Below are 57,671 nucleotides of genomic sequence, written 5' to 3'. Positions count from 1 at the left end.
GAGTACTACAAAGCCTGGCAGGTTACTGTTTTCCGTACCTAAGCCGTACGTAACCCAGGAGCCTGTGCTGGGCCTGCCGAGTCGGGCACTGCCGGTTTGCATGAGCAGCTGTGCCGGACCGTGGTTAAACTGGTCTGTTTGTACCGCTTTGAGGAAACTCACTTCATCTGCCATGGAGCTAAAATGCGGCAGGTGATCGGAGATCCAGGCGCCGGAGGCGCCATGCTGGCTAAACACCGCCTGTGGTCCCAGCATTTTTGGTACGCCGCGGATAAACGCGAATTTCTTTCCTTCTAACAGGGAAGGTGGGCATAGCTGATTATGTAATTTCTGTAAGGCAGGTTTATAATCGAATAACTCTAATTGTGAAGGTGCGCCGGCCATGTGCAGGTATATCACGCTTTTTGCCTTGCCGGGGAAATGCGGTGCTTTGGGCGCCATTGGGTCAGCCGCTACGGCACTGGGTATGGCACTGGTGCCACCGCAGCCTGCGAGGAAGGAGCCCAGGGCTGCTGCGCCTATGCCGGTGACGCAGTCCATTAAAAAATGGCGGCGGGTAAGGGAGCGCAGGTGCTCCTTATTGGCTTCGTCTATCAGTTTTTTGTATCTGGACATACGAATGATTTTAAGATTTGGTCATGAATTCATCCAGGTTCATCAACGCGTTGGCAACGGTGGCCAGTGCGGCGGCGGACGGTGCCTCAGGCGTGTTGCTGCTGCACTGTAGCAGCTTGCAGGCCGCCGCAGGATCTTTCTGGTAAGTGGTTAATGCCTTGTTGTATAAGGAAAGCAGTACTTTCAGTTTGCTGTCGGTAATAGGTTTGAACATCGCGCGTTCATAACCCCAACGGATACTCGCAGCAGGATCCTTGGATTGTGTCTGCATTTGTTTGGCCAGTGCTACGGCGGTTTCTACATACACAGGATCATTGAGTGTTACCAGTGCCTGTAATGGGGTGTTGGTGCGTATCCTGCGTTGCAGGCATACTTCGCGACTACTCCCGTCAAACGTAACCATGGAAGGGTATGGGCTTGTACGTTTCTGGTACACATATACTGCGCGGCGATATTGGTTGCCGTCTTCTGCTTTTTTCCAGTATTCACCACTCCAAACTGATTGCCAGATATTGTCCGGCTGGTAAGGCATAATGCTGGGTCCATGCATGTTGGTGTTGAGCAATCCGCTCACGCTGAGTGCCTGGTCGCGCACTGCTTCGGCAGTGAGCCTGAAATGCGGCCCCCTGGCCAGGTAGCGGTTAGCAGGATCTTTTTCCTGCAGCTCCGGTGTATTAACGGAAGAACGTTGGTAAGCGGCGGAAAGCACCATTTCTCTCAACAGCGGTTTCAGGTGCCATTTGTAGCGGTGCATGAAATTATAGGCAAGGTAATCCAGCAGTTGCGGATGCGAAGGCGTGAAGCCCTGCGTACCGAAGTCTTCCAGCGTTTCCACGATGCCAATGCCGAACAGTTGTTCCCAGAGGCGGTTTACCATCACCCTTGCCGTAAGCGGGTTTTGATCGGAGGTAAGCCACTGGGCAAAGCCGAGGCGATTGCGCGGGGCTTTAGCCGGGAATGGGTTGAGTGAATGTGGTACATCCGGTTTTACTTCTGCTCCTGTTACCATCCAGTTGCCCCTTTCAAAAATATGGGTAGGGCGGTACATAGATGTCGGATTCTCTACCATTACGGGGACTTCTTCCGGCTGCATGTTCACTACTTCCATAAATTTGGCAGCTATATTGTCGTAACCCGGAGTGCCTTTACCTGGCAGCTCTTCACGGAAAGCGAACCACTCTACCCCACATACGGATGCTTCTTTTTGCAGGGAGGGGTTACGGAAAATAAAGTAGAGATCATGAATACCTGCGGTGGCAGGAATTGGAATGTTGATCGCGAGTCGGCCTTTGGTGACGGCGAGCGGATGTGTTACTAATGTCTTGCCATTAAGGCTGTCCAAACGGATTTCCATCACGCCGCCCGGGGTGCCGGTCCAGTAGTTCATCAGGAAGCGTGTTTTTCCGCTGAGTTCCTGTTTAGGTAAGCGGCAGCTGCCGCCGCTTCTGATACCGAGGTATTTGGTATCGGCGAGGGCGCCGTTGATGTATTGGTCACAGTCGTGTGCGTGGCGCTTGGGTTCCAGCACGGTCATAAATTCTTTAACGTCCTGCTGCTGGGTGGCATTGCCATTACTACTTACCCAGCTGGTGATGGCCTGTACCTGTTGGTTACTAACGCTGTCGTACAAACGAAGTTTAGGATGTTCCATGTGGGTATCTTCATCGCGGGTATTATTCACGAAGGCCAGCAGTTTATAATAGTCTTCGAAGCGGAATGGATCGTAGGGGTGACTATGGCATTGAACGCAGGCGATGGTAACGCCCTGGAATACATCCATGGTGGTGCTGATACGGTCCATTACGGCGGCGGTGCGGAATTCTTCGTCCTGTGTCCCGCCTTCGTCGTTGCTCATGGTATTGCGGTTAAACGCGGTAGCGATGAGCTGATCTTTGGAAGGGTTGGGCAGGAGGTCGCCGGCCAGCTGTTCGATGGCGAAGCTGTCGTAGGGCAGGTCGCGGTTAAACGCGTCGATTACCCAGTCGCGATATCGCCAGATGTTCCGGCCGTTATCACGTTCGTAGCCTTTGGAGTCGGAGTAGCGGGCGAGGTCCAGCCACATGCTGGCCCAGCGTTCGCCGTAGCGGGGGGATTGCAGTAACTGGTCCACCAGCTTTTCGTAGGCTTTATCGCTGTTGTCCGCCGCAAATTGCTTTGCCATTTCCGGGGTAGGGGGTAATCCGGTGAGATCCAGGCTTACGCGGCGCAGCAGTGTCATTTTATCGGCAGCACCGGCGGCTTTCAGGCCTTCGGCTTCGAGTTTTTCGTTAATGAAATAATCGATCGCGTGCTCCTGGTCGGGCACGGTGGCGGCTTTGGGAGATACATAAGCCCAGTGTTCTCCCCATTCCGCACCGGATTTCACCCAGTCGGTAAGGATACCGATTTCTTCTTTGCTGAGTGGCTCACCTTTCTGTGGCATCCTTTCTTTGGGATCCTTACAGGTAAGGCGGCGGATAAATTCGCTGTGATCGGGATCACCGGGAATAATAGCGGGCTTGCCCGATTTGGTGACACCAAGGGCCTCTTCGCGGAACAACACACTGAATCCGCCACTCTGCTTTACACCGCCGTGGCAGCTGATGCAATGCTTGTTTAATATCGGTTTGACTTCTGTACTGAAGTCCGGTTTTCGCGTGGAATTACATGCAGCGATGATACTGCCCGCAACCAGGGCAATGCAAATGTTCACTGTAAGGTTCCGACGCGTAGTGGAATAACGCATTAGATTAATGATTGACGTATCCTAAAATTAAGAAGGACCTGGCTGATGATTACTAGATGATCTGTCGGAAATGATGGATTATTTTACGGTTAAGTGTTTCTTTCGCGGTATTGATTGGGCGATACGCCCATCTCTTTGGTGAAGAGCCTGGAGAAATAATACGGATCATCCATGCCCAGCCGCGCTGCTATCTCCTTAATTCTTAATGTGGTGAAAAGCAGGTACTGGCAAGCATCCTGGACCTTCAGCTGGTTAAAATATTCGATTGGTGAAAAGCCGGTGTTGGCTTTAAACAGAGAGCTGAAGTGCGACTGCGACAGGTTGGCAGCATTCGCCATTTGTTGCAGCGTAAGCATTTTATGCAGATTTTTTCGCATAAATGTAATGGCCAGGTCCGTGGCACTTTGGCTGGGAGCCACGGTGAGCTCGGCTTCCGAATAAATGCAGTTTGCGAGGAATGTCCAGAAATGCATGTTCGCATACAGCAGGTTCTCCGTCCGGTAGCCTTTCTCCAGCTGCCGGTAGCTCTTATCGAACAGCTCTATCCGCTGGTCAGACCAGCGCAGGAAAGTTTTATACCCCTGCCACTCCTTCAGGGCGGCCTCCATCAGCCCGTCGCTGCTGGTGCCGGTGAAGTGCGCCCAGTAAATGGTCCATGGGTCCTTCGCATCAGCATTATACTCATGGGATACATTCCGTGGCAGCAAAAAGCAGTTGCCCGCCTGCATTTGATGGGCATGGCCTTCCAGGATTATCTGCCCGGCGCCCTCCCTGCAATAAATTAAAATGTGCTGATCCGCGCCCTGGGCGCGTTTCTTATAATGGAATTTAGCTTTATCATAAAAGCCGATATCGGTAATATATAAGGGCGCAAGCGCCGGATTCATTGTACACTGTGTGGCTAAAAGCCCGCGGGGCAGCACAATTGCACGCTGCCCCTGGAAGCCGTCTCTCTTCCGGATCATAACGGGATGTTTGAATCAAAGTAAGAAAATCCATCCCGACGGACAATTTTTTTGGATGAGTGGCAATGAAAACGATTGAAATGATTATTTCTTTTTCAGGATAGTCACGGAAAAAGTAACGGGCGTGAGTGGTACATCATTCTTATCCGTAGGTAGCTGACTGATTTTTTCAACCACCTCATAGCCTTTTGTAATTTCTCCGAAAACGGTGTAATCGCCGTCCAGTCGCGGTATACCACCAACAGACTCATATACCTTTTTATGCTCATCCGGAATAATAACCCCTTTTTTCTTTTCCAGCTCTGTTAGCTGGGCCTCCGTATATTTTTTGCCCACCACAAAATATATCTGGTTGAAGAAAGAGGCCTTTTCCGGGTTATTATCACGGCCTGCGCCCAGCGTACCACGTTTGTGATAGCGGTTAAGCTTTATCTCCGCCGGAAAGCGGGGCGCTCCCAGTTCCGGATGCTGTTGCTCATACAGCAGGGTAGTATCGTCCAGCACGCCTCCCTGGATCACAAACTCTTTAATAACACGGTTAAAAAGCGCCTGCGTGTAGGTGCCTTTCTTCATTTCTGCGAGGAACATATCCCGGTGCTTCGGCGTGTCATCATACAGCATCACGGTAAAAGTGCCGTGGTTGGTGGTGAATTTTACAAGTGTGGACTGTGCCCGGGCAATAATACCACAAAGCAGTACAGCCGCTAACAGCATCCCTTTTTTCATGTCTGGGTTTTTGCTGAAGATAGAAAATTTGGTAAGATAGTGTTACTAAATATCATTATTGTTTAACTGATATGGATTTGGGATGTCTATTTTTGACCATTCTCAATAGTATAAGTAAATTCCATGTATTGTAAAAACAAGCTCATAAATGCGGCGCTAATGGCATGCATGCTGTTGTTGCCACTTTTTTCCTTTGCCGGTAAGATAGTAGTGTCGTGCTTAGGCACGAGTATCACCTATGGGGCAGGTATGTACAACCGGGAACAAAACAACTTTCCAAGGCAACTGCAATACCTGCTGGGAAACAACTACCAGGTGAATAACTTTGGTGCCAGCGGTGCTACCTTACTGCAACACGGCAACCGGCCCTACAACCAGCAGCCCGTATATGAAAAAGCCCTGCAAACAAAGAGCGATATCATCTTCCTTGAATTTGGTACCAACGACAGCAAAGCCGTTAACCGGCCTTATTACAACGAGTTTGTCAGCGACTACAAACAACTCATTACGCGGCTCCGCAGCCAGCATAAACCTACATCTCCCCGTATTATACTGCTGATGCCGGTACCCGCCTACCTGGACGATACTGCCAGTATTAATGATAGTATTATCAGGAGAGATATACAACCCATGATCCGCCAGGTGGCCTATGAAACGGGCGTGGAAATTATTGATCTGTACCCTTCCTTCACCGGGCAAAAAGATTTGTTACCGGATCAGATCCATCCCTCCTCTATAGGCGCTGCATTAATAGCCCGGCGTTTATACGAGGCCGTTACTATCTCCCCGGATAAAAACTATGATATATTTACCCGGCTGAAAATGCCGGTGAAAACCAGTTCCTTTTACGGCTATGCCTGCGCTGATTTTACCTTCAACGGCCGTAACTGCAAAGTGGTGAAACCCCGGCTGGTAGCTAAGGATAAGCCATGGGTATGGCGCGCACGCTTCTGGGGCCACGAACCGCAAACAGATATCGCCATGCTGGAAAGAGGCTACCACATAGTGTATTGCGATGTGGCGGAAATGTTTGGCAACCCCGCAAGCATCATGCTCTGGAATAAATTTTATGCTCTGCTCACCAGCAACGGCCTGGCGAAAAAAACAATATTGGAGGGGATGAGTCGCGGTGGTATGTATATTTATAACTGGGCACTCGCTAACCCGGAAAAAGTTGCCGCCATCTACGCAGATGCACCGGTGCTCGACATCACCCGCTGGCCCGGACATAACGGCAAAGGCCCTGGCAGCAATGAAAACTGGGAGATTTTTAAGCAGCAATACCAGTTAACGGAAGCGCAGGCAGTACAGTTTAATAACTCACCACTCAACAATGCTGCTAAAATTGCAAAACTGGGCTTCCCTATGCTACACGTGGTAGGAGATGCGGACAGCCTGGTACTTGTGAGCGAGCATACCACCCCATTTGAGCAACAGGTGAAAGCAGCCGGCGGTAATATTACCGTTATTCATAAACCCGGTATTGGGCACCATCCACATAGTCTGGCCAACCCACGCCCTATTGTAGAATTCATGTTGGCTGCCACCGGCCATAAAATAAATTTCGCCCGTAAGCCTATTCCTGCAGCAGAATACCGCTCTGCCGCCGGTTGGAAAAAGGACTGCGGCTGGTGGGAACAACATGCAGATATTGATAGTCTGCTCCTGGCGCAAAAAGGTAAACTGGATATTGTATTTGCCGGCAACTCCATCACCCAGGGCACCGGCGGGCATCGTACCAAAACCACCAACAGAAGCGGTTTTTCAGCTTTCGACTCCACCTTCGGCAGATGGAACTGGGAATGTGCCGGCATCTCCGGCGACCGTGTGCAGCACCTGCTGTGGCGCTTCCAGCACGGCAACTATGCCGCCGCAAAACCAAAGGTGATGGTGGTGACTATCGGCGTCAACAACTTTGGGGACAACGACAGCGCCGAAGAAATTGCTGCCGGTATTTTGGACCTCGTGGCCTGGGTGAGAAAAAACATGCCGGACACCAGGCTGGTATTATCAGGCCTGCTGCCAACCGGCTTTACCACCGATGATCCACGTAGAATTAAATATGAGGGCATTCAGCGGATACTTGCTGCAGCTAACCATACCGGCTATACGTACCTGCCACTGACGGGAACATTTACCGACGAAAACGGTAACCTGGATACGGCCGCTTATGCGAAAGATGGTATTCATCTCACCGGAAAAGGATACCGGATGTGGGCCAGGGCGCTGGAGCCAGTGGTGGTAGGGTTGTTGAAATAGATGCGGAATTATTATCTTGTGTAGAGACGCCTCGCAGGCGTCTATCCGAACAAATCTCCTATATGATCTCCGCAAAATATTTCTGTTATCTGAAGGATCATGTAGGAGATTTTAGCGAAGACTTAAGCGGATAGACGCCTGCGAGGCGTCTCTACACATATTGATATGGCATCCTAATTAATTGAAGCTGCAACTGTTTTAATAGTTTTCTGTGCGGGTGTTTTTTTCTTCTTCTTACCCTTCCCCCACCAGATGATAAACCCGGTAACAGGTAAAGTTGCGCCGATCAAACTGGCAAAAAACGCCAGCACTTTCCCCGGTAATCCCAGGATACTTCCTACATGTATATCGTAGTTCATACGACGCAGCTTGCCGCCGAAATCGGCTTCTGCGTACGACATGGCACTCTCTGGATCTCCTTTGATTTGCGCCAGCGTATGCTGGTCATAGGAATAACGCTGCAGGTCATAAAACTTACCTTTACTCGGATAGGCAATCACCATAATACTGGAACCTGCTTTAGCCGTATCCGCTATGCCGATGTAAAAACCTTTGGACGCAGGATGCCTGGCAGCAGTGGCTTCCCAAACGGCATCCACCCGCTGCGCCATGGTAAGCTGTAATTTGCCGGCCTGTAAGGAATCGGAAACCGCTTCCTTATAGGATGGCATGGAACGCCCACCAGTGGTGACCCAGTAAGTGCCCTTGCTCCACCATTCCAGCCCGTACACCATACCGGTGCAGCCTATGGCAAACAATACCAGTAGTGCGTAGAAGCCCAATACATTATGAAGATCGTAGTTGACGCGTTTGGTACTTGCGCCCCATTTGATGGTGAAACTTTGCTGACGGGTACTTTTATTCCACTTCTTAGGCCACCACAATACCAAGCCTGTCAGCAACGTGATCACACAAATAAGTGTGCTGTAGTTAACTATAGGGCGACCAATCTTGAACGGCATCCAGAGGAAGCGATGGCCATTGAGTACCCAGCGGAAAAAGTTTACTTCTCCGGGCTTGCGTGTTACTTTACTTATCACCTCACCCGTGTATGGATTTACTTTGATGGTAGAACCGCCACGACGGGCGCCTACATTGAGCTCCGCAGCTTTACCATCTTTATAAAACATATACCCCACCTGCTGCCCCGGATACTCCCTGGCGGCAATGGCGATTAACGCCGATGGCTTCAGTACCGGCTTATCCTGATGGACAATTTTAGTTTCCGGCTCCAGCAAACCGGTGATCTCTTCGTTGAACACCCATATGCAACCCGTGAGGCATACTATGATAACAACAATGCCGGAAACGAGTCCCAGCCAAAGATGCAACCAGGCGGATATCTTATAGAAAAGCGACCGGGAACCTGGTTTTTTCCCGGCCGTTGCTTTCTTATTTTTCTGCATTAGTATTCTACTTTAGTAATGGCCGTAATTTTTCCTCCCTGTACTTCTAATCCGCGTATAGCCGTTGCCGTTTTAACATCAATTTTATAAATCCAGCTGCCTGAAGCAGTGTTGATGCCGATGTAGCCCAGCTCACCATCACCGGAGCCGGTATTGTTGTTGTAAGGTGCGGAAGAGCTCTGGATATCCTCCGGGCCACCTTTGATCCAGCCGAAAGATTTTTCAACCACATCCACCAGTGCCATCTTGCGGTTGCCGGTGTTTGCATGCTTGTCGCCATACATCATCAGGAGGAACTTGTTATTGCCAAGGTAGGTTTGAGCGGAAATTTTATGTCCGCCGGAAGCTTCCTCCACATCAAAGAAGTAACTTTTATCAAACTCCGTAGTGCCTTTTAGTATCCGTACCACAGCGGAGGGTTTGGTAGAAATTACCTTGCTGGTATTGGTAGCAATCGCAGAAGAAAAGCCGTAAATGTCGCCGTTTTCTGTAACGCCTAAACCATCGTTAAAATAGTTACCGATATAGCTGGTGCGATTGTCACGTATTACTTTTTCTACTTTCAGGTCGGGGTAGGAGAGCACCGCAATCCAGGTACTATCAGGATATACCGTGCCAAAGGCATCATTGCAGCAGCCTTTGATGCTCATATAGGGTGCGTATACTTTATCACCTACCTGGGTAGCCCAGGTGAAGTGCGCCCGCTCGCCGTTGGCGGCCAGCTGTACGATGTTAATGGCGGCACTGCCGATCTGCTGCGATTTCAATGCATCTATCCGGTAGAAGGAAGCTGTTTCCACGCCGCTTCGCGGAATTTTTATCAGCAGCAATTCATCATTTACTTTCGTGAACGCCTGTACGGTTTCTGTTTGGAACTCAGATGTTTTCAGCAGCCTGGCGCCTGCGGAATCAAACCGGTAGGTAGTAACTGCACCCGGGTTCCCCTGGCCATACAACAAGCTGAAGAACCTGCCCTTGTGCGTCATATAGTAACGGTAAGAACCATCCTGTTCGATGCCATTACCCGAGGTGGTGATGGCGCCGGTGTCCAGCTGAGGGGTGCTCAGCAGGTAATCTGCAATGCCGGTAGTGCCGGCAGGAGTGGCCGTGATCACATATTTATACTTGCCGGAAGTTTCTCTGTCTCCGAAATTATAGATGGCATCTATATCATCTTTATCGCATCCTGTACCTACGAGGGCCATTGCAGATGCAAGTATCCATATCCTGTTCAAATTTTTCATTGCGGCGTATTAAATATTTTAAGAATTAATGTTTGCTGATGAAGTACCTGAGCTTTACGTTAAAGGCGCGGCCAGGCTTCTGCAAGCTGAAATTGTCGTAGTTGCGGTTGTTTACCAGGTTTTTGCATTCGAAGGCTACGTTGTAGCGGCCATCTGCCAACGCATACACCACATTCACATCCTGGCAGAACTGCCGCGGAATGGTCAGCTTTTCGCCTGCCGTGCCCTGTCCTGGCCAGCTGAGGTAGAACGCATGTACATACTGGAAGTTGTACCCCAGCGTAAGGTGGTTGCCTTTTTTCAGCACGTTCTTGAAGAACAGCGAAGCATCCGCGTTACCAAACATATAAGGGATATTAGGGATGCGGTCGCGGTAAGTAGGACTTACCGTTTTTTGCTCAGCCTCGAACCTGGTATTGTTGCGCAGGTTCTGGTAGGTCATGTTTACCCCTGCAGTGAATATTCTTTTAAAGCTGTAGCGGATTTCACCATCCACACCCATGTTGGTGATACCACCCAGGTTTTCGTTGCTTTGCTTGATCTGGTTACGGTTCAGGGTAGGGCGGATGAAGTCTGTAGCATTGCGGTAGAGGAAGTTTGCGTCCACGCTGAAACGATGATCTTCGTTCAGCTTTGTTTGCCAGCTGGCACCCACATTATAGTTATGGCTGCTTTCCGGGCGCAGGGTTACGTTACCTTCCAGCAATTGCATGTCGCCAAACAGTTCTTCACCTTCCGGTAACCGGTAGCTTTTTTCGTAGGAGGCTTTCACCTGGAGGGTAGGGAGGAGGAAGTAGGCAGTAGCGGCACCGTAGCCCCAGTTGTTCATTTTGTTGGACAGTTCCCGGTAGGCCACATCGCCCCAGCCGCCGGTAGGATTGTAGCTTTCCGCATATTTATTTACCTGGTTGTAGTTTTTGGCAAACAGGGAGGTGGTCCATTTTTCGTTGTAGTCGTACTGATAGCCCAGGCCAAATACATTTTTAAAAGATTTTTGCGGCTGCTCATATTTAGCATTTTCCGGGAACAGCTCATCACTGCCGGTACGGTTGAAGGTAGTGTATACGTTGTTGACGGAGAAGAGGTGATGTTCGTTGATACGGTAGTTCAGGTTAGCCGTACCGATACCGTTGTTGTTTTTGAACTTATATAGGGAGCGCTCGCGCTCTGCTCCTTTGGTATTTGCTTCCCACTGACCAAACCAGTTGTAGAGGCGACTAACGGTATCAATTACCTGTTCGGTGCCCAGGTTGTAGTTTCCGTTTACACTGAGGTGGAGGCCTTTTACAAACAGGTCTTTTACCTGGTATTTTAAAGTCGGCATCACGATGTTACCGCGGCGGTGCAGCTCACCATATACAGTTTTCATGCGTGCACCTGTTTGCAGCTCCGCATAGTTTTGTCCGAGGGTGATACCTACGAGCAGTTTATCCGCATATTTTTTTCCCACCACGCCTACGTTGGCAATTACGGTTTCGTTGTGGTACGTGTCATTAAATCTCCTTACCCAGGTGGCAGGGTAATATTGTTTTGTTTCCAGGTTGGTAGCCTGTACGCGTACTTTATAGTCGTTGTCGGAGTAGTTCTGGAACGCGTTCAGCTGCACGGTGAAACCTGATTTTGCCACATAGGCGGCATTTACAGCGGAGCGGTGTGTATTAAAGGAGCCGAAGCTGTAAGAGGCATCGAGGTAGCTGTGTTTGATGTTGCTGGTAACGATATTCACCGCTCCTCCCAGCGCGTCAGCGCCGAGCCATACGGGTACTACGCCTTTATATACTTCTACTCTTTCTGCGAGGTTAATGGGGATGTTATTGAGTTGAAAGGAAGAACCAAAGTTTTCCATGGGAATACCGTCAATAAACATTTTCACTTGTCGCCCTGAAAAGCCGTTCAGGGAGAAGTTCATGCGGGAGCCAAGGCCACCGTCTTCACGTACACGGATACCCGAAACGCGGTCCAGTGCGTGTGCGAGGTCAAGTGTGGTGTTATGCAGTTTCTTTGCATCGATGGCGGTGAGGTTGTATGCTTGTCGCTGTACCTCCTGTAAGGGTGTACGGCCTATAACGGACACCGTTTCCATGTGTTTCATATCGACTTGCATATGCACATTTACAGTAGCCGTTTCGCCTGCAACAGCATTCACTTCTACCTGATATTTTTTATAACCTATCAGGGAGATGATGAGCATGCGTTTTCCCGGGCGGATGCCTTGCAGCTCAAAGTGTCCGCGGTGATCGGAGATAGTTTTGTTGGTATGATCAGGCAGGGAAATGGAGGCGCCGGCCAAACTTTCGCCTTGTTCATTTTTAAGTATTCCTTTAATGGTAGCGTCTTTTCCTGACTGAGCAAACATGGTAAAGGTCAGGGATAACAGCAGGCTTAATAGCAATAGTTTCTTCAGGTACATTATTTATTCTTTTGTAGATCAGTTCATTCGTAAATGGGCAAAAAAATCCCGCAGCAGTGTGCGGGTAGCGCATGCCAGTAAGAATATAAGTCTTGTTTCCGCTGCAAATGTAGGGGTGTGGTTACAAAGTCATTTTCCAAATCCGGAAAAGATTGAGAGAGAAAAAATTCCTAATTACGTAAATGCGTTGACGTTAGTAGGCGTAATGGGCCTTCGGCCCTTGCGATCTTTTTTTCTCGCAAAGCAGCATAAGGGGCATAAGCAGCAAAGGATTGTGTTTTGTTGGATAAGATCTTTTTCAGGGTCTGCCTTCGACGGACCCAGAAAAGATTGAGGGAAAACCTTCGGTTTTCCCTCAATTGAAAAATTTAATGAAACAAAATGCAAGCCTTTGCTGCTTGTGTTTGCAACAAACAACAAAACACAAGTCTTTGCTGCTTACCTGCTTTGCTGCTTTGCGTGCAAAAAAGAACGCACCCTGGCGCCGAAGGCGCCTAAAGCCCCATCAGTCTTTACGAGCTTAAAATCGTTATGCTGCTGTGCGAGAAAAAAGACAAAATTAAATAAACCCTTGTGTAATCGCTGCCTTAATCAGCGCTGCCACATTTTTGGACTGGAACTTATGCATCAGATTTTTGCGATGTGTTTCTACCGTCATCGGGCTTAAGTTCAATTGCGAAGCAATTTCCGGCGTAGTTTTCCCATCAGAAATCAGCTGTAATATTTCTTTTTCGCGGCTGGTAAGTTGTGGGGTGCCTTGTAAATCCAGTGCAGAAGGGCGCGCCATGATTTCTCTTACTGCCTTACTGAAGGTGATAAGGCCGTTATGTGCTTCCTGTATGCAACTGATCAGCTCTTCGGCGGCGGCGTTTTTAAGTAGGTAGCCGGAAGCGCCGTTTTGCAGCAGTTGTAATATCAGGCTTCGTTCTGAGTGATTGCTGAAGGCGAGGATATGCGTACCTGGTGCAATAGTTTTTATTGCTTTGCAGAGATCTGCTCCTTTCATATCCGGGAGGTTGATGTCTAACAGCAGGATATCCGTAGGCTCATGTTCCATGGCGTTCAGGCATGCCTGGGCGGTGGTATGGCACGCAATGACCTCCATGCCATCTGCTTCGGATAATAATTTATGCAGGCCTTCCAGTACTACCGGATGATCGTCTACGATGGATATGGTAATTTCTTTACTGGACATTCAATTCAATATTTACGGTGGTTCCCTGATTGATGCGCGAATCTATGTCAATATTTCCTTTCATGAATCCCACTCTGTTGCGGATGTTATTCAATCCTATGCCTTTACTGCTGTTGGTAATATCAAATCCTTTACCGTCGTCTTCGGCGGTGATATAGCATTTGCCTTCATCGATGCTGACCTGCAACATAATATTTTTTGCCTTACCGTGGCGCACGGCATTGTTGAGCAGTTCCTGGATGATGCGGTAGATATGTAATTGTACATCTTCGGCTAAGGTATGATCGGAGAGGTGTATCGCCTGGAAGGTAATGCGTGTATGGTCGTTCATCATGCTTTCGCACAGGTCGTTGATAGCTGCTTCCAGGCTTTGTTCCAGGAGGGTGGCAGGCATCATGTTATGCGCAATGCGACGAAGTTCGGTTACGGATTTATCCAGCTGCTGGGTAATCTTTTCCAGGGGCGCAGCGGTGGGTATTTCACCGCTTTTCATGTGGGCCGACAAATTAATACGTGCACCGGCGATCATGCCTCCGAGGCCGTCGTGGAGGTCGCGTGCGAGGCGCCGCCTTTCCTGCTCCTCACCCTGCATAATGGCCTGGCTAAAGCGTAATTGTTGTTCCTGTGCTATTTCATGGAGATGTTGGCGGTAGCTGAGCTCCTTTTGCTCGTGCAGTTTGCGGCGGTTACGGAAGATGATATAGCCGGCAGTAAGCAGCAGCACAAGGAACATGCTGATGGAGCCAAAAAGGCCGCTTACCAGCCTGGAGTTGCTGGCTGACAGGCTCTCCTGGATATTCTTTGCTTTCAAGGCCTCAATTTCCTTTTGCTTTTCGGCGTTGCGGTAGCGGATTTCAAGGGCGTGCACGTCGTTGGTGAGCTGACTTTTACTAAGACTATCATTCAGCTCTGCATATTTTTTCATCCAGGTATAGCCTGGTCCAAAGTCCTTCAGTTCTTCGTAGGTGAGTGCGAGACCATAGAAAACCTGGAGGCGGTTGGTGGCCAGCATCATCATTTCCGGTTTTTCCGAAAGGAGGAGCAGTACATTCTTTGCTTTGGTAAACTGGCGGGCATTATAATAAGCGTAGAACTGCTGCAGCTGCATGCGTTGCATATCGTAGGCCTTGCCCATTTTGGCAGCCATGCTGATACCTTTCTCCAGGCTCGCCAGCGCGTCCTCAAACTTGCCCATCACGGTATAATTCATGCCTTCGGCCGCGTAGTAGTCGAGGTAGAATTCTGAGTCGGGGTAGGCGGGGAGCAGTTTGGCAGCGCTATCGAGGGCCTGCCTGGCTTCAGCGGCCTTGCCGCTGAGGGAGTAGTTTTCGGCTACAGTGGTATAAGCTGTGATCAGTTCATGGGTAGGTACACCGGGGAGTTTCAGCGTATTGAAAGCGGATTTAATGTATGTGTCTGCTTTATCGAATTCCCCTGCGTTTTTAAATACCATGGCTACAGCCAGCAGGTTTTTTCCTGCCATGGTGTTATCGCCCGCCTGCTGTGCCAGCGGGATGGCCTTGTTCAGCAGGATGTCGGCAAAGCCTTTCGGGTTATCCTTTTTTTGCTCGCCGGCGCCGTAGAGGTACCATGCTTTGGCGCGGAACGACAATGCCTGCGGCGTTTTATAAGGCTGCAGGAGGGTATCCGTTTTCAGGTAGAGGGCCATGGCCTGGTCCAGGTCGGCTCCTTCGATCACCCTGCCGGCATAGTAGAAATATACCGCGGCGGGTATGCCCGTGTTTTTGCTGAATTGTAATCCGTTTTTCAGATAACGGTCGGTTTTCAGGCTGTCCTTCCCGAGATATAGTTCCGCCAGTTCGAACGACAGCATGGCTCTGGCACTGTCAGTACCGGCTGTATTCAGCTGCAGCAGCAGGCTTTCCGTGGATTTTTCATTAGCTGTGGTTTGCGCATTCACGAATAACGGCAGCGTATATAGGAAAACAAGGATGACTAACTTTTTCATACCGGAAAATTAATAACATTTACGCAGCATACCAATTTCCGGCATTTCCATCTACCTGAAAACAGGTAGACGGAAATACTGAATACCTGGGATTGTTGCCCCTGGCGGATGTCGATACTTTTGTACTGACTAATATCTTTGATTATGAAACTATTTAAAAAGCTCCTGTTTCCATTGTTGGCAGTGATGTTTTTGTTTGCAGCCTGCTCCAAAGACAAAAATGATGGACCTTCCAGTACCAGTCACAAAGTGATATTTAAAGCCATTGGTTCAAGTGATGTTCAGATCAGCACCGCTGTTTATGGCTATGATACCGAATTGACCACTGCTTCTGCATTATCCGGCACCAGCTGGACCAGCCCTGAGATTACCGTACCTGCGGGTGCCCTGATGGCACAGGCGGTAATATCTGCAACCGGCACCAACGTTAACTCCAGCCTGAAAGTAGAAGTTTGGGTAGATGGGGTTAAAAAAGATGAAGCTTCCAGCACTGGTACCGCTTTATCGGCTCATGGCACTGCACGCCTCAAATAAAATCATTTCACTTATTTCTGTTACCCCGGTGGTCGTCGTATAGGCGACACCGGGGTTTTTTAATTTGTGAAATAATTATTAACAGATGTTAATCCTGTATGATAATTGCCCCAGCCTTTTAGCTTTGTAGGATATTTTTCAACCAATAAATGCGAATTCCTATGAAGCACACCTGTTATGCCCTGTTGTTACTCCTGTCGGCAACAGTGGTTTCCTGCAGTAAAAATGAAAATGCTGCATCGCCGGCACCGGCATCTTCCCCAACAAAACCTGCTACAGAAGCAAGCATTATCACGTACACGGACGAATCGGCGTTTGTAAACAGTTTATCCGGCTACGGTTATAAAACACCGGATCAGCTGAACCTGAACCGCGTGGGCACTACCAGTGGTTACAATACCGTGTATGGATTTAATATTCCCGCGGCCAATCAGGTAATGGGTTTTAAGTGGAACAGCGGGGATGAAGGTACAGAAGAATGGCGCCCGCAGGGGATTGCCGGGTTTACCTGGGGAACAAGGAAGTTTTTGCTGGTCACCTGGTATGGGGTAGATCCCGGTACTATTGCCGGTATCAATAACCAGCATAAAGGCGTGCGCATCGCCCTGGTGGATATCACCAATATGAGCAATATTACCTACCGGCATATACTGCTGGTGCAGAACAAGGCCAACATGACCAATACCAGTTTGTATAAGGCCTCCAATGCTTATACCCAGCTGGGAAGCTTTTGCCCGGTTACCATTCATGCCGGTGGGGTAACCTATTATGCCGGTAAGATTTATGTGGCGGATACCAACCTGGGTATGCGGGTGTTTGACCTGTCAAAGTTCGTTTCTGCAGAGGCGGATGCCACTGAAACCCGCTGCGGTGCGGAAACTACAGGAGAGCTGAAAGCATTTAACTATGCGTATATCCTGCCACAGTCGGGGTACTACAAAATTACCAATGCCAAGCCTTTCTCGGCTATTGAATTGGGAGATGGCGCCACCACATCGCAAAAAATGCTGTGGACCTGTCAGTATATCACCGCGGATGAAACGCCCACCCCGCAGGTATTTGGTTTCCCGGTAGATGCTGCCGGCGCTGTGAGCACTACTACGCAGCCTGTTATTATCACCCCTATTGATAATACTAACGGTAACGTATATGGGATGCAGGGGGTATATCATATGGTGGGTAAGACGTTTATGGCTACTACGGGCAATAGTTCCTATGAAGGATCCACGGCGCGACTGGTACGTTTCAACGAAGGGGCGGCCGCAGGGGTACGTTACCGCTGGCCGCACGGAGCGGAGGACTTCTATTATGATGCCGCCACCGGCTATCTCTGGAACCTGACAGAATATGAAACCAGTAAGTACGGGCAGGACAACAGAACGGTATTTTGTGTAAGGGTGTCGGATTACGATTGATGAGCATTTAAAATCAGGAGAACCGCATAGCACTATTGACCGGTGCTATGCGGTTTGTTTTTTTATATTTGCTGGTACAAATTTTTTATATGAAGAGAATGAATAGCCTCTTTGGCGCAATGGCATTTTTACTGGCAGCAAATTTCGTTTCTGCGCAAACGTTAGATAAAATGCAGTGGTTTAATGAACCAGAGCAGTGGGAGATTAAAGAGAATAGTTTAGTGATGCAGGTAACGCCGCAGTCGGACTACTGGCGGATTTCCCACTATGGCTTTACGGTGGATGATGCCCCCTTTCTGTATACCACTTATGGAGGTGAATTTGAAGCTAAAGTAAAGCTCACCGGTGCCTATAAGGCGCGTTTTGATCAGATGGGGTTGATGTTGCGTACTGATCATGAAAACTATATCAAAACAGGAGTGGAGTTTGTAGATGGAAAGTTCAATGTAAGTACTGTGGTAACACATACGAAGAGCGACTGGAGTGTAACCACGCTGGATAAGGTGCCGCCGTATATCTGGATTAAAGTAGTGCGTCGCCTTGATGCGGTAGAAATATTCTATTCACTGGATGATAAAAACTACATCATGACCCGTAACGCGCCTTTACAGGATAATAAACCCGTGATGGTGGGCCTGATGGCCGCGAGTCCGGACGGAAATGGTTTCCAGGCCAGGTTTGAGTATTTTAAAGTGAAGCACCTGCCGGATCAGCGCCGGGTGGAATGGCTGAAGAAGAATAGTGGTAATTAATAAATTTTTACTTATTTAGTAAGCTATGAATAAAATCCTGATTACACTATGCCTTGGCCTCGGCAGCTGCTTTGCAGCGCAGGCGCAGAAAGAAAAAAATGAGCTGCACTTTAAGAGTGGGCAGGCTCAGATGATCACCGTTTTTAAGGGGACCATTTTCGTGAATGGCAATAAAGCATTTATCTTCCAGAAGGATAACATCAACTATGCCAGCAAGCGTAATAAACTGGTGGAAGATGGCAAGTCTGTTTTTTTGTTTTTGGAGACAGATAATGCACCGTATAAAAACAGGTTCCTGGTGTTCAATATTGATCACTCGTTAGCGGATACGGTAGTGAACGCGATTGCTTCTGATGTGAAGGATTGGGATGGTGATGGTAATCTGGAATTTGGTGGTGCTGAAAATCCGCCGGTGTATACGGGAACTGACTCTGCATACTACGTTGCTTCTCGTTTTTACGAGATTAAGAAAGGGAAAATTTCCTATGATGCAGCGCTTACAGAGAAGACGGACCTCAAGAAAAACAAGATATTTTTATCTGATCCTTATGATGCAAACGGGCAGCCAAAGTTGATCCCTAAAAGGCAGCCGAAACGCTGAGTTGTGATACGCTAATTATCATTATAATAACCTTAAAATCAATCTGTTGCGAGGAAGATTTTTCCTCCCGGATTGATTTTTTTATTGTGGGAAATACCTAGCTTCGCAGTATAAAATCAACTGAAAAAAATATACAACCATGTTTGACAACCAGGAAGCTTTTAAGGTTATGTTAACCGAAGTTGTTAACGCCGCAGTAAGTGATTCGATGGATAAAAAATTTGAAGCTTTTGAAGTGAAGATGGAAGGTTCCATGAATCAACGATTTAATGAAGTCCATGAAAAGTTTAATGGAATTGATGAACGTTTTAATGGAATCGACAACCGGCTTAATGGTTTTGACGAACGTTTTACGGGAATCGACAACCGACTTAATGGTTTTGACGAACGTTTTACGGGAATCGACAACCGACTTAATGGGTTTGACGAACATTTTACGGAGATCGACAACCAACTTAAAGGGTTTGGTGAACGTTTTAATGGGATCGACAACCGGCTTAATGGGTTTGACGAACGTTTTACGGGAATCGACAGCCAACTTAAAGGATTTGATGAACAATTTAAGGGGATCGGCAAGCAACTGAAGGGAGTAGACAAGCAACTTAAAGGAATCGATACTGAATTTAAAGGAATCGACAAGAAGTTTGCCGACATGAACACGAAGATCGACGATATCCAGAAAACATTAGTGGTGAATGGCCGTCACATTGCTAAAGGTGCAGATCATCTACTGACTTTATTGAGTAACCAGAATGCTTTGATCAGCCATTTTAAGCTAATGGAGGCTACTATTGAAGAAAAGTTTAAGGTTAAATTAGATGTTATTAAAAGTGATTCATTTAAAAACCATAGATAACTCGCTATTTATTATTTGTATTTTTTAACAACCAAATTTTTACTATTATGATGATAGAACCTAGTATTCGACAGGTTATGAACCTGGTCGAACAGCAAAAGAAAGAAATGGATGATTATCTGGATGCTGTGAAAGCACGGTATACGGAAGTTAGAAATAATAGCTCTATCTCTGAAGGAGAGCATCCAATTGATTGGGACGACATTACCTCTCGGATTAAATCATTAGAAGAAACCTTACAACATACAAAAGCAGAAATTGAAACTATTAATAGTGATTACTTTATGTTCAATGCAGGTTGGAGAATCTTTAAAGAAAAATGTGACAGGATTAACCTCCGGTTAGAGCTGGCTGAAGAAAATGCACTGCCTCCTGCTGAATAACCTGCCTTCAACTTTAGATAAAGTTAACTACCAAGGACTGTACCCAAAAGTCAATTCCCAACGATAAACACCGCATAAATGGCGGAAGCTGAATGCCACTTAAGATGGTATTGGCTTTCCTGTGCTCATAGCCACCGTAGCGCCGGGAGGTGTTGTGTCTTGACTTTTGGGTGTCACCTTGTTTTATAACAGTTTTTATAACTCAAAATTGAAAACCATGTTTGACGACCAGGAAAAATTCAAGGGCATGTTAACCGAAATTGTTAATGCCGCTGTTAATGATTCCCTGAAAAAGGAATTTGAGGTGCTCGATGTTTCCATTAACCAGAAATTTGGGAAAATGGAAAAAAAATTCGAGAAGCGATTTGGAAAAGTGGATAAGAATTTAAAAATTATATCAGGTAGACTTACTACACTGGAAGGTAGAATGGATAATCTGGAAGGTAGAATGGAGAGTATTGAAGGTAGAATGGATAATCTGGAAGGTAGAATGGAGAGTATTGAAGGTGAGATGAAAAACGTGAAAGTGGAGATGGAAAGTATGAGTCAGGCAGTGGAATATGCCGGAGGTAGATCTGATTTAGCATGTACGCATACCTTTAAATTGCTGGAGGATACTGGCAGGCTCGGTCGCCAATTCGACCTACTGATACTTGCACTCGAAAAATCCTGTAAAGTGGACCTTACTGATGTTAAAGTCATTACACCAGTAAATCCGGAACACAATTAAAAGCATTTCTTCACCTAAAAATTGAAATTTTTTATGTCACAAATTTTAGAAAGCGAGAAACTAAAACCACTTGCCAGGGCTGTGGACGATTTAGCGAAAGAACTGGAGGAAAGGTTTGATAAATTGAAGGATAGATACGAGATTTCCTATGTAAAGTTTAAACGGGAAGGCAAAAAACATCCATTTAAGGATGCTGGAATTACAGAGCAGTACGACAAGCTGATAAGCCACATCGGTTTTATGAGAAAGGAGGCTGATGGTGTGATAGGAAGCCTGTTGTATTTTGGTAAATCTTTTTCATTCCTTGATAATGTTTTGGATAAACTTAACTTTCGTCTGGATATGCTTGAAGAAAACGAATCTTCAACTACAGAAGGTGTCTGACCCTTTTTCCTACATTAGCTATCCTTAACAACCATACTATCCCAAAAGCCATCTCCCATCTCATCTCCTGCAAAGGCGGAAATTAAACCACTACCAGTGGTATCAGTACTGCTGTGCCCGTAAAGTACGGTGGCGCTGTGTGACTTTTGGGATAGTATGCATATATATTAGATTAAAATACAGATACATACACACAAATTGCTCAAACTTCAAAATTGATATAAATTTGCACTGCACCTTGCGCGCAAGTATGTACATATGAAAGTTTTGATCGTAGAAGATAATAAGGAACTCTCCAGTGGTATAGCCGACTATCTCACCGGAGAAAAGTATATCTGTGAACCGGCTTACGACTTCGAAACCGCCACCGAAAAACTGTCCCTCTTCTCCTATGATTGTATCCTGGTAGACATCATGCTGCCCGATGGCAACGGCCTCGAACTGCTCAAACAAATCCGGCAGGAAAACATCCGCAGCGGTATCCTCATCATCTCCGCCAAAGATGCCCTGGACGATAAAGTTAAAGGCCTCGATGAAGGTGCCGACGACTACGTCATCAAGCCATTTCATATGTCAGAGCTGCATGCCCGGCTCCGCGCCATCTACCGCCGCAAACAGCTGGAAGGCCCCAGCAGCCAGGTAGTATTCAATGAAATAGAACTCAATACCGATACCATTGAGGCCTCCGTCAATAATCAACCACTGGATGTTACCCGAAAGGAATTTGACCTGCTGCTGTATTTTATCGTCAATAAAAACCGCGTATTGTCAAAACAAGCCATCGCAGCACACCTGTGGGGAGATTATACCGACAACCTCTCTAACTTCGATTTTGTATACCAACACGTAAAAAACCTGCGGAAAAAGATTAGTGTGGCCGAAGGAACAGACTATATCGAAACAGTATATGGCCTGGGTTATAAGTTTAATACGTCCAAACAATGAAGTTACTCAACAAAATAACAGTCTGGTTCATTGGCGTAATCTTCCTGGTGACTCCCATCACCATGGTGATCTCACGCAACAACATTAAAAAGCACCTCGACAAAGCAGAAGAACAACGTATGCGCGCCGTCAACGACCACGTATACGAACAATTGCTCACGGGTGTGAAACTGGACCACTATACCCACGGCCGCCCCATCGAGGTTAGCCTCTTCCAGGGCCCCATGCCCGCCGAAAGAGTGCAAACAGTAAAAGAGGTAGCCCGCAACGAAGACCTGGCCCAAAACGAATGCCGTATCAGTGTTACCTCCTATTACCAGGTAGGTAAACAGATTTATAAAGTATCCTCGTATAACTACGTACTCAAGTCCGAAGAAATCTTCGCCGGTATGCTCAGCACCGTGGTTTGGAAAATGCTGCTCATCATCCTCTGTGTAGGACTCACAGCGCGACTCCTGTCGCGCATTATACTCGAGCCCTTCTACCGCGGACTCAAAATAATCAAGCACTTCGACGTTAAAAGAAGTGATCAGAAATTACAACTCGCCCATACCACCACTACCGAATTTAAGGAACTGAACGACTTCATCGAGTCCATGGCCCAAAAAGCCCGCGCCGACTACGCCGCCATCAAAGAGTTTAGCGAAAATGCCTCCCATGAACTGCAAACGCCGCTGGCCGTTGTACGTAGTAAACTCGACCTGCTCAGCCAAACCTCCATCGACGATAAACAGGCCCAACTCATCGGCGATATGCAAGCCTCCATCGAACGACTCTCGCATATCAACCGGTCCCTGGTGCTCCTCACCAAACTGGAAAACCACGAGTATGCCACTTCAGAGAGCATTAAGTTCTGTGCTATCACCAAGCGCGTTATATCCACCTACGAGGACTGGGTGAAAATGAAAGAAATTGACATCTCCACCAACCTGGACAAAAATATTGTACTCAATATCCACCCGGCACTCGCTGAAATCCTGCTCAGCAACCTGTTTAGCAACGCAATCCGCTATAACCTGGAAGGCGGCAAGATAAAAGTGGAACTCAACAAATACAACTTCATCATCAGCAATACCGGCAACCCACCGGAACTGCCCACCGCAGAATTATTCCGCCGCTTTAAAAAAGGAAACCAGTCCGGCGAAAGCACCGGCCTCGGACTCGCCATCGTAAAACAGATTTGTACCGTAAATGACTTTTCGGTGACTTACAATTATGAAGATGGCTGGCACCAGGTAAAAGTTGTATTTGGTCTGCCAGAAGCCAAACCAGCAGCGGAAAAACTCTGCCCCGTTCCCGGAACAAAGTTGGCAGTCAGCTAATACAAACAGACAAATTTCTCAATTCTGAAGATTCTTCAAATTTACTTCAAAATGTGATGGTCACTTTGCACCTGGAAATTCAGATGAACTTCCACCGCTAGTAAAACCAAACTCATCATGTGGAGTAAGAAATTATTGTTGTTGGCGCTCTGTTCATTTATAACGGGTAAATATATATATGCCCAGCAGGTATTCACCCTGCAACAAGCCATCGACACAGCAGTCGCCAACTACGGAACCATTAAGGCCAAGCAATCCTATACCGCCGCCTCTAACGAACAAGTAAAGCAGGCGCGCCGCGATTACCTGCCTAACTTCAACATCTCTGCCCAACAGGATTATGGAACCATCAACGGACAAAACGGTCCGCTCTATGGCTTCGGTGGCCTCGCAGCCTCCTCGTCAGGACTGCCGCTCGACCACCAGAACTGGAACGCAGCATTCGGTGCATTATACCTCACTAACATAAACTGGGATTTTTTCGCGTTCGGACGCGCAAAGGAAAAAATTAAAACCGCAGTCGCAGCCGCTACTCAGAACGATAAAGACTGGCAACAAGAGATCTTCAGACACAAAATTAAAGTGGCGGCTGCTTATTTAAACCTCGTAGCAGCAAAGCAACTCACACGCTCCTATAAAGACAATATGGACCGTGCTGACACCATCCGGAAAGTAGTACGCATCCGCGTATTAAACCACCTGATTGCAGGCGTCGACTCCTCACAGGCCAATGCAGAATATTCCAGCGCACGCATCACCTACACCAAGGCTAAGGATGCAGAGCAGGAGCAGGGCAACCAGCTCGCCCAACTGCTGGGTATTCCGGTGCGCGACTTCGAAGTAGACACGGAATTTGTTAAACGGATACCGAATCTGCCGGGCGACAGCCTCGATGAATCCAGACACCCGGTATTACAATGGTACAAAAGCCGCATCGCCCTGGCAGATGAACAGGCGAAGTATTCTAAAACCTTCTATTATCCGGCGTTTTCATTGGTAGGCGTGCTCCAGACCCGTGGCTCCGGGTTCGGTAACGGCTACGCTTCCGACCAATCGGACTTCAGCCACAGCTACTGGGATGGCGTGAAACCAACCCGCAGCAACTACCTCATCGGATTGGGTGTTACCTGGAACCTCTCGCAGCCATTCCGCATCTCCAAACAGGTGAAGGCGCAGGAGCTTACCAGCAAAGGGTTACAGTATGAGTACGAACTCGCCGATCAACAAATAAAAGCGCAGTACGCACTCTCCGATACCAAACTGCAAAACGCACTGTCGAACTTCAGAGAAGTACCGGTGCAGGTGAAAGCCGCTTCCGACGCCTATCTGCAAAAAACAGTTTTGTATAAAAACGGGCTTACCAACCTGGTAGACCTCACACAAGCGGCTTATGTACTTATCCGTGCACAAACAGACCGCGATATCGCTTATGTGAATGTTTGGCAGGCACTGTTGCTGAAAGCAGCCGCCGCCGGCGACTTCAACATATTTAGCTACTAAACTAACGCAGACGGATAAACGGAAACCATGCTGATTATTTCTAAGAAACGACTATTATGAATCTGATAAGCTTTGCACTTAAAAAACCTATTACCATCCTGGTGCTGGTAGCCGGTTTGTTCTTCTTCGGGATCAAAGCGGTGACGAGTATCAAAGTAGATATCTTTCCCAAACTGGATCTGCCGGTGATCTACGTTTCCCACCCCTTCGGCGGTTACAACCCCGCCCAGATGGAAACCTATTTCGCTAAACAATACATTAATATCTTCCTGTTTGTAAACGGGGTGAAAAGTATTGAAACCAAAAATATCCAGGGCCTCACCCTGATGAAGATCAACTTCTACCCGGGTACCAACATGGCCCAGGCAGCGGCGGAAGTAAGCGCCTTTTCCAACAGGATTCAGGCCATCTTCCCACCCGGCTCCAACCCGCCGTTTATCATCCGCTTCGACGCATCCACGCTGCCGGTTGGGCAGCTGGTATTGAGCAGCGACAAGCGCAGTAACAACGAATTGCTCGACCTGGCAAACGTATATGTACGCTCGTCCTTTACCTCCATCCCCGGCCTGGTTGCCTCTCCGCCGTTTGGTGGTAACGTGCGTACCGTGGTGATCAAAGCAGATCCTGAGCTGCTCCGCCAGCACAACCTTACACCGGATCAGCTGGTAGAAGCCATGCGCCTCAATAACCAAACTTCCCCTTCGGGTAACGTGCGTATCGGTGATAAAAACGTTATCACCCCCATCAATACCACCATCAAAACAGTAAAGGATTTTGAAGATATCCCGCTGTTTAAAGGGGATGTACAAAATTTATATCTGAGAGATGTAGCCACCGTAGAGGATGGAGCCGACGTAACCTCCGGCTATGCGCTGGTGAACGGCCGTCGCTCGGTATACCTGAGTATTGCGAAAGGCGCGGATGCCTCTACCTGGGAAGTAGTACAAAACCTGAAAAAAGCCATCCCACGTATTCAGTCGCAACTTCCGGAAGATGTGAAGCTGAGTTATGAATTTGACCAATCCACCTACGTAATCAACTCCGTTAAAAGTCTCCTCTCGGAAGGTATCATCGGTGCTATTCTCACCGGTTTGATGGTACTGCTCTTCCTCGGAGATGCCCGCGGGGCCCTCATCGTTATTCTAACCATCCCTACCTCCATCATCTCCGCAGTATTGTTCCTAACCCTTACAGGGCAAACGATCAATATCATGACGCTCAGCGGCCTCGCCCTGGCTATCGGAATCCTGGTGGATGAGAGTACAGTAACAATTGAGAATATTCACCAGCACCTGGATATGGGCAAACCCAAGGCCCTGGCCATATGGGACGCCTGTCAGGAAATCGCCTTCCCTAAATTGCTGATCCTCTTCTGTATCCTCGCGGTATTTGCCCCTGCATTTACCATGGGTGGTATTCCGGGATCCCTGTTCCTGCCGCTGGCACTGGCGATCGGGTTCAGCATGATTATCTCTTACTTCCTGGCACAAACCTTTGTACCGGTAATGGCCAACTGGGTGATGAAAGTAAAACATCACAAAGCTAAAGACGGCCACATCATGACAGATGCGGAAGAATATAAAGCGGCCGGATTACCTGCCGGTAGTGAAAAAAATACCTGGGATCAGAAGGAAATATTAGTAAGACAGGAAGATAGTAACCGCGACGGTAAAATCTCCCGGTTTGAAAAACTCCGTTTCCGCTACCTCCGCTTCCTGGACCGGCTCATGCCTTACCGCAGAATTGTAGTAATCAGCTACCTCGTGATCGTAGGAGGAATAGTAGCATTGCTGTTTGCCAATATCGGCCGCGATGTACTGCCAAAGGTAAACTCAGGTCAATTCCAGATTCGTATGCGCTTACCGGATGGTACCCGTATCGAAAATACGGAAGCTGCAACCATCAAGCTAACCAATGCCATCGGTGAAATTGTAGGTAAGGAAAATGTTGCCATTACCTCTGCTTATGTAGGTACACATCCCCAGCAATTCTCTACCAGCCCTATCTTCCTCTGGATGGCGGGTCCGCATGAAGCAGCTTTACAGGTAGCCCTGAAAGAAGACTACCATGTAAACCTCGACGAACTGAAGGATAAAATCAGGAACAGAATGGCGAAGGAAAATCCGCAGATGAAGTTATCTTTCGAACCAATTGAGCTGACAGATAAGATCCTTAGCCAGGGATCACCAACACCTATAGAGGTAAGGTTCTCTGGCCGTGATAAAAAAATGAATGAACTGTACGCACAAAAAATGGTGGATGAACTGAAAAAGATTTCATACCTCCGCGATGTGCAAATCGGTCAGTCCGTTAAATATCCATCCGTGAATGTAAATGTGGACCGCGTACGTGCAGCACAGCTGGGACTGGATATGGCTGATGTTTCCCGCTCGGTTACTGCTTCTACCTCTTCCTCCCGTTTTACGGAAAAAAATATCTGGGTGGATGAAAAAATATCGAACAGCTACAATGTACAGGTACAGATTCCGGAAAGTAAGATGGCCAGCAAACAGGACCTCACCGAGATCCCGCTGATGAAAAACAATTCCAGGCCAGTACTGGGAGACGTAGCCACGCTTACAGACGGTACCACCTATGGTGAAATCGATAACCTGGGTGCCATGCCGATGCTGACCGTGACTGCCAGTATCAACAAAAAAGACCTCGGCTATGCCGGTAAAGATGTGCAGAAAGCAATTAAAAACCTGGGGGAAATTCCGCGTGGCTTAAGTGTGGACCTGATTGGTATGAGCAGCACGCTCACCGAAACACTGGACAGCTTACAGAGTGGCCTTGTAGTGGCGATTGTGGTGATCTTCCTGATGCTGGCGGCAAACTTCCAGTCGTTTAAAGTGTCAGGTATCGTACTGGCCACCGTACCTGCGGTATTGCTGGGCTCCCTGTTGCTGCTGATGATATGCGGCTCTACGCTCAACCTGCAGTCGTACATGGGTATGATCATGTCCGTTGGGGTATCTATCTCCAATGCGGTACTGTTGATTACCAATGCGGAACAACTACGCAAAGCAAACGGCGATGCCGTACTATCAGCCAGAGAGGCGGCGGCATTACGTTTGAGGCCTATCCTGATGACGGCACTAGCGATGGTGGTAGGTATGATTCCTATGGCCAGCGGCCTCGGTGAAGCGGGCGATCAGTCGTCGCCATTAGGCAGGGCAGTAGTGGGTGGTTTGATTGCCTCCACGTTTGCGGCACTGTTCGTACTGCCGTTAGCGTTTGCATGGGGACAAAAACGTACCACTACACAAAGTGTTTCCCTGCATCCGAGAGATGAAGAAAGCATTCACTACATTCCGGAAGTTAATTAATAGTATTACAAATCATTCAATAAATAATATCATATGAATAGCGGTCTGCGTTTATTTTTTCCTTTATTATCGGCGATAGCCCTTACTGCGGGCCTGCAGAGCTGCGGTACCTCCGATGCTAAAGACGAAAAATCTGCTGCTGCGGAAGCGGCGCCTGCCCTCCAGGCTTTTGCACTGGAAAGAAGCAACCTGTCTTCCAATATCAAAATCCCCGGTGAACTGGTGGCCTTTTCTTCTGTAGACCTTTACGCCAAAGTCAGCAGCTTTGTGAAAAAGCTGAATGTGGATGTGGGCTCCCAGGTGCAGGAAGGACAAGTGCTAGCCATCATGGAAGCACCTGAAATCAATTCCCAGTTATCCGGTGCCGATTCCAGGCTCAAGTCACAGGAGGCTATTTACCTCTCCAGCAAGGCTAATTACGATCGTTTGCTGGAAACCAGCAAAACGCCGGGAACGGTGTCACAGAACGACCTGGACATTGCCTTTGCGCGACAAAAATCTGATCTCGCACAGCTGGAAGCAGCCAAAGCTTCCCTGCGTGAAATTGGTAACAACAGGGATTACCTGACCATACGGGCGCCTTTCTCCGGTGTGATTACTGCGCGTAACGTGAGCACCGGTGCCTATGTAGGCCCTACCGGTAAAGGTTCCGAACTGCCTATGTTTACCTTGCAGCAGCAAAGTAAACTTCGTTTAGTGGTGAGCGTGCCGGAGGCTTACAGCGCTTACCTGAATGGCAAGGATGAAGTGAGCTTTACCGTTCGCTCGCTCAACAACCGTAAGTTTACCGGCAAAATTGTGCGTATGGCGGGTGCGCTCGATAAAAGACTCAGATCTCAACATATAGAACTGGATGTAATTAACACCGATAAAAGTCTGCTGCCAGGAATGGTGGCAGAGGTGAATATCCCGCTTAACAGCGCTACCACCAATTTCGTGATTCCATCCACCGCGGTACTGAATTCTACCAAAGGCCTTTTTGTAATTAAGATTGACAACCATAAAACCAAATGGGTGCCTATCACTACCGGTCGCAGCGAAGACGGTAAAACAGAAATCTTTGGTGAACTGAACGACGGCGATACCCTCATCACCAACGCCACGGAGGAAGTACGCGATGATGTAACCGTGCCGGCAGTAAAAATTGGGAAATAAGCCGGATTAAACTTTCACAGTGATAAGTAGTCTGAATATCAGCTTTTCGTGAACGGAAACCATGCATTAACACGTAAGCAATTCTAATGTATATAACACAGATTATAGGTTGATAAATGAAGAGCCGCCAGGTATCCACCCGGCGGCCTTTTTATTACCCGCCCACTGCGGTATAAATGCAGTGGAAACGCCCGCCAGGTCACGCAATCGTTGCCGATAACGATTGCGTAAATAAATCGACGCAATGACTATCTCCCAATCAATTATTTTACGAATTTCAGGATAACCCGGCGCGCAATAATTCCACTCATAAAAATTCACTGTTATGAAAAAATCCCCTATTATGATGATGCTATGCATTGTATTTGCCAGTTGTCAAAAGAACGATGTAGCATCTCCCGGCAGCGATTCCCCAAAACCTGCTGCCAATGTCGAAAGCATTACCGTTACTACTGAATCAGCCTTGAAATCCGCTATCAGCGCGGCAAAAGCAGGCGATATCATTACTGTTAGCGGCACTATCAAACTTACCAGTACCTTACAATTACTTAACAGCGGCACCTCCACGTCCAAAATCAATTTTACCGGTGGTGTGCTGGATTGCTCAGGCATTTCCTCCGGATGGGGAGTAAAATGTAACGGCAGTTACTGGAACATCACCAACATGACCATCAAAAATGCCCCCGACTGCGGGCTCGTATTCCAGTATGGTGGCTATAACTACGTGTACAACGTTACCACTTCCGGCAACCATGATTCAGGCTTACAGATCTACAATCAGTCGCACCACAACAACATCAGCTATTGTAAGTCCAACGACAACTATGACACACAGAATGGAGGTGAAAATGCTGATGGCTTTGCCTGCAAGCTCTCTGCCGGGGCCGGTAACCTGTTTGATCACTGTACCGCCAATCATAATTCTGATGATGGCTGGGACTTGTACGGGCAGCCTTATACCGTAAAAATTACCAACTGCACCGCTACCAACAACGGCTACGGCGGCAGCGGTGATGGTAACGGTTTTAAACTCGGCAGCTCCGGACAAAACGTGCCACACACGGCTACTAATTGTACTTCCAGCTACAACCTGGCTTCCGGCTATGATGGCAACGGCAATACCGGCCATATTACTATTACCGGCAGCACCGGTACCGGTAACGGCAAAACGCTGTTTTACAGATTGTATTAATCAGCAAGTATCTATTTAGGGAGAGGCCTGAGGCCTCTCCCTAAATAGTTTCTCGTCCGCCGAAGGCGGACCGGCAATTACACCAAACAACAAAACACAATCCTTAGCTGCTTACCTGCTTCGCTGCTCCTATGTTTGCAATAAACAACAAAACACAAGCCTTAGCTAATTCACAAACATCAAAACACAAGTCTTTGCTGCTTACCTGCTTCGCTGCTTTGCGAGCAAAAAGATCGCTTTCCTGGCGCCGAAGGCGCCTTAAAAGCAAATAAGTCTTTGCAAGCAAAAAATCCTCCCACATGCTAACCTCCTTTTCTTTATTTTAGTGCCTGAAAATGCGCAAATTTGACAAGGGATAACGCTTATAGTGACCTGGAACTGGTAAGCATGTTGAAAAGAGGTGATGTGCAGGCATTCGACCTGCTATACTCCCGCCACTGGGCTGGTATGTACCAGTCAGCCTTTTATCTGCTGAGAGATCAAAATGCCTGTATGGATATTGTACAGGACATTTTTGCGTGGCTATGGGAAAAGCGCACGGAGCTGGACATTCAAACAGTACCTGCTTACCTTAGAAGCGCAGTCCGGTTTAAAGTAATTAATTATATCCGTTCCGGTAAAATCAGGGCTGACTTCTATGCAGAGCTGGCAGGGATAACCCTCCCGGCAGAACCAGGCCCACAGGACTTCCTGGAGCTCAATGATCTGAAAATTATCATCCAGCAGGCCATTATGGATCTGCCGGAAAAATGCCGGGAAATATTTTTATTAAGCAGAGATGGGCAGCTGACGAATCGACAAATAGCAGATTTACTGAATCTCTCCATAAAAACAGTAGAAGCACAGAAAACCATTGCACTAAAGCGCATCAGAACTGCCGTAGATCCTCATCTGCTGGCCTTGTTACTACTCCCCGTTGTTACCCACTGTAGTTAGTATCCTACCCGATTGAAATTTTTTTTTGAACCTTTTAGGGGTCTTGATTTTTAAAACTGCCATACTAATGGAACACCTACGTATGACCAGAGAAGAGTTGATATTTTTAACAGAGAAGATTGTGTCAGGCACCGCCACAGATGCGGAGTTGATGCAGTATAACCAGGTTTTCAATGCCCTTACCCGGCAGGAAAACTGGGATGAACATACGCTGGGGAATAAGGAAGAAATGGAAGCAGCCATCCGCCTGCGCCTGGAAGAAACGTTGCGCAAACCTGCTGCCCGACCGGTAATGCGCTGGTACAAATGGGCCGCAGCTGCTGCTGTGCTGGTGATGGTGAGTGTATCCATAGTACTGTTGAGGCCTAAGGAAGTACGGCTTGCGCCGCAGGCAGAACGATTTCAAAATGATATTCCCGCGCCGTCGGCCAACCACGCCGTGCTTACGCTCGGCAACGGTCAGCAGATACTGCTGGATAGTGCCGGCAATGGCACCATCGCGGTACAGGGAGGTGTAAACGTAGCCAAAACCGCCGATGGGCAAATCGCCTATTCCGGCAGCGGCGCTACCGCCAGCACCAATACCATCAGTTTGCCTGCCGGCAGCCGCCCGCTCAAAATTATTCTGGCAGATGGTACCAAAGTATGGATAGACGCAGGCTCCAGCTTCACCTATCCAACCATCTTTACCGGCAAAACACGTGCGGTAAACATCACCGGACAAGCTTATTTTGAAGTAGCACAAAACAGTAATATGCCATTTACCGTTAGCACCGCCAACAAAAGCTATTCGGTAGATGTACTCGGTACCTCATTTAATATTAGGGTATATGCCGACGAGTCAAACATCCAACTTACCCTGGTCGACGGGGCAGTGAAATTCAATACCAGCACCGTATCCCGGCTGATGAAACCTGGAGAGCAGGCCACCGCATCAGACAACGGCACAATACAGCTTACAACGAACGCCGACCTGACATCGGCCACCGCCTGGAAAGACGGGCTATTCTATTTTAATGGCAGCGATATCAACACCATTATGTCGGAGCTTCAGCGCTACTACAATCTTGAAGTAGTGTACCAGGCCAACGTCAGAGATTCATTTGTTGCAAAAATTCCGAGGGATGTCCCCGTTTCTCAATTGCTAAACCTGCTGGAGATGACCAATCTCGTGCATTTCAGGATTGAAGGAAGGAAAGTAACAGTAATGAAATAGATTATACACCAGCACAATATTTACCTGCAGGTCCCCACCAAGCCTGACAGTAAGGAAAGGTATGTCCTGAACCACCGCAACGACGGTATTAATAATTAAAAATCAACCAGAAGCTATGCTAGGAAGAAAGATGAAAAGTCTACTATGCCAGCCACCTGCTGAAAAAAGGGCTACTACCAGCTATGCCCGCATTTGTTTGATGATGGGCTTGCTACTGACGGCCACCCAGTCATTTGCACAGAAGGTGACGATGACGATGAAATCAGGTTCACTGGAAAAAGCGTTCCAGGAAATCGAAAAACAAACAGGCTTTAGTTTCATTTACGGGAAAAATCAGCTGAGTCAGGCTGCCCCTGTAAATATCTCGGTGAAAAGCCAGGAGCTTAACGACGTGCTGAATACACTTTTCAGCAACCAGCCTTTTGCATTTTCCATCTCAGGAAAATTCATTGCCATCCGGCTGAAAAATGCATCTGCCGCACCGCAACAGGTGCAAGACGGCATTATCGTAAAAGGTAAAGTAACAGATACCAAAGGTAATCCACTGCCTGCTGTATCGGTGGTGATTCCCGGTACACCACTGGGTGCCATGACCAACGAGCAGGGGGAATATTTTATCAACAACGCGCCTGCCAATGCAGAGCTGGTGCTGTCTTATATCTCTTTCCTGCCACAGCGGGTAGGTATCAGAGGGCGTGCGATCATCAACGTTGTGCTGGAAGAAGATGTGAAATCGCTCGATGAAGCCGTGGTAATCGGTTACGGTACCACCACCAAACGAATGAACACCGGCGCTGTAAGCAGCCTTACTGCAAAGGACATCGAAAAGCAACCGATCTCCAACCCGCTGGTCGCCTTGCCTGGCCGCGTGCCCGGCCTGCAGATCACGCAAACAAATGGTTTGCCGGGTAGTGCTGTAACGGTTCAAATTCGCGGACAAGGTTCCATGAACTCCGGCTACGTACCGCTCTATATCATCGATGGGGTGCCCTTCACGAACTATAACGGTTCCTATCCGCCTTCAGACAACCTCAACTCCTGGGGTACCAGCGGCGCGAACGCGGGCATCAGCCCTTTCAGCATGATTAACCCGGATGATATTGAACGCATGGATATCCTGAAAGATGCCGATGCAACGGCCATCTATGGCGCCAGAGGCGCTAACGGTGTTATCCTGATCACGACTAAAAAAGGAAAAGCCGGTAAAACGAAATTTAACGCAAACGTATATACGGGCTTCGGTGAACTGAACCGCCAGATTCCCATGTTGAATACACAACAATACCTGGAACTGCGCAGGGAAGCATTCAAAAACGATGGCGTGACACCTACGGCAGCCAATGCGCCGGAGCTCACCGTATGGGACCAGCATGCCTATACCGACTGGCAGGATATGCTTGTTGGCGGTACCTCCCATACCACGGACGGACAATTCCAGGTTTCCGGTGGTGACGCCAAAACGCATTTCATGTTTAGCGGCGGCTATCATAAAGAAACCACCGTATACCCGGGTGATTTTAACAGCACCCGCTATAGCGGCCGACTCACAGCAGATCACACTTCTGCTGATAACCGCTTTTACGCAGCTGTTACCGCCAGTTATTCCAGTGATAAAACGGTGTTGCCAGGCCAGGACCTGCTGACGCTATACAACCTGCCTCCTAACATGCCACTGTATGATGCCACCGGTAAACTGGTATGGTCGTCAGGATTCAGCAATCCTATTGCCCTGCTGCAGCGCCGTTATACCAATAATACCGGTACCATGCTGGCCAACGGAAACCTCCGTTACACCATCATCAAAAACCTGAACTTTAAAGTGAACCTGGGCTATACCAATACTGGGCTGGATCAGGTAAACCCAACACCTGCGTCTACGCAGAACCCGGCAAATAATCCACAATCGTACGCCTACTTTTCCAATACCAAACTGCAGAACTACATCGTAGAGCCTACGTTGGATTATAGTCTGCGCGCTAAGGAAAACCAGTTTAACTTCCTCGTGGGTGGAACCTACCAACGCAGCTTAATGCAGGGGAATTACATCTCCGCCACTAATTACAGCAGCGAAGCACTGATGGGAACCCTCACCGGTGCTGGTTTGCTGACCGGCTCCTCTACTTATATCGACTATAAGTTTGCATCCCTGTTTGGTAGAATCAATTACGATTACAGGCAGAAATACTTGCTGAATCTCACTTTCCGCCGCGATGCATCTTCCAGGTTTGGTCCCGATAACATCTATGCGGATTTTGGCGCCGTAGGAGCTGCCTGGTTGTTTACACAGGAAGATTTTGTTGCGGAGGCATTACCATGGCTGAGCTTTGGTAAACTGAGAGGTAGCTACGGTAGTACCGGAAATGACCAGATCAGCAATTACATTTACCTGCCTTTGTTGTCAAGCGCCGGTACTTACCAGGGTGCCAATGCATTGTATCGCCCGGTATTGCCTAACCCTGCTGTAAAATGGGAAACTACCCGTAAGCTGGAAGCAGCGCTGGAACTGGGCTTCCTGAAAGACAGGATCATGTTCACCGGGGCTTATTATCAGAACCGCTCCAACGATCAGCTGTTATCTGCTGCACTGGCTACACAGGCCGGCTACAACAGCTATACCGTGAACCTGCCGGCACTGGTGCAGAACAACGGCGTGGAGCTGGAGCTGAACACAAAAAATATCCAGCAAAGAAACTTCACCTGGACAACCGCTTTCAACCTTACCTTCTATAAAAACAAGCTGATCTCCTTCCCTGGTATTGAAAAATCGTTTTATGCCAGCAGCTATCTCGTAGGGCAGCCAATTGACGTGGTAAGAAGATATGTGTACACAGGTTATGATCCCAATACCGGTATTCCTAAGTATGAAGACGTGAACAAGGATGGCGCTATTGATTACAATAACGACAGACAGGTAATCAAGCCGGGTACACCTTACTTTGGAGGTATCACCAACAACTTCACCTATAAAAACTGGGACCTGAGCTTTTTCCTGCAGTTTCACCACCGCAAAGGATCTACCAATAACATCAGTACACCGATTGGTGCCAGCAGGAGTAATTATAATACTTCCGCGCTCGACAGATGGAGAGCGCCAGGGGATGAGGCCTTTTTCCCGGCGGCGACCACCACGTCAGGGTCTCCTATCTATAACGGCTATACGCCGTATTCCGGTTCTACTGCTTTATGGGGAGATGCCAGTTTCGCTAAGTTGAGAAATGCGTCGATCTCTTATACTTTCCCTAAAGTATGGCTGGCCAAAGCAAAAATCAGCAACCTACGGCTGTATGCTGAAGGTCAGAACCTGTTTACCTGGGCTAAAAGCAAATACCTCTTTGATCCGGAAACCAGCCAGGCCGGTGGTGCGCCAGGCCTGGGAACCGGTGGTTTAGCAATGCCTCCGCTGAGAACCATTGTATTTGGTATAAACTGTTCATTCTAAAATCGGAATCGTCATGTATCACAGCTTCATAAATAAAAAGGTATTAGCGGCGTTATTGCTGGCAGGTACCGTGTTTTCTTCCTGTAAAAAACTGGTGGAAATTGGCGCACCTGCCACGCAGGTAGGGCTGGACCAGGCTTTTGCTTCAGATGCTACTGCCACGAGTGCAGTGCTGGGAATTTACAATGCTTCTTTCACCAGGGATTTGATGTTCCCTTTAACGCAGCTGCCGGGCATATCAGCCAATGAGCTGCAGAATAATGTGCCCAACGCCAGTTTAGATGAGTTTAAAAATAACAGTATCACCATTACCAATGGTTATGTTGCTACCAACCTATGGGCGTACAGTTATGCACCGTTGGCGCAGGCCAACGCCATGCTGGAAGGCGTTACTAAAAGCACTACTTTATCCACCGGGTTAAAGAACCAGTTGATGGGTGAAATAAAATTTTGGAGAGCCTTCCTTCTTTTTCAACAGGTAAATATTTGGGGAGATGTACCAATGCCGCTTACCGATGATCCTGTCGGCAACGCTTCACTGGCGCGTACGCCAGCTGCTGACGTCTGGAAACAGGTAGAAAAGGACCTGACAGAAGCACAGGCACTCCTCACGGATACTTATCCGTCTACATTAAGATCCCGTGTAAATAAGCAAACCGTAAACGCGCTGCTGGCAAGAGTATACCTCTACACCAAACAATGGCAGCTGGCGGAAACAACAGCTGATGCGGTGATTAAATCCGGTATTTATAGTCTGAATAAAGACCTGAATACCATCTTCAGCAATACCAGCAATGAGATCATCTGGCAGATTGCCACGCTCAACGGTTTGTCCGTATTCACTACCAATACCGACGCCAAAGGAGGCAGCTTTGCCGCTACACCGGGAGTAGTACCAGCCTTAACGGCAACGGATACACTCTATAACAGCATGGAAGCCGGCGACCTCCGCAAGGCTAACTGGATCACCCCTACGGTGATTGGAGGTACCAACTATAAGGTGGTTACAAAATACAAGTTACGTGTACTACCTACCGGTGCCACTACCGGTAATGAGTACAATGTAGTGCTGCGACTCGCTGAACAATACCTGATCCGCGCCGAAGCACGTGCACAACTTGCCAACCTCGGTGGCGCCATTGCTGATGTGGACACAATCCGGTCACGCGCAGGCCTGTCAATGTTAGACAATAACATCTCCCAAACTAACCTGCTGCTCGCGATTGAAAATGAAAGAAAGGCAGAGTTGTTTGGAGAATGGGGAGCCCGCTGGTTTGATCTCAAACGTACGCCGGGAAGGGTGGACCCATCCAAATCCCGCGCGGATGAAGTAGTGGGAGGCATGCGCCCGGCCACCTGGCAAAGTACGGATGTACTGTATCCGATTCCGGATGCACAACGTCAGCTGAATACAGCGCTGACGCAAAACCCAGGTTATAACTAATCCGCCTTCGGCGGATTTACAGCGGTCTTTTTTTCTCGCAAAGCAGCATAAGGGGTATAAGCAGCAAAGGCCTGCAATTTGTTCTATAAATTTTTTGACTGGAGAGGAGTCTTAACCAACAAAACACAGGCCTTGGCTGCTTATCTGTTCTGATGTTTGCATCAAACAACAAAACACAAGCCTTAACTGCTTATCTGTTCTGATGTTTACAACAAACAACAAAACACAAGCCTTCTGCTTACCTGTTCTGATGTTTACAACAAACAACAAAACACAAGCCTTGGCTGCTTACCTGCTTTGCTGCTTTGCGTGCAAAAAAGATCGCTCCCTGGCGCCGAAGGCGCCAAAAGCCCAATATGTCTTTGCGAGCATAAAAGACAAAACCCAATACTCACCACGAAACAGAATGTAAAAACATACCACCATGAAAAAAATACTCTTCGTCCTCATCAGCGGCTGCTTGGTGCTGGCAACAGGCAGTGCCATCGCCCAGCAAAAGCAGGATACTCTCCGCAAACAATACGATGCCCTCCTCAAAGGTAACGAGCAGCAACAAAATCTGCTGGTTAATAAAATGTATGCCCTGCTGAAAAGTAAAGCTGAGAAGGACTGGATTACCGCAGCTACCTATTTTTTCCAGCTTAAGAAAAACAGCGTATCTGACTCCATCCAAAAGGCGGCAGCAATACAGTTTCCCAAAGGAGTGGTTGCACGCAATAATGCGGTGCAGGTGGTATATGATGAAAAAGATCCGGTAAAAAAAGAGCAGCTGTATAAGGAATGGCTGAAGAAATTTCCACCGGTAAAAGGTGATAAAGATGTGATCGCCTATGACTATGCAGCGAATGCAGTGGGTATGGCTTATGCAGAAGCTGATAATGTACCTAAGGCACTGGAATACGCTGAAAAAATACAGTCCCCCTTCTGGAAAGGACAAGGCTGGTCAGGTACTGCCAGTATGTTCATGAAAAAAGGACATTATGCGGAGGCGCAGCCATTGATACTGAAAGCGATTGATGACGCATGGGCATTTAAAACCACACGAAAAGATGAAGAAGGCGCGAAGTTCGCTGCCACAGGATATCCTGGCTATCTTAGAATGTATGTGAAGTCACTTTATGAAACGCAGCAATACGATTCAGCCCTCGTATATATCCAACGCGTAGTAGAAGCAGAAGGTGGTAAACCGAGTCCTGCCACTTTAGAAACATTAGCGAAAATTCAACTCACCAAAGGTGACTACCAAAATGCTTTCACTGGCCTCAGCGAAGTAGCCGCCAAGGGTATGCTTACGCCTTCCAGCAAAACTATGCTGTCGGAGGCCTACACAAAAATACGTGGCACACAGGGCTTTGAACAATATATCGATAGCCTGAAAGGTGGGCTGGACGCAGCAGTGCGCAAGGAACTCGCCGGGCAGATGATCAACGAAAAAGCAGCTGATTTTACCCTCACTGACCTGGAAGGTAAAAAAGTAACGCTCTCCGAATTAAAAGGAAAAACAGTGGTGCTCGACTTCTGGGCTACCTGGTGCGGCCCTTGTAAGGCTTCCTTCCCTGCAATGGCAAAGGCGCAAGGCCTCTATAAAAACGATCCTGACGTGGTATTCCTGTTTGTACACACCTGGGAGCGTGGCGAACCAAATCCAACTGCCGCCGCCGGAAAATTTGTACACGACAATAAATATCCGTTTACTGTACTGATGGACCTGAAAGACCCAGCCACCGGCATTAACAAGGTGGTAGACAGCTATGGTGTAAAAGGTATCCCTACTAAATTTGTGATTGATAAAAACGGTAATATCCGATTCCGCTTCACAGGCTTCTCCGGTGGTGACGATGCTGCCGTAGCTGAGGTGAAAGGAATGGTGGAACTGTCCAGGCAATAAGTGCACGCAATAGCTGATATGTATGCAGGATATTCCGCGTGAAATGTGGAAGATCCTGCATGCCTGTAACAATCTTTAAAAGCAGTTATGCTGTCTATCTCCTTCCCAAAACATCCGTGCCGCGTGCAGCGCAGCTCCCCAGCTGACACCGAAGGTGTCAGCTGAAATACCAACCTCATCAACATAACACCTATCAATATCTGTAAATACCTATGCATCAATAATTAATATGAACCCACCGTACTTTTTGTAACTCCAATTGCTTATATTTAGTTATGCGAAGCCCAAAAATCCAAATCATACTTGCAGATGATGACCAGGACGATTGTTTGCTGATAGAGGATGCATTAACTGAATTGCCCCTGGATTTTCAATTGATGATAGTACATGATGGTGATAGTTTGATTAACCGGTTACATGCATTGCACGACAGTGAATTACCGGACGTGCTGTATCTTGATCTGAACATGCCCCGCAAAGGGGGACTGGAATGCCTCCACGAAATTAAAGCAAGCGATAAACTTAAATCTCTCCCGGTGGTTATCTGTTCTACTTCAATGGAAGAAGAAATAGCTGATACGGTCTATAAACAAGGCGCCTGTTTCTATATCAAAAAACCTACTGATTTTACACATCTAAAAGAAGTGTTGCATCTGTCAATAAACTATATCCGCAACCATGCATGGGAGCGTCCGTTACGGGAAAATTTTGTTTTAACCGGTGATTTTAACAAATCAATCATCTGACTATGGGGCAATATATGTCCGTGAATGTTCAGGCAAATAAGGAGTTGCCAGCGTCCTCAGGCGCGGGTAGTTTTTTAATGGGTGGCGGGCAGATGGGAGCCATGATGCGCGATTATGACTGGGAACAAACCATCCTGGGTGCTCCGCAGAGCTGGGATGCATCGTTGAAAACCTGTATAAGAATCATGCTGACCTCACCCCAACCCATGTTTATCTGGTGGGGAAAAGAATCATTAATAAATCTCTACAACGATGCCTATGCGGCATTTTTGAACGCTAAACACCCGCAGGCATTGGGTATGAGTGGCAGAACCGTGTGGTCGGAAGTATGGGAAGAACTGCAGCCTAAGGTAGATAAGGTGTATCAGAATGAAGGTACCTACGACGACGGTGCCATGTTTATCATGCACCGGAAAGGCTATGCAGAAGAAACTTATGTCAATTTTTCCTATAGCCCCATTGCCGGGGATGACGGGGTAGTCAAAGGCCTGTTTTGTGTTTGTGAAGATGAAACGGATAGAGTGATTACCACCCGGCAACTGGCCACTCTCAAAGAAGTAGGTGCACTCAGCTTTGATAAACGCATCACGGATACACTGTACCAAAATATTATTGAATCTTTAGGTGCCAATAACAAGGATTTCCCTTTTGCAGGCATATACGAAATTAAACAGGATGATGCCAGCGTTCGCCTGAAAGCTTCAATTGGGATGCATAAAAACAGCAATGTGTTGCCAGCAGATTTTTCCCTGCAGGCGGCAGATTCAACAATACATACCGCTATTCATGAAAACAAAATTGTGTTGGCGCCCGTTAACCCGGATATCACTGACCTGCCCACCGGCTTCTGGAAAGTGCCTCCCAGCCAACTGGCTTATATCCCCATCGGCATTCCCGGCAAAGAATATCCATATGCATTGATCATTACTGCGTTGAGCCCTTACCGGTTGTATGACGATGTATACAAACAGTTTTGTATCTCCATTGCAGAACGCTTGTCGTTAGAATTGAGTAAAATGCTGGTGCTGGAAGAGGAAACCAAACGGGCAGAAGCCCTGGCTGAAATTGACCGATCCAAAACCGTGTTCTTTTCCAACATTAGTCATGAGTTCAGAACGCCACTTACCTTAATACTAGGTTCCCTGGAATCCTTATTGGAAAACAATGCTGACCTTTCTACCCGGCACCAGGAGATGATGGATGCCTCCCATCGCAATGCGCTGCGCATGCTAAAGCTGGTGAATACATTGCTGGACTTCAGCCGGATTGAAAGCGGAAAAATGCAGGCTAATTTTACTAAGGTAGATGTAGGCACCCTCACGCAAAAGCTTGCCAGTAACTTCAATACTTTAATGGATAGAGCAGGGCTGGCTTATAATATTCACATAGAGGCTATCAGCCAGCCGGTATATGTAGATATTCAGATGTGGGAAAAGATATTATTCAACCTGTTGTCCAATGCATTCAAATATACCTGGAAAGGAAGCGTAACCGTAAAGCTGTTTACCACAAACGAACAGCTGGTACTGGAAGTATCGGATACCGGCATTGGAATACCAGCTGCAGACCTGACAAAGATCTTTGAACGTTTCCACCAGGTACAGGGCAGTGCCGGACGCAGCTATGAAGGCAGCGGAATCGGCTTATCACTCACGCGTGAACTTGTGTGGTTTCATAAGGGCCAGATTACAGTCGAAAGTAAAGAAGGCGCTGGTTCTGTTTTTCGTGTGACCATTCCCGTGGGAAACGCTCACCTCTCCCAAACGCAAATCAGTACCTCGCTATCCTTCCCGGATGTGATGTCGGATATTTATCTGGAAGAAGCTACGGACATGCTGCGGAACATGCGTGTAACTGACCGTATCAATCCTGCCGCAGGGCAGGCCCCAAGTGATATTGGAAAGGATACTATATTAGTCGTAGATGATAATGCCGACATGCGCCAATATCTGAAGGCCCTGTTGGAAAAGGATTACAATGTCATCTGTGCAGTCAACGGTTTGGAGGCACTGATCAAAATCCGGAGGGAACAGCCGGCCCTGGTACTTACTGATGTAATGATGCCAATTATGGATGGGGCCCAGCTGGTAAGTGAAATCCGCAGCAGTCCTTCCACTGCATCGCTGCCGGTAATCATACTTTCCGCCCGGGCGGGGGAAGAGTGCCGGATGGAAGGTTATGATTTCGGTGCGGACGATTACCTGATCAAACCCTTCTCCGCAAAGGAACTGCGGGCCCGTGTAGCCGGCCAGATAAAAACACATAAGATCAGAACCGATGCCCAGTCGCAGCTGCATAATATATTCAAAGTTGCCCCCGCTGCTATAGCAGTGGTACAGGGTTCAGATTTCAAATTTGTGCTGGGGAACGCTGCTTATCAAAAAATGGTGAATCGTAGTGAAAGCGATCTTGTGGGCAAAACCGTCCGGGAAGTGTTTCCGGAAATTGATGGACAAGGGGTCATGGAAATCCTTAACCAGGTATATCAGTCCGAGCGACCACTCGCCATGAAGGAATTTCCGCTTCGGCTTAATATCGCACCGGATCATGCAAAGGAACTCCATTATTTCGATTTTGCCGTGGAACCATTGCGCAATTCCGTTGGGGTAATGTATGCCCTGCTGGTACTCGCTGTTGATGTTACAGAGCAGGTAATAGCCAACAAAAGATTGATTGAAAGCGAACAAAAATTGAGTAAACTGGCGGAAGAACTGGAAACAATGGTGATAGAACGCACGGAAGAATTACGGCTGGCCAATGAAACCCTTGAATTAAAAAATCAGGAACTCAACAAACAAAATCAGGAGCTGGCCTCTTTCAACTATATCGCCAGCCACGACCTCCAGGAACCCTTGCGAAAAATTCAAACTTTTGCTTCCCGCATTATTGAAATGGATGAAACGCACCTCAGCGAGCGTGCCAGGGACTTTCTCCATCGCATGAATGGAGCCGCTGCGCGCATGCAGCAACTGATTGTAGACCTACTTTCGTTTACCCGTTTACGTGGGAATACGGATGGCCAGTTTGAAGTAACCAGCCTGGATGTAATCATTGAAGCGGTTAAGTCGGATCTCAGCGAAGTGATAGCAGAAAAAAACGCGACGATTATAGTACAGCATAACTGTACCCCTAGTATTATTCCGCTGAAATTCAGGCAGCTGATGCAAAACCTTTTCAGTAACGCCCTTAAATTTTCCCGCCCCGGTATTCCACCAGTGATTGAGGTAAAATGTGAAACTATTGATAACAGGGAGAAATTATTGCCGGCTTATGCAACAGATACGCAGCTGTGCCACATTTCCGTCCAGGATAATGGCGTAGGCTTTGAACAGAAGTTTAGTAACAAAATATTCGAGGTGTTTCAGCGCCTGCATGATAAAGCTACCTACCAGGGAACAGGTATAGGGCTCGCCATCGTAAAGAAGATAGTGGAGAATCACGATGGCATTGTTATCGCCACAGGCGAGCTGGAAAAAGGCGCAAGATTCGATATTTATATCCCGATGAGAGAATAATTCAATTCTACATACATGCAACTGCATATTCGTCCCGAAACCAGCAATGACTATAACGCTGTATTTGACCTGGTCGAAGATGCCTTCAAAAACGAGGCAAAGAGCGACCACCAGGAACAGTTCCTGGTAGAACGCCTGCGGAAATCCGCCGCTTTCATGCCGCAGCTGTCGCTCGTGGCCGAAGCCGATGGGCAGCTCGTGGGTTACATCTTGCTAACAAAAATTAAAATTGTAAATGATAAAGCCACAGCCTTTGAAGCGTTGGCGCTGGCTCCTGTTGCTGTTTTACAGAGATACCAGGGCAAAGGAATAGGAGCTGCCCTTATCCAGGCGGCGCATCTGGAAGCACAGGCACTTGACTATAAGGCCATTGTTCTGCTCGGGCATGCAGACTACTATCCCAAATTTGGCTACCGTAAAGCGTCGGAATATGGCATTCGCCTCCCATTCGACGTGCCCGACGAAAATTGCATGGTGATCGAACTGGCAACAGGTGCGCTCCAGGGCGTAACTGGAACGGTGGAATACCCCGCAGCTTTTTTCGAATAGCCAACAACTACCTTAAAATCCGAAATTTTCTTAATTTAGCTTTACAAGCCAGGAATTCCCCAAGCCCCATACCACGATCTATATCTGTACACGTTTTGTTTTCGTCAACTCCAAAATTTGAATCATGAAAAAGCTTTGCTTTTCAATTATTTCCATCATTATTTGTTTTGCCTGTAATAGTCCCCAGGGGACCCAAGAGCAGCAGGCTGCCGACAGCATCGCGCCCACCATAGGCTGTGCCGTGCCCCGCACCACTGATAAAGCCTGGTATTCCTCCGGTAAAAAAGCACCTTTATTTAAAGGACTGGAAGGGATTGATTTTAAAATCACCACCAGCGTGCCGGAAGCGCAGGCCTACTTTAACCAGGGGATGATGCTGGCCTATGGCTTTAATCATGCAGAGGCGGCCAGGTCGTTTTTTGAAGCTACCCGCTTGGATGCTGGTGCAGCCATGGCGTATTGGGGTTTTGCCTATGTGCTGGGACCCAACTATAATGGTGGCATGGAACCGGATAATTTCCAGCGTGCCTATGAAGCAGTGGTAAAAGCGCAGGCATTAGCTGCCAACGCTACCCCTAAGGAAAATGCATTAATACAGGCGCTCGCCACTCGCTATGCACAGAACCCGCCGGCCAATCGTGCGCCGCTCGACAGCGCCTATGCTGCTGCCATGAAAAAAGTGTATGACCAGTATCCTTCCGATCCGGACGTGGGAGCGTTATACGCTGAAGCCCTGATGGACCTGCATCCATGGGATCTCTATGATAAAAAAACAAAAACACCTAAACCGTGGACACCTCCTGTAACTAAGGTCCTGGAGCACCTGATGCAGCTAAACCCTAAACATCCGGGAGCGCATCACTTTTATATCCATGCGCTGGAAGCATCCGCTACACCTGAAAAGGCACTGCCGAGTGCAAAGTTGCTCGAAACACTGGTGCCCGGCGCAGGTCACCTGCTCCACATGCCTTCGCACATCTATATCAATACCGGCGATTATCACGACGGTTCCCTGACCAACGTGCGGGCAGTAGAAGTGGACAGCGCTTATACCACGGCGTGCTATGCTGCAGGAACCTATCCATTGGGGCTGTATCCGCATAATTATCATTTCCTGGCCGCTACCGCCACGCTGGAAGGCAATACAGCCCTCGCCTGGAAATCTGCTACGAAGCTGCAGGAGCTAATATCCGGAGAGATCATGCGCATGCCGGGATGGAGTACGCTCCAACACTATTATACCATTCCTTATTATATCGCTGCCAAGTTATCCATGTGGGATACGATCATCGCAATGCCGGCTCCCGGTAGCGACCTGGTATACCCCCGGGCGGTATGGCATTATGCGCGGGGCATGGCCTTTCTGGGCAAACATGACCTCGCAGGTGCACGGAAAGAAATGGACAGTCTGAATAAACTAAGTACAGATACTATTTTACAACACCTTACCATCTGGGGCATCAACACCTCGGCCGACCTGGTGCAGATCGCCCATAAAGTGTTATCCGCCGGCATCTCCGTACAGGCGAACCAGTTAGATACTGCGGTCGCTTTCCTGAAAGCCGCCGTGGTTATTGAGGATAATCTGAATTACAACGAACCGCCGGACTGGTTCTTTTCCGTTCGTCATCATCTGGGAGCAGTGTTGCTGAAAGCCGGTAAATTCAAGGAGGCAGAACAAGTGTATCGCCAGGATCTGAAGATATGGCGTAAGAATGGCTGGGCACTGATAGGACTGCACAACGCGCTGCTACAGCAACATAAGGATGCTGCTGCGCAGCAGGCATTGGCAGACTTTAATGCCGCGTGGAAGTATGCTGACAGGCCGGTAACCGCATCGTCCAGTATAGTAGAATAAAATTTGTCGCGACAGGGCCCTGCTCTGTCGCATTTTTTATTGAAGAAAGTCGCCGTCGATGATCAGCAGCTTCACCCCTAAGGCAGTGCTGGACCTGGCGATGCAAGGATCAATTAAAACTGTTCGCCGGACAGCCCGGGGAATTGGCTGTTGCCAGCCGCGGGTGCCCGTTTTTTGCGGGCTTCCAAATTATACTCCTGTTCTGCTATGGCAATCATCATATCCAATATTGCGGCTTTTTTTTCTTCCTGGGTTCCAAGCTGCGCTTTTTGCTCCTTTAGCAGCTTCACTTCATGCGCTAGTTCCTGCAATTTTTGTTTGGTTGATTTAGACATGGTTTTTCGCGGTTGAGGTTATGTATCTAATTTACAAAATTTATTGATTAGAGTGTGATTTCGACAACACAGCTTTTATAAGTATAGTACAGGGAGATATGAACGGCCATTAAAGCTAATTTTACTAGTTTTACCAGGGAGTATTAAGTTTTCAAAAATGACAAACGAGGAAAAAGTAGCATTCAAAACCCGTTTGAAGTCCACCGGGGAAGCCATTATTACTGAAAGGATAGCAGCTACAAAGCTGGCAATTGATGCTGCACAGGAAGCAGCTAACAGCGAGGAGAAAAGCTCAGCAGGGGATAAATATGAAACTGGTCGTGCGATGGGGAATCTGCAGAAAGATATGTATACCCGGCAACTACTGGAGCACAAAAAAGAATTGGATCAGCTGATGAAAGTTGCCACCAACACCGTTTTTGCCTCGGTACAATCAGGAGCCTTTATACAATGTGCCTCCTATGCTTTTTATATTGCCGCCGGCCTGGGCAAACAGTTGATCGATGACCAGCAGGTATTTTTCCTTTCACCACAAGCCCCGCTGGCGCGACTATTACTACATAAAAAGCCAGGCGATCACTTTCAATTTAATAAGATGGAGCTGGAGATACTTGATGTATATTAAATGGAAAGTATGGAAACCTGACGGGAATATCCTATTTTTCCACTCATGAATATCCATTTGTTCGACAAACTGCAGCGCGCCGGACACCTGTCCCCGGGTTCCGCTGACAAGCTCCAAAACGCCGCTGCTACCAGGTTGTTTAGCCTCCATTGGGAATTGAAAACGATCCTGTACCTGGGTGTATTATTATTGAGTGGCGGGTTGGGAATCCTCGTTTATAAAAACATTGATACTATTGGTCACCAGGTGATATTGGTAGCCATTGCCGCGGCTTGTGCGGGCTGTTTCTATTATTGTTACAGGCACAAAAAGCCATTTACATGGGAAAAAGTATCGTCCCCGACGCCGTTTTTCGATTATATTTTATTACTGGGCTGTCTGCTCTTCATCACTTTTATCACCTACTTGCAAGGCACCTACACGGTTTTTGCCAATCATTACGGCACGGCCGTATTTATTCCGCTGGTGGTGCTGTTGTTTAGTGCGTACTACTTCGATCATATTGGTGTGTTGAGTCTGGCCATTACCAATTTCGCTGCCTGGCTGGGGGTAAATATTTCGCCTTATGCATTGATGGGTGGCTTATCGCTGAACGATTCACACCTGATCAGAACCGGTGCTTTGCTGGGCGTGGGGGTCTGCCTGGCTGACTTTCTGAGCAATCATTTCCACAAGAAAGCGCATTTCGGTTTTACTTACCGCAATTTCGGTACGCATATATTTCTCATCGCTTGTTTGGCTGGGATGTTTAGTAGCGACTTCGGTTTTACTATCAGCGAGGGTATTAACTACTATTTTGTGTGGTTTATCCTGCTGGCCGCAGGCTGTTGTTGGTGCTTTAGGGATGCCTTTAAACACCGGAGCTTTTACTTTTTGCTCATCGTATCGTTGTATGCTTATGTGGCGGTGAGTTACGTGATTATTCGCCTGTTGATTTTGGTAGATGATATAGGTGCAGTATATACAGGTTTTCTATATTTCATTGCTTCTGCCATCGGCCTGATCGTCTTCTTAGTAAAAGCCAATAAAAAGATCAAACATGCTAGCTTATAATAAAACCCAGCTGGACCACCTTGAGGTGGTTGCAGCTACAGAACAGGCATTCAAACAACAGTTAATCACGGCGGAGGAAAAGGATGCGATTATTGCAGCGCATCCGGTGGCGTTTTATACACCGAATTTTTTCGTGCGTCTAGGTATCTTTATTCTCACTGCGATCATTGTGGGATTCTCATTGGGTTTGTTTACCTTAATGATGGTACATGGCGGGTCGGACAATGCCTTTGGCGGGTTGCTGGTCTTCTTTGGTGTAATAAGTTATGTGGGGGCGGAGTTACTGATCAGGGAAAAACATCACTATAAGTCCGGTGCCGACGATGCGTTAATTTATTGCAGCGGCATCTGTATCGTGAGTGCCTTCATTATGTTTAATCACGGCGGGGATTCGGAGCGTGGAATAGCGGTGATAGTAACTATGTTGGGTGCTTATTTTAGTCTGCGTTTCGCTGATATGCTGGCCACGGCGGCAGCTTTCGCCGGTGTAATATTCCTGTTGTTTAGTTTTAGTTCCAGCCCATGGTTGATCATGGCGGCGTCGCTCGGGATATATCTGGCGGCATGCAATCTGAAAAATAAGTACTACGAAAATAATGCGATGGTATTGCAGTCGCTCTCTTTGCTCACCTTGTATGCCGCCGGTAATTATTTCATTGTCCGCGAGGTAACGGAGCAAAGCCAACAGATATTTTGGGTGAGCACCGTACTGATACCGCTGGTGTATCTTTTTTTTGGCATTTATAGAAAAAACAGAACCCTGCTTCGTTCGGGGCTGGTACTGGTAGCTGCTATGGTATTTACCATCCGGTACTACCACAGTATTGCACCTTTGGAAGTAGCCATGACCCTGGCAGGGGTGGCTATGATACTCATAGCGTATATACTTATACGTTACCTGAAAACGCCGAAGAACGGGTTCACTTCGGAGGAAGTGGACGAAGACCAGGCAGCGGCGGTGCAGCTTGAGTCATTGATTATCGCCCAAACGTTTAACAAGGTAGGTGCTCCGCCGAAGGATGGTTTTGAATTTGGCGGTGGTGATGGCGGTGGAGGAGGAGCCTCCGGCGGATATTAAACTTATGCGTAAAGCAGCTGCGAAGCTGCTTTACTTACTTTTTTTCTTGCTCCAGACTGGTTTCATACTTTCGAAGAACTCGATCACTGGCTGCTGCATGCAGATATCTGCATAGTCGAACCAGTACTCATACGCTTCATGCCGGGAACCTACGGTTATTTCCTCGTCCAGGAAGCCCGGCGGTGGTGTATGCCGCTTCTTCACAATCTCTGCGGGTAAATATGGATTAGTGGCCACCGCATCTCCTAAAAGCTGTTCCGCACTTTTTTGGTCACCTGCTAATATGGCAATGAAAATTTTTCCATAGGTAAATTCAATGGACGACTCTCCAGGGTAGCTTTGCAGCAACTGGTTTGCTGCAGCAAAATCCTTCAGCACAAAGAGGCATTCCAGCTTCAGGTGCCTGGCTCCCTGGTTATCGTTTGGATTCAGTTGCAGCATCTCATCAAATATCTCAATGGCTCTTTCATATTCTTCATTGAACTGCAGTTCCAGTCCCCATATATGGCATGCGCGAAGAAAGGGCCGGTTGTCGGAGTTGATATAGGGGAGTCTGGCGTTTTTTATCTTAAATTCTTTAGGAAAGCATTCTCTACCGAGCCGGTATGACTTCTCTGCTACCAGGTAGCTTTCAAATGCTTTCTCCTGGTTTCTGAACGCCACGGATAAGTGGTTGTAGGCATCCAGGTGATAGGGGTGGTCCTTAATGATCGCTTTCAGAATCAGTTCGGCGTAAACATCATTGGTATCCAGCATTCCTACGGCTACAGTGTATTGCTGCAGGGTTTCTTCATTGGAAAATGCTGCGGGTTGGATGAATGCCCACTCGTTGTTGGCGATGTTAGTAACGTGAGGTTTTTGGATCATAAGGCTTGGAATGATTTGAGTGGAAAGATAGGGGATAAAATAGTATTTGCCTTGGCTATTTAGGCGTTTTATACTAATTTATAGGTGTTATCTGATAAAAATAACCCATATGCAAGTTGAAAAATACCTCGATCTGCCGGAACCCATTTACAATGCATTTGACGCCCTGAGCGATGAAGCGTATGAAGATTTTCTATAAAAGGATTATAGGGCTTCCTTTGAAAAGTATGAGCAATGCCTGGCAATGATCCCGGAACCTAAAAAAGATTATGGTGATTCATCCAACGTAATTGAGTGGATGGTGGAGAATTACCTGAAAATTCAGGATTATCCCAATGCAATAAAATGGGTGGAAGAACTGGGGAATTACCTGAAAAATAAAGGCATTATGAGCGACTGGGAATTCCTGAAAGGCAAGGTTTACTATGAAGCAGGCGAGCCGGAAATGGCGCTGGAAAACTTTCGTATTGCCAATGACAAGTCTAAAGGAAAATGCTTCGAAGAGCAGGATAAAAAATATATCACATTCTTTAAAAAACAAATAGGCAAATAACATGGAACTTGCTGATGACGTATACGACCGCATTTTGGAACTCTCCGAAAAAGGGGATGTGCTGGCGGAAAGTGAGCAGTTTAGTGCTGCATTAATAGAATATCAGCAGGCATTAGACCTGTTACCCAGTCCCAAGCTTGATTGGGAAGCTGCCACATGGCTCTATACTGCAATGGGGGATGCATATTTTAGTTTAGAAGACTTGCCAAATGCAATGGATGCGTATCAGCAAGCCCTAAAAGCACCTGACGGAATTGGAAATCCCTATATCTGGTTCTGCATTGGGCAGGTATATTTTGGGTGGGAGCAGCTGGATAAAGCTAAAGAGCACTTTATGCGGGCATATATGCTGGACGGTGAAGATATATTTGAAGATCAGCCTTCTGAATACTTTGAACTGATCCGGGGAGAGATTAGTAATCGGTGATTTGAGGGAAGTCATTATCTTTAATGATGGAAATTTTTTTTCATAAGGATGAATGGAGTCATAGCTAATGCCCAACACTTCGTGCATTCCACCTCCCAAGCCCAAACAACGCATCATGATATTAGCACCCATCCAAACACTTGAAATCCAGCATGCCGCACAAAAACAATTTCACAGGATCGTACTCTTACATACAGGCACCGTTGTTGGATTTTATTCACAGGATGATACCTGCTACTTAGCATGGTTTAAAGGAAATGAAATCGTGGAAACAAAGGTAGATGAACTGGCCTGTGATGTTTTCCAATCTCCCGCTTTCTTTCATTTTCAAAATTATGCAGGACTTTATTCTTCTAAAAATGATATGGTCCTGCTATATGATGAAAGCAATAAAACTACACCCATCAGGATTACTATCACCAATCACCTTCCTAAAATAAAGTATCCAAATTTCGACAGACCTCTGTCTAATTACCATACGGCCGGCAACACTGATACCAACATAATACCTATACTATTTACAAACGCTGGCATGTTGCCTGTATATGCAGCCAACCTGGAAGTGAATGTAGATAAAGGGACTGCCACCTGGCTGGATTTAGAATACTGGAATAACAAACAATTAATCGCCCTGGAAAACGAAAGTTTCGATAAGCCGCAGAAACCATGTACGATCTTGCATGCGCTAAATAAAGGCGGCGTTTCCTTCCTGTACGGGATCGGCGACAGAGATGGCGGTTATTTAAAGCCGGGAATGGAGTATTCAGAATTAAGTACTGTCGATGATAAAGGAACGATAAAAGAGACATTATTTTCTCTGGGAAGGTTATCCAAAGAGGGTAAAAAAGGAGGTAAAGAATGTACATTCTCTTCCTCAGGCAGGTATGCCATACTCACGCCAGCATTTAAATCAGACGATTGGAAAAATAAACAGCAATTACTAGAGTTGGATAGTAAACAGCTTATAGCCCTGGAACTACCGAAAGAGCTTTCAGATTACCGGGTAATTGATCATAATAATGAAATGTTTTTGCTGGTGAATCGGCACCCCAACCTGGTATTTGCCGGTACTGACAGGATTGTTATTTGTGTGGGGAAGTAACCAAGTCCTTGTACGATTACATTTTGAAAATTTAAACTATGTATAAGAGGCAAAACAGTGCAACATTGTCCCATAAAATGACCGGACAGTGGCCGCACTGATTGGTATCAAATTTAATATTTCCATTTTTCCTGCCATTTCTTGAATTCGGAGGGGCGAACCAGGTATCTGGCAAAATTCCCCTCATGTAGCGTTAGTAACTCTGATTCTACCACTTCGATTAACTTATTTCTATCTACCTCTGGTAATTCCTGTGCCTGATCATTTATGTATGGCTCTACCTGGGATTTGGCCATTGCCTCAGATATTATTTTATGGATGATGGATCTGATTTGATCGCGGTATTTAAACCGGAATGGATCTGGTTCCCCTAATGATTGTCTGAGTACAGCATATTGGGCGGCTGAACGTTCATAAGCCCAGAGAAAGACATCTTTCAATAGCTCAACGTTATTTAGCTCATAAACTCCGATAAGGCCCTTTGTATACAATTCATTCGGCACATCAATGAAGGATAAGGGTGCCAGGTTATGTTTATTCAGTGAAATGTTAGATGCTAATCTGGATACTCTTTTATTTACATCATCGAATGGCTGTAAATAAGGTATATGTACCATGATGAAAAATGCCTGTTCAAAGGGATTCTCGATTTGAGAGGCTTTGTCAAGCATCAAATCAAACATTTCCTCAATGAGTTGGGGAACAGCCAGTGGAGTATATACGCTGTTTTGAATGCCTACAGCAATATGTCTTAGCCTCCCTGATGCAGCGGGGTTGGGTAAAAGGTTGTTGGATAACAAGGAATGAAGGTTTAGCAGCGTATACCTGTTAAATCCAATTTCATCTGCTAGTTGTACAATAAATTCGATAGCGTCCTTGTGATTCAGGATCATTTGGGCTTCTTTCGCAGACTTGTTGTCTGCTACATGCCCTGAAGAAATCAATCTTTCAGTGTCCAGGAGAGAATAGGTATTACCTTCCAGACGGCTGGAGTTCCAGGATAAGTCTATTAATAATCTGTTCAGGATTTCTTTTGCATAAGTGCCAGCTGGTTCATTTAATCGGGCTGTACCACCTAGTTCTGCCAATTTTTTCAGTTCTGCCGTAGATAAATAGTTGCTGATATTAGGCTGATATTTTTCGAGAAAACTACGGTTGTAGCCGACTGGCTGGCGCTGTTGAACAGGGCGTTGAACCAATTTCAATAGCTCTTGGGCAGCTTCCGATAAAGTGATGGCACTGGAAGGGAGCTTGGTTGCAGAGAAGTCTGGAGCGGCTATATGGTAGCGCAGGTTCCGGGTAGCTCCGGTTATTATTATTTCGCCGGACTTTTTCAATTCCTCTAATCTGCGTTGAAATGTACGACGGCCGAAGCTGAAGCCACTTGTAGCAATAATCTCATCAAGTGAAGCTCCATCTGGAAATTCTGCAATGGCTTTTAGAAGGGTGGCTTTCTCTGAAATCATGGCTTTTTCATCTTTTGCTGAAATTTACGACAAATTATGTCGTGAAATGCTATTTCGTGACATAATTTGTCGTAAATCATACTAGATAACATTATTGTCAATTAGATAATTTTGGTTATTTTGAAAATTAATTCTTTTCGACCTTGAACCTAAACCCTGAACAAAAAGCCCGTGAACAAATTGATGCTGAACTGGTTAGGAGCGGATGGATCATTCAGGATAAATCCAGAATTAACCTCAGTGAGGGCATCGGCATTGCGATCCGTGAATATCAAACGGACGTGGGGCCTGCAGATTATGTATTGTTTGTAAATAGAAAACCGGTTGGAATTATAGAAGCCAAACGGGCGGAAGAGGCTGTCCATATGTCAATTCATGAAGCGCAAAGTGAGGGATACGCCAAGGCAAAGCTCAAGTTTTGCGAGAATGATCCGCTACCATTTGTCTACGAAAGTACCGGGGATATTACCAGATTCACGGATTATAGGGATAGTAAGCCTCGCTCCAGAGAGGTCTTCAGCTTCCACCGTCCCGAAACATTTGTCGAATGGTTACGGGATACCAAATCTTTAAGAACACGGCTACATGATTTGCCTTCGTTATTACACGATGGCCTTCGGGATTGCCAGATCACCGCGATTGTTAACCTTGAAAAGTCATTTAAAGACGCCAGACCAAAGGCATTGATCCAAATGGCTACAGGGTCTGGCAAAACATTCACAGCTATTACGGCTGTTTATCGGCTACTGAAATATGCTAAAGCTAAACGTATATTATTTCTGGTTGATACAAAGAATTTGGGAGAACAGGCGGAACAGGAGTTCATGGCTTATGTGCCTAATGATGACAACCGAAAATTTACAGAGTTATACGGTGTAACCAGGTTGAAAAGCAGTTTCATCCCAGCCGACAACCAGGTATATATCAGTACCATTCAACGTATGTACTCCATATTAAAAGGAGTAGAGTTGGATGAAAGTGTGGAGGAACAAAATCCCAATGAGAGGGCCCAATCCAAGGATCCATTACCTGTAGTCTACAACGAAAAAGTACCTCCGGAGTTTTTTGATTTCATCATCATTGATGAATGCCACCGTAGTATTTATAACCTTTGGAAACAGGTACTTGACTATTTCGATGTATTCCAGGTGGGGCTGACTGCCACCCCGGATAATAGAACCTTCGGATATTTCAAGCAAAACCTTGTAAGCGACTATGGTTATGAAAAAGCGGTAATTGATGGGGTGTTGGTGCCTTATAATGTTTTCACCGTTCAAACAAAGATCACCCAACAAGGGAGTAAAATTAAATTAGGGGAAAGTGTGGATAAACGCGAACGGCTAACCAGAAAAAAGTTCTGGGAAGCTGTTGATGAAGATATTGAATACAGTGGGAAACAACTGGATAAGGATATTGTCAACCCCAGTACTATCAGAACTATTATCCGTGCTGTAAAAGAGAATCTACCGGCTATATTTCCGGACAGGAAGGACAAGGATGATAATTTTGAAGTGCCCAAGACGTTGATATTTGCTAAAACTGACTCCCATGCTGAAGATATTATAGAAATAGTACGGGAAGAGTTTGGGGAGGGTAATAAGTTTTGCAAGAAAATCACCTATCGCAGTGAAGATGACCCTAAAGAGGTGCTTTCCCAATTCCGCAACGACTATTATCCCCGAATTGCTGTTACTGTAGATATGATAGCCACGGGTACCGATATACGTCCGCTGGAAGTACTGATATTTATGCGGGATGTGAAAAGCCGTAGTTATTATGAACAAATGAAAGGCCGTGGAACCCGCACCTGTTCCCTGGAGCAGTTGAGAGCAACGGGTACCCCGTCTGCAAAATTTACGAAAGATCATTTCGTAATCATTGACGCAATAGGCGTAGAGGCGTCTCAAAAAACAGATAGCCGGCCACTGGAAAGGTCTCCAGGTATGAGCCTGAAAGATGTATTGCAAAATGTTGCTATGGGCAATACCACTGAAGAAATTCTTTCTACATTAGCTAATCGTTTGTTAAGACTGGAAAAGCAGATTAATGATAAAGAAAAAGTTAACTTCGCGGCCCAGGCAAATGGACAAACTATTAGCCAGGTTGTCAGGAATCTTTTGAATGCGTATGATCCGGATGTACACTTCAATATTGAAGAAAATACAAAGGAACAACTAGTGGGGGAGCCTCCTGTGAAAATTGAGGATACTATTGCGCAGGCCAAACAACAGCTCATTGAACAGGCAGTCGCCGTCTTTGACAATCCTGATCTCCGGAATTTTATCGTCGATGTTCGAAAAAAGTATGACCAGATTATTGACCATATTAACATGGATGAGGTAACCAATATCGGTTGGGTGAAAGATATGGATGCTGCCGCCGAATTGACTATTAGTAACTTTACGGCGTGGATAGAGGCCAACAAGGATGAAATTACGGCATTGGAAATCTTTTATGATCAACCATACCGTCGCCGGGAGTTGACCTATTCCATGATTAGAGATCTCAGCGAGAAACTCAAAACGGAACAGCCTTTGTTGGCGCCTTTGAGCGTTTGGCGTGCTTTTGAGCAATTAAAGCAAACCAATGGCGATCCAAAAAATGAGTTAATGGCGTTAGTGAGCCTGATTCGTAAAGTCAGCGGTATCGATGCTAACCTCACCGGTTATGATAAAGTAGTAGATAGAAATTTTCAGACCTGGGTGTTTAAAAAACAAGCAGGAACTACTACGAAGTTTACGGAAGAACAAATGCAATGGTTACGGATGATCAAAGACTATGTGGCAGCCAGCTTCCACCTGGATAAAGACGATTTTGAACTGGACCCGTTTAATAGAAATGGCGGACTGGGAAGGATGTGGCAGTTGTTTGGGGAGAAGACGGAGGAGATTATAGAGGAGTTGAATGAGGTGTTGGCGGCGTAATTTTTTTGATTTTGAATACTATTGCACAATATTAAATAAAGAATGACCAGAAGTAAAAATGACTTACAATTTCCAAAAGACTGGAAATGGGTTAAATTGGGAGATGTTTGTGAAAGGATTTCCAATGGAGCTAACGTTAAACAGTCGGATATAAATATAGGCTTTCCGATTTCGAGGATTGAAACAATTTGGAATGAAACGATTGATTTGGAAAGGGTTAAGTATATTTCTGAAAAAGACCCTGATTTTGTAGCTAAATATTCGTTAAGGTACAATGATATATTATTTAGCCACATTAACAGTGATTTTCATTTAGGCAAAACTGCGATATTCAAAAGTCAGACAAGTATCTTAATACATGGTACTAATCTTTTGTTGATAAGACTAAAGGCTGGAGTTTTGGCTGATTATTTTTACTATCAATTTAAATATAAGAGAAGAAATGGTGAGTTTATTAATGTTGCCCAGAAATCTGTAAATCAATCCTCAATTAATCAATCAAGGTTAAAGAGTATTGATTTTGTAATGCCCCCAATTAATACTCAACAAGCCATCGTCTCCAAAATTGAAGAACTCTTTAGTGAATTGGATAAAGGTGTTGAAAGTCTGCATAAAGCTCAGCAGCAATTAAAAACATATCGACAAAGTGTGTTGAAATGGGCATTTGAAGGGAGATTAACGAATGTGGATTTAAGGAAAGGTGAGTTGCCTAAAGACTGGAGATGGGTCATGTTAGGGGATCTTTGCACAGATGTAGAATACGGCTCGTCTACCAAATCCAAAGAACAAGGAGAGGTTCCTGTACTAAGAATGGGGAACATCCAAAATGGAAGGTTTGATTGGAGCGATTTAGTTTATACTGATGATAAAGCTGAAATAGATAAATATTTGCTCAAAAAAGGGGATGTACTATTTAATCGAACAAACAGCGCTGAACTTGTGGGGAAAACTGCTTTATTTAGGGGCGAACGGCCGGCAATCTTTGCTGGATACCTTATTAGAATTAATAGAATTAAATCATTAATTGATGCTGAGTAT

Annotated in this window: 44 protein-coding genes (2 of these 44 only partly in view); 32 read left to right on the top strand and 12 right to left on the bottom strand. The window is 46.9% G+C overall.

Annotated features, from left to right (window positions below; translation table 11 throughout):
- From BUB18_RS06910 to BUB18_RS06895, 4 genes are all read right to left on the bottom strand, one after another.
- Nucleotides 1–615: the 5' portion of a DUF1501 domain-containing protein gene (locus BUB18_RS06910; RefSeq protein WP_073079326.1), read on the bottom strand. Its footprint begins 873 nt before the window's first position; 615 of the gene's 1,488 nt are visible here — the first part of the coding sequence; its start codon is at nucleotides 613–615; its stop codon lies off the left edge, out of view.
- A 10-nt stretch (nucleotides 616–625) separates the two neighbouring features.
- Nucleotides 626–3,340, bottom strand: coding sequence for a DUF1553 domain-containing protein (locus BUB18_RS06905; protein WP_073079324.1), 2,715 nt, complete (start codon nucleotides 3,338–3,340; stop codon nucleotides 626–628).
- Nucleotides 3,341–3,429: 89 nt separating this feature from the next.
- A complete protein-coding gene (locus tag BUB18_RS06900; protein ID WP_073079315.1) occupies nucleotides 3,430–4,305 on the bottom strand; it encodes an AraC family transcriptional regulator in 876 nt (291 codons plus the stop codon).
- A gap of 84 nt (nucleotides 4,306–4,389) precedes the next feature.
- Nucleotides 4,390–5,031 carry a peptidylprolyl isomerase gene (locus BUB18_RS06895; RefSeq protein WP_073079314.1) on the bottom strand — a complete coding sequence of 214 codons (642 nt, stop codon included), beginning with the start codon at nucleotides 5,029–5,031 and terminating at the stop codon, nucleotides 4,390–4,392.
- A 159-nt stretch (nucleotides 5,032–5,190) separates the two neighbouring features.
- Here BUB18_RS06895 and BUB18_RS06890 point away from each other — a divergent pair, with 159 nt between their 5' ends.
- Complete coding sequence (locus BUB18_RS06890) at nucleotides 5,191–7,290, top strand: GDSL-type esterase/lipase family protein (RefSeq protein WP_073079312.1); 2,100 nt, start codon at nucleotides 5,191–5,193, stop codon at nucleotides 7,288–7,290.
- Between the two features lie 173 nt (nucleotides 7,291–7,463).
- Here the strand turns inward: BUB18_RS06890 and BUB18_RS06885 are convergent, their stop codons facing one another.
- The 5 genes from BUB18_RS06885 to BUB18_RS06860 form a co-directional block, all read right to left on the bottom strand.
- Nucleotides 7,464–8,696, bottom strand: a complete 1,233-nt coding sequence (locus BUB18_RS06885) for a PepSY-associated TM helix domain-containing protein (protein WP_073079311.1) — start codon at nucleotides 8,694–8,696, stop codon at nucleotides 7,464–7,466.
- The gene (locus BUB18_RS06880) at nucleotides 8,696–9,940 is read right to left on the bottom strand and encodes a DUF4374 domain-containing protein (protein ID WP_073079309.1); all 1,245 of its coding nucleotides are present in this window, start codon (nucleotides 9,938–9,940) and stop codon (nucleotides 8,696–8,698) included. The genes BUB18_RS06885 and BUB18_RS06880 overlap by 1 nt, the downstream gene beginning before the upstream one ends.
- A gap of 25 nt (nucleotides 9,941–9,965) precedes the next feature.
- Nucleotides 9,966–12,350 carry a TonB-dependent receptor domain-containing protein gene (locus BUB18_RS06875; RefSeq protein WP_073079308.1) on the bottom strand — a complete coding sequence of 795 codons (2,385 nt, stop codon included), beginning with the start codon at nucleotides 12,348–12,350 and terminating at the stop codon, nucleotides 9,966–9,968.
- A gap of 559 nt (nucleotides 12,351–12,909) precedes the next feature.
- On the bottom strand, nucleotides 12,910–13,545 hold the full coding sequence (locus tag BUB18_RS06865) for a response regulator (RefSeq protein WP_073079304.1): 636 nt from the start codon (nucleotides 13,543–13,545) through the stop codon (nucleotides 12,910–12,912).
- Complete coding sequence (locus BUB18_RS06860) at nucleotides 13,535–15,514, bottom strand: tetratricopeptide repeat-containing sensor histidine kinase (RefSeq protein WP_073079302.1); 1,980 nt, start codon at nucleotides 15,512–15,514, stop codon at nucleotides 13,535–13,537. Before BUB18_RS06860 ends, BUB18_RS06865 begins: the two co-directional genes overlap by 11 nt.
- A gap of 144 nt (nucleotides 15,515–15,658) precedes the next feature.
- Between BUB18_RS06860 and BUB18_RS06855 the strand changes: the two genes are divergently transcribed.
- The 23 genes from BUB18_RS06855 (at nucleotide 15,659) to BUB18_RS06740 (ending at nucleotide 46,203) form a co-directional block, all read left to right on the top strand.
- Complete coding sequence (locus BUB18_RS06855; RefSeq protein ID WP_073079300.1) at nucleotides 15,659–16,048, top strand: hypothetical protein; 390 nt, start codon at nucleotides 15,659–15,661, stop codon at nucleotides 16,046–16,048.
- 161 nt (nucleotides 16,049–16,209) lie between these two features.
- Nucleotides 16,210–17,463: a hypothetical protein gene (locus BUB18_RS06850; protein WP_073079299.1), complete on the top strand. Its 1,254-nt coding sequence runs from the start codon at nucleotides 16,210–16,212 to the stop codon at nucleotides 17,461–17,463.
- A gap of 89 nt (nucleotides 17,464–17,552) precedes the next feature.
- Nucleotides 17,553–18,215 carry a DUF1349 domain-containing protein gene (locus BUB18_RS06845; protein WP_073079581.1) on the top strand — a complete coding sequence of 221 codons (663 nt, stop codon included), beginning with the start codon at nucleotides 17,553–17,555 and terminating at the stop codon, nucleotides 18,213–18,215.
- 25 nt (nucleotides 18,216–18,240) lie between these two features.
- Nucleotides 18,241–18,816, top strand: a complete 576-nt coding sequence (locus BUB18_RS06840; protein WP_073079297.1) for a hypothetical protein — start codon at nucleotides 18,241–18,243, stop codon at nucleotides 18,814–18,816.
- 139 nt (nucleotides 18,817–18,955) lie between these two features.
- On the top strand, nucleotides 18,956–19,672 hold the full coding sequence (locus BUB18_RS06835) for a hypothetical protein (RefSeq protein WP_073079295.1): 717 nt from the start codon (nucleotides 18,956–18,958) through the stop codon (nucleotides 19,670–19,672).
- Between the two features lie 47 nt (nucleotides 19,673–19,719).
- A complete protein-coding gene (locus BUB18_RS06830; protein WP_073079293.1) occupies nucleotides 19,720–20,055 on the top strand; it encodes a hypothetical protein in 336 nt (111 codons plus the stop codon).
- Nucleotides 20,056–20,272: 217 nt separating this feature from the next.
- A complete protein-coding gene (locus BUB18_RS06825) occupies nucleotides 20,273–20,785 on the top strand; it encodes a hypothetical protein (RefSeq protein ID WP_073079291.1) in 513 nt (170 codons plus the stop codon).
- A 33-nt stretch (nucleotides 20,786–20,818) separates the two neighbouring features.
- Nucleotides 20,819–21,169 carry a hypothetical protein gene (locus BUB18_RS06820; RefSeq protein ID WP_073079289.1) on the top strand — a complete coding sequence of 117 codons (351 nt, stop codon included), beginning with the start codon at nucleotides 20,819–20,821 and terminating at the stop codon, nucleotides 21,167–21,169.
- A gap of 258 nt (nucleotides 21,170–21,427) precedes the next feature.
- On the top strand, nucleotides 21,428–22,114 hold the full coding sequence (locus tag BUB18_RS06815; RefSeq protein WP_073079288.1) for a response regulator transcription factor: 687 nt from the start codon (nucleotides 21,428–21,430) through the stop codon (nucleotides 22,112–22,114).
- Nucleotides 22,111–23,436 carry a sensor histidine kinase gene (locus BUB18_RS06810; protein WP_073079286.1) on the top strand — a complete coding sequence of 442 codons (1,326 nt, stop codon included), beginning with the start codon at nucleotides 22,111–22,113 and terminating at the stop codon, nucleotides 23,434–23,436. The genes BUB18_RS06815 and BUB18_RS06810 overlap by 4 nt, the downstream gene beginning before the upstream one ends.
- Nucleotides 23,437–23,553: 117 nt before the next feature.
- Nucleotides 23,554–24,936 carry a TolC family protein gene (locus BUB18_RS06805; protein WP_073079285.1) on the top strand — a complete coding sequence of 461 codons (1,383 nt, stop codon included), beginning with the start codon at nucleotides 23,554–23,556 and terminating at the stop codon, nucleotides 24,934–24,936.
- 56 nt (nucleotides 24,937–24,992) lie between these two features.
- Nucleotides 24,993–28,265 (top strand): efflux RND transporter permease subunit, encoded by a 3,273-nt coding sequence (locus tag BUB18_RS06800; RefSeq protein ID WP_073079283.1) that lies wholly within the window; start codon nucleotides 24,993–24,995, stop codon nucleotides 28,263–28,265.
- Between the two features lie 33 nt (nucleotides 28,266–28,298).
- Nucleotides 28,299–29,420, top strand: coding sequence for an efflux RND transporter periplasmic adaptor subunit (locus BUB18_RS06795; protein ID WP_073079281.1), 1,122 nt, complete (start codon nucleotides 28,299–28,301; stop codon nucleotides 29,418–29,420).
- 325 nt (nucleotides 29,421–29,745) lie between these two features.
- Nucleotides 29,746–30,612, top strand: a complete 867-nt coding sequence (locus BUB18_RS06790; protein WP_073079280.1) for a right-handed parallel beta-helix repeat-containing protein — start codon at nucleotides 29,746–29,748, stop codon at nucleotides 30,610–30,612.
- A gap of 345 nt (nucleotides 30,613–30,957) precedes the next feature.
- Nucleotides 30,958–31,548, top strand: a complete 591-nt coding sequence (locus BUB18_RS06780) for an RNA polymerase sigma-70 factor (RefSeq protein ID WP_083549458.1) — start codon at nucleotides 30,958–30,960, stop codon at nucleotides 31,546–31,548.
- 67 nt (nucleotides 31,549–31,615) lie between these two features.
- Nucleotides 31,616–32,764 (top strand): FecR family protein, encoded by a 1,149-nt coding sequence (locus tag BUB18_RS06775; protein ID WP_083549455.1) that lies wholly within the window; start codon nucleotides 31,616–31,618, stop codon nucleotides 32,762–32,764.
- A gap of 115 nt (nucleotides 32,765–32,879) precedes the next feature.
- Complete coding sequence (locus tag BUB18_RS06770) at nucleotides 32,880–36,203, top strand: TonB-dependent receptor (protein ID WP_083549453.1); 3,324 nt, start codon at nucleotides 32,880–32,882, stop codon at nucleotides 36,201–36,203.
- A gap of 13 nt (nucleotides 36,204–36,216) precedes the next feature.
- Nucleotides 36,217–37,647, top strand: a complete 1,431-nt coding sequence (locus tag BUB18_RS06765) for a RagB/SusD family nutrient uptake outer membrane protein (protein ID WP_073079277.1) — start codon at nucleotides 36,217–36,219, stop codon at nucleotides 37,645–37,647.
- Nucleotides 37,648–38,071: 424 nt separating this feature from the next.
- Nucleotides 38,072–39,535: a TlpA disulfide reductase family protein gene (locus BUB18_RS06760; protein WP_073079276.1), complete on the top strand. Its 1,464-nt coding sequence runs from the start codon at nucleotides 38,072–38,074 to the stop codon at nucleotides 39,533–39,535.
- A 275-nt stretch (nucleotides 39,536–39,810) separates the two neighbouring features.
- Entirely contained in the window at nucleotides 39,811–40,281 is a 471-nt protein-coding gene (locus BUB18_RS06755; RefSeq protein WP_073079275.1) for a response regulator, read from the top strand.
- Between the two features lie 2 nt (nucleotides 40,282–40,283).
- Entirely contained in the window at nucleotides 40,284–43,796 is a 3,513-nt protein-coding gene (locus BUB18_RS06750; protein WP_083549451.1) for an ATP-binding protein, read from the top strand.
- Nucleotides 43,797–43,811: 15 nt separating this feature from the next.
- Nucleotides 43,812–44,345, top strand: coding sequence for a GNAT family N-acetyltransferase (locus BUB18_RS06745; protein WP_178372097.1), 534 nt, complete (start codon nucleotides 43,812–43,814; stop codon nucleotides 44,343–44,345).
- A gap of 124 nt (nucleotides 44,346–44,469) precedes the next feature.
- Nucleotides 44,470–46,203 carry a tetratricopeptide repeat protein gene (locus BUB18_RS06740; RefSeq protein ID WP_073079274.1) on the top strand — a complete coding sequence of 578 codons (1,734 nt, stop codon included), beginning with the start codon at nucleotides 44,470–44,472 and terminating at the stop codon, nucleotides 46,201–46,203.
- Between the two features lie 113 nt (nucleotides 46,204–46,316).
- Here BUB18_RS06740 and BUB18_RS06735 read toward each other — a convergent pair whose 3' ends face one another.
- Entirely contained in the window at nucleotides 46,317–46,538 is a 222-nt protein-coding gene (locus BUB18_RS06735; protein WP_073079273.1) for a hypothetical protein, read from the bottom strand.
- 157 nt (nucleotides 46,539–46,695) lie between these two features.
- Between BUB18_RS06735 and BUB18_RS06730 the strand changes: the two genes are divergently transcribed.
- From BUB18_RS06730 to BUB18_RS06720, 3 genes are read left to right on the top strand one after another with little or no spacing between them, the layout of a single operon-like run.
- The gene (locus BUB18_RS06730; protein WP_073079272.1) at nucleotides 46,696–47,163 is read left to right on the top strand and encodes a hypothetical protein; all 468 of its coding nucleotides are present in this window, start codon (nucleotides 46,696–46,698) and stop codon (nucleotides 47,161–47,163) included.
- Nucleotides 47,164–47,208: 45 nt separating this feature from the next.
- Nucleotides 47,209–48,216 carry a DUF2157 domain-containing protein gene (locus tag BUB18_RS06725; protein ID WP_073079270.1) on the top strand — a complete coding sequence of 336 codons (1,008 nt, stop codon included), beginning with the start codon at nucleotides 47,209–47,211 and terminating at the stop codon, nucleotides 48,214–48,216.
- Nucleotides 48,203–49,294, top strand: a complete 1,092-nt coding sequence (locus tag BUB18_RS06720) for a hypothetical protein (RefSeq protein WP_073079268.1) — start codon at nucleotides 48,203–48,205, stop codon at nucleotides 49,292–49,294. The genes BUB18_RS06725 and BUB18_RS06720 overlap by 14 nt, the downstream gene beginning before the upstream one ends.
- Before the next feature lie 30 nt (nucleotides 49,295–49,324).
- Here BUB18_RS06720 and BUB18_RS06715 read toward each other — a convergent pair whose 3' ends face one another.
- Nucleotides 49,325–50,161 carry a tetratricopeptide repeat protein gene (locus BUB18_RS06715; RefSeq protein WP_073079266.1) on the bottom strand — a complete coding sequence of 279 codons (837 nt, stop codon included), beginning with the start codon at nucleotides 50,159–50,161 and terminating at the stop codon, nucleotides 49,325–49,327.
- Between the two features lie 244 nt (nucleotides 50,162–50,405).
- Between BUB18_RS06715 and BUB18_RS06710 the strand changes: the two genes are divergently transcribed.
- The 3 genes from BUB18_RS06710 (at nucleotide 50,406) to BUB18_RS06700 (ending at nucleotide 52,243) form a co-directional block, all read left to right on the top strand.
- Entirely contained in the window at nucleotides 50,406–50,714 is a 309-nt protein-coding gene (locus tag BUB18_RS06710) for a tetratricopeptide repeat protein (RefSeq protein WP_218587997.1), read from the top strand.
- A 1-nt stretch (nucleotide 50,715) separates the two neighbouring features.
- Nucleotides 50,716–51,141 (top strand): tetratricopeptide repeat protein, encoded by a 426-nt coding sequence (locus tag BUB18_RS06705; protein ID WP_073079264.1) that lies wholly within the window; start codon nucleotides 50,716–50,718, stop codon nucleotides 51,139–51,141.
- Nucleotides 51,142–51,256: 115 nt separating this feature from the next.
- A complete protein-coding gene (locus BUB18_RS06700; protein ID WP_073079262.1) occupies nucleotides 51,257–52,243 on the top strand; it encodes a hypothetical protein in 987 nt (328 codons plus the stop codon).
- Between the two features lie 113 nt (nucleotides 52,244–52,356).
- On the opposite strand, the gene BUB18_RS06695 is transcribed toward BUB18_RS06700, so the two are convergent.
- Nucleotides 52,357–53,709, bottom strand: a complete 1,353-nt coding sequence (locus BUB18_RS06695) for a Fic family protein (protein ID WP_073079260.1) — start codon at nucleotides 53,707–53,709, stop codon at nucleotides 52,357–52,359.
- Between the two features lie 143 nt (nucleotides 53,710–53,852).
- Between BUB18_RS06695 and BUB18_RS06690 the strand changes: the two genes are divergently transcribed.
- Both BUB18_RS06690 and BUB18_RS06685 read left to right on the top strand, forming a co-directional pair.
- Entirely contained in the window at nucleotides 53,853–56,633 is a 2,781-nt protein-coding gene (locus BUB18_RS06690) for a type I restriction endonuclease subunit R (protein WP_073079258.1), read from the top strand.
- A gap of 42 nt (nucleotides 56,634–56,675) precedes the next feature.
- On the top strand, nucleotides 56,676–57,671 hold the 5' portion of the coding sequence (locus BUB18_RS06685; RefSeq protein ID WP_073079256.1) for a restriction endonuclease subunit S. The gene runs 273 nt beyond the window's last position; the window shows 996 of its 1,269 coding nt (coding positions 1–996); its start codon is at nucleotides 56,676–56,678; the stop codon falls past the right edge of the window.

It is taken from the genome of Chitinophaga jiangningensis (genome assembly GCF_900142605.1).
In the GTDB taxonomy this organism is placed as follows: Bacteria; Bacteroidota; Bacteroidia; order Chitinophagales; family Chitinophagaceae; genus Chitinophaga; species Chitinophaga jiangningensis.
Note: the sequence above shows the minus strand (reverse complement) of the source record. Positions and strands in the feature narration are given on the sequence as shown.

Coding starts and splice junctions, on each gene's coding strand:
- BUB18_RS06840 (WP_073079297.1), top strand. CDS start 18,241: ATGAATAAAATCCTGATTACACTATGCCTTGGCCTCGGCAGCTGCTTT.
- BUB18_RS06835 (WP_073079295.1), top strand. CDS start 18,956: ATGTTTGACAACCAGGAAGCTTTTAAGGTTATGTTAACCGAAGTTGTT.
- BUB18_RS06775 (WP_083549455.1), top strand. CDS start 31,616: ATGGAACACCTACGTATGACCAGAGAAGAGTTGATATTTTTAACAGAG.
- BUB18_RS06720 (WP_073079268.1), top strand. CDS start 48,203: ATGCTAGCTTATAATAAAACCCAGCTGGACCACCTTGAGGTGGTTGCA.
- BUB18_RS06855 (WP_073079300.1), top strand. CDS start 15,659: ATGAAACTATTTAAAAAGCTCCTGTTTCCATTGTTGGCAGTGATGTTT.
- BUB18_RS06800 (WP_073079283.1), top strand. CDS start 24,993: ATGAATCTGATAAGCTTTGCACTTAAAAAACCTATTACCATCCTGGTG.
- BUB18_RS06760 (WP_073079276.1), top strand. CDS start 38,072: ATGAAAAAAATACTCTTCGTCCTCATCAGCGGCTGCTTGGTGCTGGCA.
- BUB18_RS06765 (WP_073079277.1), top strand. CDS start 36,217: ATGTATCACAGCTTCATAAATAAAAAGGTATTAGCGGCGTTATTGCTG.
- BUB18_RS06755 (WP_073079275.1), top strand. CDS start 39,811: ATGCGAAGCCCAAAAATCCAAATCATACTTGCAGATGATGACCAGGAC.
- BUB18_RS06880 (WP_073079309.1), bottom strand. CDS start 9,940: ATGAAAAATTTGAACAGGATATGGATACTTGCATCTGCAATGGCCCTC.
- BUB18_RS06900 (WP_073079315.1), bottom strand. CDS start 4,305: ATGATCCGGAAGAGAGACGGCTTCCAGGGGCAGCGTGCAATTGTGCTG.
- BUB18_RS06845 (WP_073079581.1), top strand. CDS start 17,553: ATGAAGAGAATGAATAGCCTCTTTGGCGCAATGGCATTTTTACTGGCA.
- BUB18_RS06740 (WP_073079274.1), top strand. CDS start 44,470: ATGAAAAAGCTTTGCTTTTCAATTATTTCCATCATTATTTGTTTTGCC.
- BUB18_RS06885 (WP_073079311.1), bottom strand. CDS start 8,696: ATGCAGAAAAATAAGAAAGCAACGGCCGGGAAAAAACCAGGTTCCCGG.
- BUB18_RS06875 (WP_073079308.1), bottom strand. CDS start 12,350: ATGTACCTGAAGAAACTATTGCTATTAAGCCTGCTGTTATCCCTGACC.
- BUB18_RS06695 (WP_073079260.1), bottom strand. CDS start 53,709: ATGATTTCAGAGAAAGCCACCCTTCTAAAAGCCATTGCAGAATTTCCA.
- BUB18_RS06820 (WP_073079289.1), top strand. CDS start 20,819: ATGTCACAAATTTTAGAAAGCGAGAAACTAAAACCACTTGCCAGGGCT.
- BUB18_RS06750 (WP_083549451.1), top strand. CDS start 40,284: ATGGGGCAATATATGTCCGTGAATGTTCAGGCAAATAAGGAGTTGCCA.
- BUB18_RS06865 (WP_073079304.1), bottom strand. CDS start 13,545: ATGTCCAGTAAAGAAATTACCATATCCATCGTAGACGATCATCCGGTA.
- BUB18_RS06705 (WP_073079264.1), top strand. CDS start 50,716: ATGGAACTTGCTGATGACGTATACGACCGCATTTTGGAACTCTCCGAA.
- BUB18_RS06790 (WP_073079280.1), top strand. CDS start 29,746: ATGAAAAAATCCCCTATTATGATGATGCTATGCATTGTATTTGCCAGT.
- BUB18_RS06905 (WP_073079324.1), bottom strand. CDS start 3,340: ATGCGTTATTCCACTACGCGTCGGAACCTTACAGTGAACATTTGCATT.
- BUB18_RS06745 (WP_178372097.1), top strand. CDS start 43,812: ATGCAACTGCATATTCGTCCCGAAACCAGCAATGACTATAACGCTGTA.
- BUB18_RS06770 (WP_083549453.1), top strand. CDS start 32,880: ATGCTAGGAAGAAAGATGAAAAGTCTACTATGCCAGCCACCTGCTGAA.
- BUB18_RS06735 (WP_073079273.1), bottom strand. CDS start 46,538: ATGTCTAAATCAACCAAACAAAAATTGCAGGAACTAGCGCATGAAGTG.
- BUB18_RS06890 (WP_073079312.1), top strand. CDS start 5,191: ATGGCATGCATGCTGTTGTTGCCACTTTTTTCCTTTGCCGGTAAGATA.
- BUB18_RS06700 (WP_073079262.1), top strand. CDS start 51,257: ATGATATTAGCACCCATCCAAACACTTGAAATCCAGCATGCCGCACAA.
- BUB18_RS06895 (WP_073079314.1), bottom strand. CDS start 5,031: ATGAAAAAAGGGATGCTGTTAGCGGCTGTACTGCTTTGTGGTATTATT.
- BUB18_RS06730 (WP_073079272.1), top strand. CDS start 46,696: ATGACAAACGAGGAAAAAGTAGCATTCAAAACCCGTTTGAAGTCCACC.
- BUB18_RS06830 (WP_073079293.1), top strand. CDS start 19,720: ATGATGATAGAACCTAGTATTCGACAGGTTATGAACCTGGTCGAACAG.
- BUB18_RS06860 (WP_073079302.1), bottom strand. CDS start 15,514: ATGAAAAAGTTAGTCATCCTTGTTTTCCTATATACGCTGCCGTTATTC.
- BUB18_RS06815 (WP_073079288.1), top strand. CDS start 21,428: ATGAAAGTTTTGATCGTAGAAGATAATAAGGAACTCTCCAGTGGTATA.
- BUB18_RS06725 (WP_073079270.1), top strand. CDS start 47,209: ATGAATATCCATTTGTTCGACAAACTGCAGCGCGCCGGACACCTGTCC.
- BUB18_RS06850 (WP_073079299.1), top strand. CDS start 16,210: ATGAAGCACACCTGTTATGCCCTGTTGTTACTCCTGTCGGCAACAGTG.
- BUB18_RS06805 (WP_073079285.1), top strand. CDS start 23,554: ATGTGGAGTAAGAAATTATTGTTGTTGGCGCTCTGTTCATTTATAACG.
- BUB18_RS06715 (WP_073079266.1), bottom strand. CDS start 50,161: ATGATCCAAAAACCTCACGTTACTAACATCGCCAACAACGAGTGGGCA.
- BUB18_RS06825 (WP_073079291.1), top strand. CDS start 20,273: ATGTTTGACGACCAGGAAAAATTCAAGGGCATGTTAACCGAAATTGTT.
- BUB18_RS06810 (WP_073079286.1), top strand. CDS start 22,111: ATGAAGTTACTCAACAAAATAACAGTCTGGTTCATTGGCGTAATCTTC.
- BUB18_RS06795 (WP_073079281.1), top strand. CDS start 28,299: ATGAATAGCGGTCTGCGTTTATTTTTTCCTTTATTATCGGCGATAGCC.
- BUB18_RS06710 (WP_218587997.1), top strand. CDS start 50,406: ATGATCCCGGAACCTAAAAAAGATTATGGTGATTCATCCAACGTAATT.